The sequence below is a fragment of the Bradyrhizobium sp. BR13661 genome, assembly GCF_029892425.1.
Lineage (GTDB): Bacteria > Pseudomonadota > Alphaproteobacteria > Rhizobiales > Xanthobacteraceae > Bradyrhizobium.
Genome location: NZ_JARXWB010000007.1, coordinates 54,180 through 110,249 on the forward strand (window position 1 = coordinate 54,180; position 56,070 = coordinate 110,249).

Sequence of the window (56,070 nt, forward strand, 5' to 3'; positions counted from 1 at the left end):
GGCCTGGGCCTTTGCCTGGGCCTTGGGTGACTTGGCGCTGGCGACTGCGTGGGTCTTCTTCGACTTGGCGCTGGCGGCTTCCTTGCGGTCGGTCGCAACGCCACGCTTGGAGATGTATTCCGGACCGTCGATCGGGCCGACATGCGGCGGGTCGTGGTCGAGATAGGGCCGGCCGATGCCGAGCGCCTTGCCGTTGGCATCGACCCACTTCCACAGCACTTCCGTCGAGGCCCATCGCTGCGCGCGGTTGTTGCCCTGGGTGCTGACGATGTCGGCCGCGAGCCCGTGGCCGTAGCCGCCGCGAAGGCTGCCGCCGTGATAGGAGCGGTTCGAGGCCGCCTTCAGGCCGCTTGCGATCTCCTGGCGGTAGTCGTCACGGAAGGCGCTGGTGATTCCAGGCGAGAGACCAGCGGCGTCCGCCGCGAGCAGCATGCGAAACAGCTTCTGCTTGAAACCCTTGTCCATGCCGCCGATGACGTAATCCATCAGCGCCATGTTGGCGTGCTCAGCCGCCTTCGGATCCTTCCAGGCAAAATCCTCGTCGACCAGCTTGGTGAAGCTGCGCATCACCGTGACCATCTTGCCCTTGCGCTTGATGGTGACGGCGCGGCGGTCTTCGACCTTGATCGAGTCTTCCTTCGGCGTGCGCTGATAGAGCGCCCAGAGATAGCGGTCGATGCACGCGTCCATGACGAAGCATTCGTCGAGCACGGCCACGGTGTCGGCGGACGGAGAAGGCTTGCTCTCGGCCACAGGCCCGCTCGCGAGCGCGGCGGGCGATAGCGCGTCCTGCGGCACGACATCGCCGGGATCGGCGGATGCAAGCTTGATGGTGGGCTCCGGCGCGGGCCCCGCTTCAGCTGCAGTCTCGGCTCTCGCCTCGGTGGCGACGGGCGCGGGTTCAGGCGCGACCTGAGGTGGGGGCGCTGCCGACGGCAGGACCTCGGTCGGATCGGCCGAGGCGAGTTGGACGATGGGCGCGGGTGTTTGAGGCGGCGACGCCTCGACCATCGCGGCACTCGGCGTCGCAGCCGCGGCGATGTCGGCGGTCAGGGCGATGCCATCGTCGACCGCAGCGGCGCGCGGAATGTCGGCGAGGTCGAGACGGGTGAGATCTTTCGCGCGGGTGACCGCGGCGGCGTTGGCGCCGCTGTTCTCGATCAAGGCTGGGGCATAGGCCGACAGGGAGAGCGCGAGCCAGCCGACCATCACGGCCGAGGGGCACGTCACAGCCACAAGAAGAGACCGCCGATCATTCATGATCCCTGCCTCCAAATCCCTGCCTTCAAGGTTCGCGAAGGAACCAGATTGCACAGCCAAGCACGCGGCGGGTCAATTGTTCGGAGGACGATGTGGCGGCGCAATGGCGCAAATCTCATAAAACGGGCTTTTCGAGCCGGTGTTGCCCGAATGCAACTGGGGTTCCCGCGCCGATGGGCAGGAATGCGAGCAGAATGGCGCGATATGCGTATTAAATTGATTTATTCGACTTCACTCAATCTTGGATTGTGAAGGTGCATTACCTTCGTACCGGCAACATCCGGTTAGATCTGGGAAGGACATGCTTGTGAAATTGAAATGCCTGTTGAAGGAATTCGCGACCGATGAATCCGGCGCCACCGCCATCGAATACGGCCTGATCGCAGCGGGGATCGCGTTGGCGATTATCGAAGTGATTTATGCGCTCGGGACCGATCTTGTCGCCAAGCTGCAATCACTGGCGACGGCGTTGAAATAGGCCGTCGCGTTAAACATAGCGCTATGCAAAGTTTGGGATGTTGCATTGCGATAGAACATGTCGCAACGCAGCAAATCGAGGCTACATGGGCTCCGAACTACTCTTTTGGAGCATCACCATGAACAAGAAGACTCTCTCGATTGCAGCTGCGGCCCTCATGATCGCGGGCTCGACTGCCACCTTCGCCGCCGAGCTGCCGACCTATGAGGCCAACGGCATTCCGGCTTCGCCCGTGCAGGTCCGCGTGCTCGGTGCGGCCCGTGTCGAGCAGCAAATGACGGCGCCTGCGACAAGCGTGACGGCGCTCCAGGCCAGCGTCCTGACGCCGCGCAAGCAGACTGCGAACGTGACCACGGGTTCCGCTCGCTAGGACTGATATCGCACTGAGCGGAGAGCTCGGTGCTCAGCTTCGATCGCAATGGCCGGGCTCGTCCCGGCCATTTTCTTTTGGCCGACTTGTGTACGGCGGTTCAAGACGAGTGTGATCTTTTTAATAGTTGCTTTGAAGATCGCGGGGCTTGATGCGGGCGCCGCGTATTGGCGGCCAAGAATCGTTTTTCATACTGGAGTCGTCATGCCCGTTGCGCAGAAAGCCGTTGTTGCCGCCCCGTCGCCGCGTGAGTTCATTGTCCGGCATCTCGCGATGTTCGCAGCCGCCGCGCTGTTCGTGTTCGTGCTGAGCCTGACCTATGGGCTCGATCTCAGCCCCGGCTTCTTCTGAGCAGCTACCGCGAAAACAACCCCATGCACCGTAGGGATGGGGTTGAAAGACCTGAGGATTTTCGGCCTTGTTTTCGGTCTTGCCGAAATTCGCTTGCTCCGTCGGGCAAAACAGGCGCATGATGGCAGGGTCGGCAGGTGCGCGGATCGGCGCCGTAGGCACGCGCCCATAGCCCTGCGCCTCACGCCTTCTTCACGAACTCCGACTTCAGGTTCATGGCGCCGATGCCGTCGATCTTGCAGGCGATGTTGTGGCCGTCGGTCGCGTCCTGGAGACGGATGTTGCGGACCTTGGTGCCGCCCTTGACGACCGAGGACGAGCCCTTGACCTTGAGGTCCTTCATCACGATGACGCTGTCGCCGTCGTTGAGAACATTGCCATGGGCATCGCGCACGCCGGCCTCCTGTGGCGCTGGCGCGGCCGCATCGCCCGCAGCGCTCCATTCATGGGCGCATTCCGGACAGACCCAGAGGTCGCGATCCTGGTAGGCATGCGGCGACTGGCAGGCGGGGCATTTGGTGGTGTCGGTCATAGTGTCTCGATCTCGAAAGTGGAGCAGGGGAACGTCGCGCGGCGTCAGTGAAACAGCGCGACGAAGATGACGTAGAGCCAGCCCAGGATCCCGTGGATGATCGCCCAGAGAATGGAGTGGTTGTTGGTGTAGGAGATCGCGATGGCGAGCGCCGAGCCGAAGCCGACGCCGTATTTCGCGCCCTCGACGCGGACGCCGTAATACCTGTTACCGTTCATGGTGATCCTTCCCGAGAGATTGCGCTGAATCTCTTCCTATGGGCGTCGCGCCGGCCATTTGAGGCAAATCAAATGGCCGGCGCTCCGGCCGACCTACGCTTACCAAGCCATCGAAACGAAGGCGAGGTCATAACGATGTCGCGCAGCGTTCGAATCTACATCGGTCTTGCGGTCCTGATCGCCTTGTCGGTGCTGTTTCTCTTCAGCGTCGTCCACACGGCCGCCGGCGCATCAGCGCCTTCCTTGCGCAGGATCTCTGCAGGACATCGCCTCGCGCAGGCCTGGTGCCAGCCATGCCATGCGGTCGAACCGCGCATGTCCGGTTTTTTTGATCTTGCGCCCAGCTTCCAGGCCATAGCCGATCGCAACGGCACCACCGCGCTCTCACTCAAGGTGTTCTGGAGAACCAGCCACCACGACATGCCGAACATCGTGATCGCCCCCGACCAGGCCGATGCGCTCTCGGACTACATCCTGAGCCTCCAAGGCCATTGACGCGCCGAGGCGCCAGGGCAGCCTGAATCAGCCCTCCATGAACCGCGCCGTGCCCGAGACCCGGATCGAGCTTCCCTTGGTTTCGTCGATCTCGGCGCGGATCAGTGAGCGCGCGCCCATGTCCTCGCCCTGGACGATGTCGACGGCGCCACCATGGGGCCAGCCGATATCGCGCAGATAGCCTGCGAACGCAGCCGCCGCCGCACCCGTGGCGGGATCCTCGACCACGCCGCCGGCGGCAAAGGCGTTGCGCGCATGGAACAGGCGCGGCGTCTCTGATGTCACCAGTGCGATCGTGACGAGGCCTTCGCGCGCCATCAAGGCGCGGCCGCGTTCGAAGTCGTAGCTCATGCGCGCCAGCGCCTGGCGCGACGTCAACGCCAGCAGGGCATGATCGGCGCCGCCGTGAATTTTCGCCGGCGGGAGCTTTGCGTCGAGATCGCTGCTTGAATAGCCAAACAGGTCCAGCAGCTCATCGCTCAAGCGCGCATCGAGCGGCGCGCTGCGTGTCGGCGGCGATTGCAGCGCGGCTGCGATGGTGTTGCCGTCGCGCTGGCCCGACACGGAGATCACGGCATCATTCAGACGCAGCTCGAACGTGCGATCGCCGTAGCGATGCGCGAGCGCGGCGCCGAGCGCGATGGTGGCGTGGCCGCAGAACGGCACCTCCATCGATGGCGCAAAGTAACGCACGCGCCAGGCCTCGCCTGCGGGCGCCGCAAAAGCGGTCTCGGAAAAGCCGACTTCAGTCGCGATCGCCTGCATGGTCGCGGCATCGGGGAGGGCCTCACCGATCCAGACACCGGCGGGATTGCCGCCTTGGTTGCCGTCGGAGAAGGCGGCGATACGGAGCACTGTCATGAGGTGAACCTGTTTGGCGGGCGGTCGGGTGGAGATGGAGGTATGCATGTAGCCCGTATCAAGCGAAGCGCAATCTGGTGCGGGCCACGCTCACTAACCCTCGCGGGCGTTCCGCGTAAAGTAGTTGTGGAGCCTGACGGCTTGCCGAATGGGCCAGCTGGGCTTCGGTCCGACAAGCTGGCGAGACACTGCCTCTCGCTTGGCTTGCAGGCCGAAATGCGCGGCTGCGCCACCAAATGCGGTGGTGATGAGAATGAGGCCCGGAAGAAACGCTGAAATTTCAAACGGCCGCTGGGTCAGCAGCTTGGCAAACGGCGTCGCGCTAAGAATGCCGGCGAGGGCCGCAATGAACTTGATCAAACTCCAGACGACGAACTGCTCGATGTGCCAGACGAACTTTGGTGCGATCGCGGCCCCGGATATCCCGGCCAGCAAATATGTAAGCAATTGGGGACCGATAAAGACGCCGACGATGGCGCCAACGAGGATCAACTCGTCCCTGGCGTTGGTGAGGTAGTCGTGAATCGAAGCGCAGATGGCTTCGTAGGGGCCGCAGACCCTGGTGAGGGGCGCACCATTTTTTGCTGCGACGATTTCCAGCGCAAGGAAAAGCAGGAAGAACAGCGAATTGATGTACCAGATCAAATAGAGTTCGCCGGCATGCTGCCTTCTCAAGCGGCCTGCTGTCAGAAACGCGACGATGGCTGCACCGATGACGGAGACCAGGTTCCAGCCCCAATCCGCCATTTCAGCATCTCGTGCGGCAGGAGATCGTCATTGGTACGTTCGATTGCCGATGTTGTGCTTAGGGTTTGCACTTGCCCGAGAGGCCGCAGTAGGTCGCGCCGCCGCCAACAGTGGACGTCCCCCACAGCAAATCGTGCGTGCTCTTTTTGTCGGTCGTTGTGGTGGTCGAGGCCGTGGAATCCTGGGCTGGCGCAGACAAATTCAAATCGTGCTTGGGAAAAGGAAGTGGGCGGAGGATATCATTCGATCGGCTGAGGCCCTGCGTTTCGAATGGGTTGTGGTAGCCGCCTGGCGGCGTCAACGGCATGGTGTCCAGCCGTCCTATCGTTGGCGGCGGCTCGGGGGGGCGTGGCTTCCAGATTCTCAGCATGATCAAGAGCTCCTCCGCTTCCTTGGCGAGCCACCCCCTGGTGGCTGGAGCGAGAGCAATCCTCTCGGCCGTATCCGGAACTCCGGCTTGAGCCGTCGTCCCAGACACGCAACCCAGGAAAAGTATGGAAGCAGCAAGCATTTTCGTACGCATGGTATCCCTCCATGAGCAAATGACATTTGGCTGCAAACGCGCAAAATTAATCAATCAGATCAGATGGACAGTGCTCCTGGGCCACCCGCGCCCCGCAACTGTGCTTTGCAACTTTGGAGCGCAACGCCCGGAAGAAGCAATATGCCCATCTGCATCTTTGGCGTGCGAGGGGGCCGGCGGTTCACGACGCGGCTCCGATTTGCCTTCACGATTGTGAGATCATTCGGGTCCGGTATCGCCGTACGCGGCGCCGCGGGGCAAGCCTCGCATAAGCACTCCCAGCGATGCTGGAATCTGCTTTGGGCTCAAGGAGATTCCACCATGCCGATCGCGGGACAAAAGCTGGCCTTTGTGATGGCCTCGTCCAACCATGGCACGATGATCGTCAACCGGTTTGACTATCGCATGGTCGGCCCTGATCGCGGTTACGGTGTGGGCTATCAGATCCTCAACACGGCCGCCTTCGATCCCGGCGAGGTCAAGATCGCGCTCGAACTGCTGGCGCTGCGACGCAAGCACCATGGCGACGGCGTGATCGCGATCGACTGCGGCGCCAATATCGGCGTGCACACGATCGAATGGGCCTCCGCCATGACCGGCTGGGGCTCGGTGATCGCGATCGAGGCGCAGGAACGCATCTACTATGCGCTCGCCGGCAACATCGCCATCAACAACTGCTTCAATGCGCTGGCCGTGCACGCGGCGGTATCGTCCGAGCAAGGCACGCTGCAAATTCCGAATCCGGACTATTTTACGCCGTCGAGCTTCGGCAGCCTGGAACTGCGGCCGCGCCCGTGCAACGAATTCATCGGCCAGCAGATCGACTACACCAACAACACGGTCCTCGTGCGCAAGATGACGCTGGACGAGCTCAATTTGCCGCGGGTCGATTTCATCAAGATCGACATCGAGGGCATGGAGATGGAGGCGCTCGCCGGCGCGCAGCAGACGATCAGGTCGTATCGGCCGATCCTGCTGATCGAGAAGATCAAGACCGATCTGCAGCAGCTCGAGCAATGGCTGGTGGAGAATGGCTACCAGTTGATGACGCTCGGCATCAATATCCTGGCGATCCATCAGGGCGATGTGTGCCTTGGGGATATCAACCCGCCGCAAGCTGCCGGCCAGCACGCAGCTTAGCCGAAGCGAAAGTCTCGCAGGGTGGGCAAAACGTCAGCGCGCCCACCGTCACGAGCACACTGTAGATGGTGGGCAAACTGCACCGCCAACGTCATTGCGCTCGCAATGACGAGTTCAGTACTTCGCGATAACGGGCGTGCTGCCGAACTTGTAGTTGACCGTCAGACGGACGGAGTCGATGGCGAAGCGCTGGCTCTCCGTGAGGTTCGTCGTGCTCAAGACCGCGAACCCGAGCTGGTCGACCGCCGTGACCGATGAGCGCCCAAGATCGACATGCAGGTATTCGATGCCAACGTTCCAGTTTCCGAAAGCCTTCGAGACGCCTGCGCCCGCGCTCCAGCCCACCCGGGTCTCGGCCCTGTTGCCGAGGAAATTGATGCCGAAGCAGGCGACGCCGCCGGGCGTACAGCTGAAGCCGATGCTGCTCGAGGTGCGGCCATAGGCCAGGCCGCCGGTGCCGTAGATCAGCCAGTCATTCACGGCGTAGCCGGCCTTGCCGCGGAGCGTTCCGAACCAGTTGATCCGCGCTGAGAGGCTTTCATCGGCATTGGCGCCGGTGGCGATGGCCGATGTCGTGATCGTGCGGCTGGCGTGAAAATCCGCCGCCTGGATATCGGTGACGGCGCCGAGCACCCAGTGGCCAAACTGCTTATCGTAGCCGAACTGAAGTCCCCCGAACACGCCGTTCGGATTGAGGTTCGGGAACTGATTTCCGTTGGTGGTGGCGCCGGGAAGGCCGGTGATGAGAAATCCCGTGATGTTGCCGACGTTTCCGGGATTGACCAGATTGAGGCTCGGATTGGTGTTCTCACCCCAGCCGTAGCCAAGATTGCCGCCGACATAGAACCCGGTCCAGTCGTAGACCGCGGCGGGCGGGGGAGCCTTGAGATAGGGGTGGGCGGCGAGATCGGCCGCCTGGGCACTGGAGAGGCCGAGAACAGCAACGGCCGCGGCGAGGCACAGGGTCTTCTTCACGGCCATCCCCAATCAAATCGACGAACCATGGTTCGTAAGTACTACAGGCTGTCGCCGGGATATGTAGCGGCGGGAACACACTCGCGGCAAGAATGACCGCCGGATCGCGGTCCATGCGAGGGGGTCAATCAAGCGCAAATTGACTTGCCTTGCTTCGGATCCTTCAGCACTCTTCCGGTAAAGGAGGCCAACGCATGAAGATCATGACTGTCGCCTGTGCGCTTGGAGCGACCCTGACGCTGCTTGGCGGATCAGGTGCCGAAGCCCGAACGCGAAAGGCCGTCGTCGTCCCGCAAGAGCGGCTTATCGTGACGGCGCCCGTGCTGAGGCCGACGCCGTGGGATTACAACGTCGTTCCGCGCTATCGCTATCGGCCTGAAGACGACAAGGTCGATCCTTACGGCCCGCCATTCGTGCCGTCGTACGTTCGCTATGAAGGCTGGCGCTGGCCGTATTGGTGGTAGCGACCGTTCGTAGCGCCCCTTGAGGGCGCTAAAGCGCAGATCGCGGGTTGACCGGGATCAATGACAGTGCGTCGCCCGACGGGCGAGCGTCTCCGCAGGCATCATCTGCGGGCAGATCTCATGAGCTATCTCGATACCGAACGCATGGCCGCCATTGCCGGCGAGGCCTCCGCTTTCCTCGGGCGCCATCCCTATCCATGGGCCGGCATGCAGGGCGTCGTGCGCGAGGAGGGCTTTCGCCGCCTGTGCGCGGAGCTGCCGGCGCTCGATTTGTTCGAGCAGGAGTTCGGCCAGTCCCGCGGTTACGGCCAGCAGAGCCACGACCGCTACGCGTTGCAATATAACCCTGTCCTCGACGACAGGCTGTCGCCGCCGTGGCGCGATTTCATCGCCGAGCTGAACGGGCCGGACTATGCGACGTTCCTGCGCTGCATGTACGGGCTCGGACCCAATGAGCGTTTCGTGCTGTCGATGCACTGGCACTTCGCCGCGAGCGGCGGCTCGGTGTCGCCGCACACCGATGCACGCCGCAAGATCGGATCGCACATCTTCTATCTCAATACGCCGGAGGATTGGGATCCCGCCTGGGGCGGCCAGACCGTGGTGCTGGACGACGGCGGCACGCGGCCCGCGCACAGCGCGCCCGGCTTCGACGACATGCCGCAGGTGGCGATGTCAACCATCCTCGGCAACCAGAGTTTCATGTTCAAGCGGACCGAGCATTCCTGGCACGCGGTGCGCCCCATCACCTGTCCGCCGGGCCACCTGCGAAAAGTGTTCATCGTGGTCATCAACAAGGTGAATTTTCAGGTGATCTGGCGGCGGCTGCGCGGGAAGGATCCGGACGGGTATCGGCTGCGGGCGTAGGGGCGCGCAGAGAATGTCGCCCGGATGAGGATCAGGATCAGTGCGCCGTCATCGTCATTCCGGAGCCGCCATCAATAGCGGCCGCCGCTGCCCTTTTGCTGCGTGATCCAGGCCGACAATGATTTCGCGGGCGATTTCGCAGTCCGGGTGGGCGATGCCTTCGGATTGTCGCGGACGCCTAGCGCCGGACGGCTGCGCGGCGATTCCGTCTGCCTGACGCCCTTCAAGGCAGAAGTCGATGCCTCTGCGGCTTCCTTCTCGAGGCGCAGCTGTTTCAATCGCGCCATCTTGATGCGCTCCGCCTCGACTTCGGGTCGTTCGGCGAGCTGCGGCTTGTGGTGAGCAAGCTCGGCCGTAACAAGCACGCCGAGAATGGTCGCCTCGCCGAGCGCCTTGCAGGCCTCTAACCGATGCAGTCCCTCGACCAGAACGAGCCGGTCTCCGTCGCGCCAAACGGAAATGGGCGCCTGTTGTCCGATATCAAGAATGCTTTCCGCGATCTCCGCGACGGTCTCCGGCTTGATGGCCTTCCTCTGCTTTGTGGGAACGAAAATCTTCTCGATCGGGAAGCTTTCCGGTTTGGGCATAACTTCACTCCGCTTCTACCGGGCCAGCCGGAACCATGCCGGCGGTGTCCTGAGTTTACGGGGGAAGGGCTCGACCGCAAAGGCAATTTCGGCCACAAGTTCGTAACCAGCGAGGCGACATGCCAAGAAGCCCATCAAGAAAGCTGAAGACCTATCAGACCTCGCTCGGCTTCTACGACCAGGCGGTCGCCGCTCCCTCGATGAAGGCGGCGCTGGACGCCTGGGGCGCCCGGTCCAACCTGTTCCATCAGGGCATCGCGAAGGAGACCGACGACCCCGATATCATCGCCGCGACCATGGCAGCACCCGGAATCGTGCTGCGGCGCCCGGTCGGATCGGACGGCCCGTTCACCGAGCACGCCAAATTGCCGACCGATCTCGCTGATGACGAGGGCAAGCCGGCATCCAGATCGCGATCCAGGCCCAAGCCCAAGTCAACGCTCAAGTCAAAGACGCGTCCGGCCAAACGTGCGACGCGGCGTGCGGCGAAGCCCGAGATCGACGATCGGCAAACGCGCGCGGCCGCCGCGGCCTTCGAGAGGGAAGAGGCGCGACGCGAGAACGCACGCCGCAAGGAAGAGGCCGCCCGCGCCAAGGCGCGCGCACGTCGGGACAAGGCGGTCGCGGCCGCCCAGGCGGCGCTGGATAAAGCCAGGCGAGATCACGAGGCGCGCGCGGACGAGATCGAAGCGGAGCGTGCCGCGCTGGATGAACGTGCCGGGGCGGAAGAGGCGCGTTGGGACAAGCAGCGGAGGAAGCTGGAGGAGGCGGTTCGGAAGGCGAGGGAGTAGGGAAGGGCTCAACCCATCCTGAGAGCTGGACTACAATTCCAGTTATTTTGCTGCGGCGGGGATCGTCTTCTGGGCGGCACGTTCTTTTTCCACGGCCGTTTTGCAACCGGCGCTGAGGCTGGCGCTTTGCTTGTTCATGCATGCCTCAGTCGCCTTGTCATTTCCAATTGACGAACTGCAGAGACGGAACGCGTCGCCAACGCACGCATCCTTGGTTGCGGCCGTCCAAGCAAAGCTTGGCGTCGAGACAGCGCAGGCGACCGCGAAAGCCGCAATGAGCAACACCTGGCGGATGGTCTTGGTGAAAAACGCGCCCATTGTCGAACTCCCGGTCAGCCGTCCTAGCGGCATGTTATTGATGCCAGACAATGCCTCAGCCTGAAATGCCGGGCAAGGCAAGTTCCTGCCCGTGACCGGCGTCTTTCCATTCAGAACCGGTCGTCCGCGCCGCTAGTGTCTTTCAGATTGGGCGGAAGCAATCCTCTCGCCGCGGTAGGGGGGACTCGATTCAGCGGAGTGCTGGGGCGCTAAACGGCGCAATTAAGTGCACTGTCACTGCAACTTCGTAACTCGATGCTCAGAACTAACGCACCGCTTGCTTCTTTCCGCTGTAGATTTGTAGACGCTGGATAGCGTCGGCAATTAGTTGCCGTATATCGTGCGGTGAAAGCTTTTCGCCGTATCGAATTGCAGCTTCCAGACTTGTGAGGGCTTCGTCTATCTCAAGTAGATCGTCTTCAACTAGTTCAGTTTTGTCCGTCCATCGTCTCCAATGCGTTAGCTCGTGTGCTGCCGCTGCTTCCATGCTTAGCGATGAGTTGGGATCGGCAATTCCAGGCCCTGGATATATGTCGGATCCGAAAACGATCTCAACGACTTCTTCTTCGCCCTCGCCGAGCTCCACGCGAAATCTTGTCCGGGCACCTGGTTCATGGCGTACTGGCGCCTTCGGCTCAAAGCCGATGAATGCTGACAGGGCTCTTCTAACTTCCTTAAGATCAAGGGGCTGTTGATTTCGCCCCGCAAGCAGAGATTCGCGATTGGCTGGCATGGTCTCAAGAGCTCCGCAGGAACTTAAGGTCCTTAGGCGTAGGCTCGACAGCTAACAATTGACGTAAGATCCGACCACATTGGGATCTTGCCGCTCCAGTGTTCAGCACAGTAAGTTTCGATTCGTCCTTTCCGCGCTTTACGATGCCAATGTCCCGCCAAAGCGGATTCCGCTTGGCGAACAGGTCTCCAGACCAAGTGCCATAGGAGTACTTATTGTTTGCAGAAAGCCGAGTTAGCTTTTTCTTCCATAGGTTGCGTCCTCTCTCAGTTCCATATTTCGCGAGATCGTCGCTGTATTCCTTCATGACGGATGCGTAGCCTTGCATCATTACCGCCGCGTCCGAGAGCGAAGTATCCCTAGTTTGGCGGCGTTGAGGACGATCGAGCTTTCCTAGTTCGGGTCTTACGTTGGCGAGCAGTGAATAGAACTCTGAAGCGATGGCCGCGAGGCCATCTAGCTCGGACGGGTCCAATTCTTCGTTTGGAGCAAACGACTTCATCATCTCCCGCAATGTTGAGAGGGTCACTACCTGCGGGTTCTTTGCAGTGAGGCGATCTGTGACTCGATTGACGTTATCCTGCAGCGCAGGAGTATCGTCGATCACCTTCTTGGCAAGAAGGGATAGATCGTCGAGTGTTGTCAGATCGTATGCTTTGGATTTGGCGGTTGGCTTTGGGCGCTGGTTCTTGTCAAAGAAGTAATTCCCTTCATCTTCTCGACTCAAGAAATAGAGTTCGATTTTGAATTCGCGTCCCCCGGAAAATCGAGGATACTCTTTGGGGGATGCCCGCCAAACGTTGACCGCTTTGATGATCGCTTGCTGGCGATGATGCGAGTCCGGCAGATAGACTCTACCTGAGTAGATGAACAATGAGTCTTCACGGTGATCCCAATAAACTTGGAAATGAGAGGGGCGAAGATTCCAGACGAGTGGATTGAGAAAGAGTTTTTCTCCGTGGAGCAGCTTCTCAGCGATGTTGTCTGCGTTTTCTGTCTGGAAAACATATCGCTTCGGATCTGGATAGCCTTCGGCTAAGCTCAATTCGCGCGGAGGGGGTGGATCGACGCCGGGCTGAATTCCGCGCTGGACGTCTTGATCAGTCCATAACAGATCATTTGCTGCTGCATCGGCCAGCTCTTCCGCGGTAATAGTGAAAGTCCCCATCAGGTCGGCTTGAGATCCGGTCCATTGAAGGTTCTGGCAAGCAAACCGTCCCCGATAGATTTTGCCTTTCGCGGCTCTCTTAGGCTGTGCCAAAAATCCGGGTATTCCTTGTGCAAATTTCATTTCGTTCTCAATAAGACGATGTGATCAGGGATTCGGTCACGCTCGGCATCGGAGATTTTGTCCTAATTGGCCGCGCACTCTAAAGTTGTCATAGTCGGTTGATTTGGAAAAGTGGGAAATAGAAAAAAGGGCGGCCATTTGGCCGCCCTTTTCCTAGACTTGAACAAACCGAGCTCGCTGCAGTCGCGAGAACAAACCCCTCACGAACACCCCGTCGTGCTTTCGATGTTATATTACTGGCATCGACATTTTAGTGTGTATGTAGAGTGCGTTGCCATACGGCATATGCCACCACGTTATGCCGTAAGACGTCAGTCGGCATAAGACATCATCTGAATGCTCGGGCTCGCCAGGGATCAGATCAAGATCCCCGGATCGCTCGTCGGGCTCAGACCTCTCGCACAGCCGTACTCGTCCGCAAGGGACGCGCAAGCGCTCTACGCCCTTGCGGACTGCGTGCGTCGGTGCGGTCGGCATCGCCGCGACGGCGACACCGGGGATCAGATGAGTGAAGTTGGCGGCCTTCGTCAGACGACAAGCGGCCATCTGAGGCCGACGAGACGTCTCTGGTCGGCGTAGGGGCGGCTCAGGGCCTGCTCGATGGTCTCCGGACGGCCGACCAGGATGGCGAGAGAACGGGCGCGGGTGACCGCCGTATAGAGCCAGCTAGGATCGAGAAGTCTGGATACGGGCAGAGCGACGATGACGTTCGTAGCTTCGCTGCCTTGCGATCTATGGCAGGTGAGGGCGTAGCCCAGCGACAAGTCAACCATGTCGTCAGTTTCAAACAGGTGCTCCTCGCCTTCGAACATGCCTGTCAACTGCCGCCGCTGTCGATCGATCCGGCGCACGATACCGGTCGAGCCGTTCCACAATGCCCTTTGATAGTCGTTCTTCCGGTAGAGCAGCGGCTCTCCCGCGGAAAACATTTCGCCCAAAGGTCCCCTGAGTTCCTGAAGGCCGGTCCTCTCAACGTGTGCTTCGTGGAGGCGGCGGTTCAGGCCCGCAACGCCGACGGGGCCCTCGTTGACCGGAGTGACGGCTAAGATGTCGCCGGCGTCGGCGAGCTCCGAGCGGAGAGCGACGACGTTGTTCGCGATGGCTGTCGGGGAATCCGCCGGCAGCAGGAAAATGCCGTGCCGGCTGCCGTCGTAAAGTCTGAACGACGGCATCTCGCGACGTCGCAGCATCCCGGCCACCGCGGGGATTTCGGATCCCTCCGCCTGGCGCCGGACCGTCGATAGCGTGGCGGTGACGTTCGCGTCCCGTACGATCCGATGGAATGCGAGCCCGAACGATACGGGCGGGAGCTGACACTCGTCACCGATCATGAGCAGCCGGCAGCCGGAAGGAAGTCGATCGAGCAGCTTGTAGAGGCTGGCCAAATCCAGCATCGAGGACTCGTCCACGATGGCCAGTGTGTTCTCGTCGGCGAATGCCAGCCCCTGCTGCCGGGCTTCGAGCTTGGCGCGCTCGCCGGCTTCCGGTTCTCCGGCCAGATCTTCCGCGATGCGGGTTCTTTCATCGAGCTCTGCGATGGTGCGGAACAGAGTGCGCGCGAGACGACCGGTGGCCCGCGACAATCGCAGCGCCGCCTTACCCGCGACGGCCATGAGCAGGAGATTTCCTCCAGCGGCCGCCCAGACCCGGCAGACCTCCTTCGTCACGTGCGTCTTGCCGACACCCGCGCCGCCTTTGAGGCACGCGAACGCCGTGGATAGTATCTTTCGGACCGCGTTCGCCTGCTCGGGCGAGAGGGAGTCTAAGTCCGCTTCGTGGCCGACCGCAGGTACTGGCGCTCGAAGCATGCCGTCCAACCGGCGGACCACCCTCTCTTCCATGGCTGCGCAACCCGGCGCACGCAGCGTGTCGGAGCATCCGACGATCGCGGCGTGCCGATGCACAGCGAGTTCGAGTGCCGGTCCGGCCTCGGTTTCGCGGATGCCGAGCTTCCGGCTCAGAGCGGTCCGGAAGTCGGAGCGCATGATCGCCGTGGACCCCTCCGCGATCACGTCCTTCATCACCGAGTCGGCGGCACCTACCACGCGGTTGTCCAGACGCGACGGAGCGGGATGGCCGGCCTCGCGCGACAGTCTGAGTCCGAGCTCGTCGACGTGCGTCCACGACATGAGTGGGACCAGGCACCAAGGGTTTTCGGCAAGCCTGTCGGGGGCGTCGTCGCCGAGAAGCGAGTAGATTTTCTTGGCCAGCCGCAATTCGCCGATCCCGACGGCGGAGAGCCACTCGACTAGGCGACCCAGTCCAGCCTGCTTCTTCCAGGCTTCCACCATCGCGGCAGCGAGTCGCGGTCCGAGAACCGGACGGTAGGGCTCCATGACCGAGGCGAGGAGGTCGATATCGCCAACGTCGAGCGCCTCCGGCAATTGGTCTGCGAAGTGCTCCCAAAGCCGGAGGGCGCGCGTAGGCCCGATGCCGACCACCGAGCCCGAGAGGTAGTCTACCATCAGCCTGCCGTTCGGAAGCGACCGGAGAGCGTGAGTCGCCTTAATCTGACGTCCCCAAGCCGTCACCTCCGTCTCGCCCTCGACCGACCAGACTTCCCCGACTTCGGGAACGCCGATGATCGCGTCCTTGCCGGCCTTGATGCGGACGAGGGCGCCCGTCTCGTCGCGGCCCGCGAAGATCGAGCCGAATTCGCGCCGGCTTACGATGCGTTCGACGACGATGAGCGTCATTCCGACCTGCCCACGCGGAAAAGCACGCCAGTCCGCTCGAACAAGTCGAGGCGGGCCTTCAGCCTTGCATTCTCCGCTCGCAGCGACGAAATCACCGCTTCGCGTTCGGACAGGTTGCGGCGCAGATCCGAAATTTCCTTCGCGTTGCGTCCAATCATGATGCGTGCTCCAGCATAGGCTTCGTCCTGCTGGAAGTGGGATTTGATGCCCGGGACGCCTTGGACCGAGGCGATCACGTTGACCGGATTCCTGAGCTCCTCTTTGCGGTGGAAGTGTTGGACGTCGTGCTGGTCCAACCCAAGTGCGCGGACGATGGCGCTGGCGTTCACGTTGCCCGCGGGAGTGAGGGGTAGGGTGGGGTAACGATCGTGGTCCGGTTGGGCGGCCCAGTCCTTCGCGACTCGTTCGAGATAGGGATCGAGCACCGTCAGAATGGATTCGACGACGTTGCGGCGGGTCATCGCTTCCGCCCCTGACCGATCGGGATGACGTTGCCGATCTGCTTCCGCAAGGTCTGGTTCTCCTTCTCCAGTTCGCGGATCCTGTCGGTTGCCTTCTTCAGGTCGAGCAGGGTGGCCGCATATTCGAGTTCAGCTTCGGCATAACGCTGCTTCACCTCGTCGGTCTCGGCGCGCGCGGCCACCGCCTTCGCGGTGACCTTGCTCCGGATCGCCGCGACGTTGCCCGGGGATACCTTGCCGATCCTCTCCAACCAGGATTTGACGTCCCTGTTCAGGGACGCGATGCCGGAACGGCTCGTCTTTCCGAAGTAGGCGGGGCTGAGCTTCGCCACGGCCAAGACGGTCTGTTGCGTGACCTTGCCGTCCCGGCTTTCGGGATAGATCCCGTCGTTCGCGATCATGGCCTTCTCGATGCTGGTCATCGCGGCGGCGATACGGTCCCGGGCGCCGGCATGTCGTTGGGCCGCGACCTTCCTGCCTTCGATCGAGACTTGAGCGCCGTGCTCGGACGTCGCTCTTTTCGGGGCCGGCGTCTTGGCGCTCATGCTCGCGTCTCCCAGAGGGTGCGCAGGTCCGGGTGCGCGGACAGCATTTGGATGCGAACGTCCTCCCATCTGCCGAGCTCCGAAACGATGATGCCGTCGAGATGGGCGACGAGCATGCTCTCCCCGGCGGACTGCGCGTGCGCCCGTTCATACGCAAGGGAGGCCAGAGCCTCGTTGCAGTCCCGTTTGGCTCGGGCCATCTCGAGCCGATGGTCGCAGTTGGTTCGGCACGTGGCGGGATCCGGCGCACCGCGCCCGCGCGTGCATGGTCCGAACTGGTTGACGCCTTTCGTGCAGATGACGCCGGGCCGCACCATCGACCACGTTCTGGCGTCGAAGGTCAGCACCTCGATCGTTTCGTGCATCGACGCCGTGCCGAATTCGGTGTCGCCTCGGCGCATGGCCATGGCCAGCAACCCCTCCTGCAGCGGGACGGCGGCCGGACCCGACGTGAGACCTTCGATGGTTTCCTCGACGGCCTGACCCGAGACCGCGAAGGTGTATTCCCTAGCGACCTTCAGGGCGCGTTCGACGACGTCCGGATCCGAGCACATGTAGGTCAGCACCATCTCGAAATTCGCGTGACCCAGCAGGTCCAGTAGGACTTGAGGCGCGCTCATGATGGAGGTGGCGATCAGCCGCGCCACGGTGTGCCGCCAGCGGTGAAGATGCGCGCGATCGGCGCCGGTGAGATGGGAAAGCCCTAAGAATTCGACCGCGCTGACGAGAGGTTCGGTCAGGTTCAGGAGGGGCTGACCGACCTTCGCTCCGCCGAAAAGCATGGTCCAAAGGTGGTCGGTGCCCGCGGGCCTGAGGCTGCGCGAAAGCTTCTGCTGGATGACGAGTGCGCGGACCGCGACGGGATGCAGCGGCCAGTCGCGGGGAGCGCCGCCGATCTGGCCGACCATCTTGTAGGTCCGCGAGTGGAAGCGGTCTCCGCTCGTTTGAAGCTCGGTGTCCTTCGCGCCTGCGATCTCGCTCTGCCGGGCAGCGGTGCAGAATGCCACCAAGGAGACCACTAGAGCCTGGATCAGGCTGATGACCCTGTTGAAATCCTTCATGTGCCGGGGCGGCCAGGCCTCGGAAGGCCCGTTTTGATAGTGAAGTGAAAAGGGAAGGGCCTTGATCGGGGAACCGTTACTGTCGCGCCAGTCGAAGTCGTTCAAGGCCTTCGAACGGGCTTCGATCGCCGTGGGATGCGCCGACGACATCTCGAGTTCCGCGGGGAGATTGCGAAGCGTCAACCAAAGGTCGATCGCTTGCTCCGCCAGATTATCGATGATCCATATGGCGGCACCGATGAATCGCGACACGAACTCGTCGGAGAAGCTTTGCCAGTTGCTTTCCTCGACGGACTCAGCCTTGAGCAGTTCGGGGGCGCCGCGCACGACCTCCTCGATGGTGGGCGCGTCCGCGGCTTCCTGCGGCCGTTCGTAGATGCGGGGCCAGTCCGAGATGATCCCGCGGCGGCCGGCGTCGATCAGGGTATCGACGATTCGGAGGATGGTCTTCCGCGAATGGTCGGTTCGCCCGATGTCGGGAAACATCCGTGTCAGAAGGATGGGAGCGGTGAGATCTCCGAAGACGGGGACTGGCGACGGCATGTTGTCGAACTGCCATCTGGCGATCCTCAGCAGATGGCCGGAGTAGGAGATCCACGTGGTCGGACTGTATTGGCCGACGCCCCGGTACATCATGAGCGGCAGCCAGAGGGCCAGTAGTGCGCGACGGATGGCCTCGTCGCGCATGAGAGCCGCTGCCGGTTCGGCCGGCACGCCCGCCTCCGACGGATCCAAGGTGAAGAACGAGGCGCGCCGCGTGGCCCCGGGAGGAAACCACCATTCGGGCATGACGAGCTTCGGAGAGTTGAGCGGACAGCCGGGAAAGATCTCAAGCCACTGAAGCTCGTTCCAGTCCTTTTCCGCGAGGTATTTGAAGTCTCCCAGATCGGACAGGGTTCTCGATCGCCAGGCGAGCGGAACGACGAATTCAGTAGCTGGGGTAGGTGTCATGGATCCTTGCCTCTCCGTTGACGAATTTCGACGTCCATGCCTCGACGTGCCGCCGGACTTCCTCGGCGTCGAAGTGCTCCAGCGTGGCCTCGATCGAGGAGAATTCGTCCTCGAACGACGAACCGAGCCACGCAGCGAGCGGGATTTGGCGCCGGATCTGGATCAGTTCGGCGTAGGCGCGGGCGAGGAGCCCCAGGCTGTCGGCGAAGACCATGCCGTGACTGCATCCCGTGCATCGCTGGACGCGGCACAGTGAGCCTGGCCGGTGGTCCGGCGCGATCTCGCGCGGAGGGGACGTAGGATCCAGGCAACCCATCCCGAGGCGCGTCCTCTGCCGAACGTCGTTGAGCCGCCGCTCCTGCTCCTCGGTGATCGCGCCATGTTCGATGAGGATCCGCAGTCGCGTCGGGTCGATGATGCGCCCCTCCACGATCTCGCCGAAGACCGCCGCCTGGAGTTTGCGCACCTCGCCTTCGCTGTGCATGCGGTAGAGCACGGACTTCAGGTAGTGACGGAGCGTCGAGAGGTTCTGGTGCTGCGCCGCGAGCTGGGTGAGGAGGACGTGAAAACCGCTCTTGATGTAGGCGTACCCGATCCACGCGTCCCTGGCGTCGGACGTGGTCAGATTGTTGAGCTCGGGATAGCGGTCCAGGAGGTTGTGACGACGTGCCACCTCGCGCGCGATCTTTCCGAAGCGCGACGCGTCCGAGTGCTCCAGAGCGATCACCTCTCCGATGTGTCTCGCTGTCAGGAAGAGCCAAGGCGAACGGACGGTCGCTTCTAGTCGCGCGACTTCGGCCGCCCCCTCGTCGGTGGGATTCTCGGACTGCAGCGATTTGGCGCGGCCGAGGTCGACCTCGACGGAATTCCGGAGGACCTTTGTCTTTTCTATTACATACAGAAGTAACTGGTACGGGTGCCATTCCGGCTTGGTCATCGAAAGGGTGAACTGGTGGCGCTCGCTGCGAGCCTTCCACGAATGGATCACCGCGAACGCGGGATTCTGGGGATGGGGTTCGAACCATCTCTCCGGACGCGACACGTCGATCGAAAGGGCGGTCGAAAGATTCCATCCCGTCGTCAGCAAGAACAGCCAAAGAAAGATGATGATGTCGTGGTAGCCCGGGTGCTGCCAGCGAAGCGCTGCCGTCCATCCCTTTTCGGCGCGCTCACCCATGAGGGGAGCGAGGTATCGGGGCCCCGGGCCGGGATGGCGGACAAGGGACCAGTACATGCCGAGTTCCTTGAGATCGTCTCGCGTCGGGAGCACGTCCGACGTCGCTTGACGAACCAGCCACGCGCGATTGCGCGGCTCGGCCCAATGATCGTCGGCGTTTGTTCCGCGTTCCAGCGGTCCGCCGAGGTCTGCGAGCGCCGCGCCTTCCCGCCACATCGCCTTGATTTCGCGGGCCTCGGACTTGAGAGCGTTGTACAAGGCGCGGGCGGCCTCGCGGCCGAGAAGCTGCTCTTGAACGACGTCGTCCTTCATCCGGGCGGGCCAGAACTTCTTGGGACGGGAGTGCCTCAGGCACATGGCATCGATGACGGACTTCGCGCGGCCGTAGGCAAGCTGATGGTCGGGGCCCAGCCAGTCGATAAGCGCCAATCCGTGAGCGTCGGTGACGTCATCGAGCCGCGTGACGTCGCGTCCCCCTTTTGCAGCGTCCGCATCCAGAAAGCGGAAGAGCACGCGCAGTCCCCAGCGCCATTGGCTTAACGTCGGAAGCCGGGGTTGTTCGGCCTCGACCATCTCGGCAAATTCGCGTGCGAACTGCGGCCGTCCAGCGAAGTCGCCGCCCCAGACATGCCTGCTTCTTTCGGGCAGGTTTTCAAGCAGGCCGCCTTCCGCGAATTCCCGCAGATCGACTTCATGGCGTTCTCCATTGTCGAACTTGATGGAGAACCTGAGCGGGTCGGACTCGTCCGTCTCGATGACGCGGATTTCGGTCACGAAGCATCCTCCGAGTTCAGGTAATCGTGCCACCCTGCGGCAAGCTGTGAGAGGCCGGTGCTGGTGATGATCCAGCGGAGATAGAGTTCGGTCGTCTTTTCCGAGACGTGGCCGAACTGGCTCCGGATCATGTCTAGCCAATGCTTCGAGCGGTCGCGGATCCAGCCGATGCCCATCCCTGCGATGGTGGAGCGGGCTGCTTTGGCTTCGTTTTCGAGCGCGTAGAGGACTAGGTAGCAGGCATGCGCGTGCCTTGCGTGGTGGGTGGTCCAGCCTTCCGGGCGGGGTTCTACTTCGTGGAATATCTTCCAGATCGTGTCGCCGCTCAGCGGCGTCCCCGCGTGCTCCCCTGAATCGGAAAGGAAGAGGCGGTCGGTCCTGCGGCCCGTCCTCTTGAAGTATCGATAGGCGTAGGTCGCGCGTTTCGGCAGCCAGGCACGCACCACGATGGCGAACGCAATCGGAACTCTGATGCTTCGAGGTTTGCCGCCTTTGGTGCCGTCCAGCAGGCGCATGCTTACGAACGCGTCGCCGGCGCGGATCGCGGCGTCGATCTTATCTTCGCTCGGCCAGTGGGACAGCTTGACTTGGGCGATTTCCTGCTTGCGCGCGCCGGTCTCGAGAGCGAAGCGGCTGACCAACTGCTTCGCTTCGCCTCGACGCACCCTGACCGCGGTGAGCCACGCCTTTATCTCCTCGGGCTTCGGCAGATGCCCGAGTTCGGGAGGAGAGACGGACGCCTTCGCGCGGCGAACGCGGACGGTGATTGTCCTGACCTTCCCTCCGAAACGGCGTTCCTGCAGCCTCGTCTTGAATTCAAACGCCGGACGGAGCCCTTCGAGATGGGCCCAACGGAGGAAGTGGACGACTTCGTCGGTCCGACCGTTGGCGGTTTCGGGCTCCAGTTTTTCGCGCTTCTTCGACCACGCGCCGCTCAACTGGTCGTGCTGATAGCGGAGCACGTCGTCGTAGTCGACCGTGCGCCAATCCAACCCGCGCGAATCCGTCCACTTGGCGAAGTTGGCGAGCGAGTACGCGATCCTCCGCAGGGTGTTGAACGACGGCACGTCGCCGCGGTCCTCGAGAGGACGATAGGCCAGCGTTGCCCGCTCCCGCAGATAGCGGGAGTGATCTCGCATGTAGCGCAGGGCGCGGTCGAAGAGGACAGGAACGTCCTTGTATCTCGCGAAGCCCGCCTTGATTAGTTTTGCGGCATTGGGACGGAAAACGCTTGCCATGTTCTCGGCCGTCGTCGGGCCGCACGCCGCCGTCCGCCGAATTGGGATCGGCGGTTGAGGTGGCGAACGAGTTGTCCGGAACTGTCAAACGAGCGACGAAGACGCTTGCCTATCGGACCCCGTGGGCTAGAATCCGATCGTCAGGTGGTTCGGCGAAGCCTTCGGGTTTTTGACGGTCCATCGAGAGGGCGGTGCGCTTCCAACGGCGACCCGCCCTTTTTCTTTCCCGCGACTGCCTTCTCCTTTCTTGTGCCAGGTTATGGAACTTTCCGAAATCGCTCATACCGAAGGAATCGCTAAGAGTCGACCGTAAATTTTAGTCTAAATATCTGAAATGATTAACTAAAACAGACGAGTCCTTGAAAATTGCTTTCGTTGCGTCAACGGATTTTGCCGCTCCAAGGATTCGAATTTCGGCTCAGGGACCGTCCTTTTCGGCGGCGACGATGACCCTGCAGGCGTTTTCGACGACCGACCAAATGTCGCTCTCCAGGCTCCGACGTTCGACCACGCAGCTTGCCGAAGTCACGAGGAGACCGTCCCGGTTCTCGACGGAGCACACCTCGTACTCGCAGATCGAGTGGGATCCGGAGACCCGTTCGATGCGCATGGCGGCGAGCGGACGGCGCCGGCTCTCGTCTCCGTCCGGCACCTGGTCAATGGTAACTGCCAGCATGAGGCGGCCTCCAATCTGCGATGAGGATTTGATCTGCGGGGGTCCCGCACCGGTCGAAGATTGCGCGCGCCTCGTCGCCGTCGACGTGGCGCTGCTCCATCAGCAGCTCGGCGAGTTCGAGCAGGACGTGTCGGTTGACGCGCATGATGTCGAGCGCGCGGGTCTCAAGGCGCCGGAGGTCGCGCTCGACGGCGCGGCGGATACCGCGGTCCGCCCGGACCGCCTGCAGCGCGTTTTCCCAGCTTGCGAGGTAGGCGATGCTGTCGCCGAGACCGGCACTCGCGTGGAGGCCGGCGATCAAGCGGGTGGCGGTCGCGACGTCGCCTTGCTCGCCTCCGGATCCCACGCCCTCCGCGGACAGAAAGATACGCTCGGCGGCTCGGCCGCACAGGTCCACGGTCACGTGATCTTCGATCGTTGCGCGCGTGAACTGGTCGTCGTCGGGAGGATCGATGTCCGTGCGCCCGAGCGAGATGCCGCGTTCGGATGCGGAGAGGGACAGCAGCGTCCCGTACCCCAGGGCCAGGCTGCCGATCGCGTGACCGCTCTCATGGATGCAGATCCGGAACAGCTTCTCCATCGTCATCGGACTGGCGGGCAGCATGGCTGCCACCAGATCGTCGACGTGTAGTGCCCGATTTGCCTGGCGCGCGCTGCGCCGCGCGGTCTGAACGTGCCCCGCGATCTCGGCCGAGGTCAGCCGTTCTGCGATGCGGGCGGCGGCTTCGATGTCCGCTTCACCGAGCGAGCCGCGCAAATGGTGGCGCAGAACGTTGGCGGCGCCGGCACGATCCTGTCGGCCCAGTTCGAGGATGCGCTCGAAACGGCCGGGGCGGCGCAGCGCGGCGTCGACGCCGGCGAGGTAGTTGGTCGCGGCGGCCAGGATAATGGCACCGCCTTCCGTTCCGTTGCTGGTCCGACGGGGGCCCGCGAGAGCCGTATCCACCGAGAGCATGAACTCGGTGATTACAGGCCGCCAGTAGTCGGCCCCTCTTCTATCTAAGGTTGCACGATTGGGGAGGGCATCACACTCGTCCCATAAGACGCAGACCGGGCGGGGAGTACCGCCCGATCCGTCGCTGGTCGCAGCGCTCATCGCGGCGGCCTTTGCATAGACTTCGCGGATTCCTCGGATGACCTCGTCCAGGTGGGCGCTCTTCGTGAAAAGTTCGCTGATCGACATCGGCAGTATCGGAACCGAGCACGCGTCCATCACCAGCTTGATTCCGTAGGTCTTCCCGCAGCCAGGCTCGCTGTGGCACAGGAACGCGCGGCCGACGTCAGTCCATGGCAGCGACGAGGCGCGGTAGGCTTCCAGATCCCGTTTGAGCTCGAGACCATACGTCCTCAGAGGTCCGAGTTCGTGCGCGGCCTCGAGGTCGGGCAGACGTGCGGCGACCGTGGCGACGGGGCCGCGGTCGCGCGCCCTAGTCAGCCGCTCGACGATCGCTTCGGCGTCCGAGCCGGGGCGGAAGGCGGTGGCGATCTCGTCGAAATCCAGCCCGGCGCACACATTGTCGTCGGGCAGCTTTGCGCTGTCGCCGGTGAAGAGTTCTATCGCGCGCGACAGCGCCTTGCCGTTCAAGCCGGCGATGGAGATGGAATGGTCCGCAGCCGCGAGCAGCGCCGCCGGCAGGAGATCGATGGATGGTGCGATCCCCACGGTGCAGCAGCCCCTGCCGAGCGCCGACGCGACCTCGTCGTTTCCGAGCGAGGATTTGTGCCGAAAGCGGTCGGTCCCGTCCCTCGCGATGCAGAACCACGACGATCGGCTCAGCGACGCGCAGAATCTCTCGGCCGGTTTCACCCACGCCGCGCTCGGCACGGTAAAGACGATCGCGAGATTCACCGAGTTTTCGAGGAGGGCGCGCTGCGCGGCGTCGAGCGTCGTCTCGAATACGGCGCGAAACAGGGCGAGCGGTGCCGACGGACGGCGGAAGGGAGACATCGCCGCGCGCTCCTCGGAGGCTTCCTCCGGAGCGGGCAGGTCGTCCTGGGGCTCCGGGTTGCTGGGCCGGATCATCGGCGCCTCGCGATGACCATGGTATCGGGCCCGAGCGTGCGCTCGTCCAGGTCGATGCAGAGCCGGTCCGCGCATGCCAGCGCGAAGATGGCCGCGCCACCATCGGGCTCGGCTCCGACGGTCTTGAGCAGCCGCCCCAGTTTCGTGGGGCCGACGTCTTCGAGATGACCGAGAACTCGGCAGCGCAAGTCGAAGGGGACGGGATGGTTGCGGCAGCGCCAGATCGCGCGCGCGGTCGCGAAACGCGGCTGCTCCATGATGTGGGCCGACGTCAGCACAAGCGACCGCAGACCGAGATCCTCGAGTCCGATGAGGAAGAGGCCTTCCTGCTCGATCGTCCGCAATGGGCGCGCGGCGACGACGTCGAGGTGGAAACGCCCGTCGGCCCGGGCGAGGACGATCGCGTCCAATGCCACGGCCTGGCCGGAAACGATCGTCGTTTCGACGTAGTCGATTGCCCGAACTTCCGCGGCGAGCGTAGCCTGAATGAGCGCATCCTTGACGAGGCCGCCGACGGAGGGAATGGATCGAACGCACTTGGCGGATGCGAAGGCATCAGGCCCGGTGAGAGAAGCGAACGCAAAACGGGACATGTGACGCTCGATACGGGTTCTTGTTTTGTTCCAGACGCTCGACACTAATGGCAGGTCTCTCCGCGAATGGCAACATAGTTATTATAAATATATATCTTTGTTGATATGTGGGGGTGACTCTGGACAGAAGCACTACAGGTGGTGGACGTTAGGGCGTGGCGATGGCGGAAACGAGTAGATGACCGAAGACAAGGCGAAGAAGAAGACCGGACGGCCGCTCCCGCCGAATGCCGAGAACCGGAAGCAATTCCTGGCCGTCATGGACGCCGACGTGATCAAGGACATCAAGGTGGCAGCCGCTGCGCAGCAGACCACCGCGTCGCTGCTGCTCGAGAAGATAGCCAGGGAGTATCTCGATCGAGGGGGCCGCGTGAACGATCGGAAGCGCTGACCTAGCCGGCCAGCCCGAACATTTCGAGCGCAGTGGCGCGATGCTTGGCGTCCGGAGACGTGAGGTGTTGGCAGGTCCGGGCGGTCGCATCGATCCAGAGAAAGATGTCGATCTTGCGCGCAGCGTCGCAAACTTGTCCCTGCATTTTTTTGCCCAGCATGAAGAGCGGCGGCCCGCCCTGGACGGGTAGGCCCGCGATCGTCGCGATCAGATCGCGCCGCTCGATCTCCGGCGTGTGGCTTACGAACACGATCACGTTCGGTTTGTCGTGCTCCGGATTTCCGGCTTCCAACTGCTGGACGGCGCCGATGACGCGTTGCCCCAGCTTCCGATAGAAGGGGACGTTCCTGCGGACCGCCATTTCGCCTTCGGGCGGATCCTCCAGGACTTCGAAGTCGAACAAGGATTTGACCTCGCAGTAACCGACGAGCTCGCCGTTTCTCATCAGCTTGAAGTCGGGCGTCTTGCCGGCGTTGAGGGCGGCTTTGTCGTAGGGCTCGAGCACGATGCCTGCGGCATCGCAGATCAGGTCACGCAGCAGCTGGATGTCGGCAGCCTCGTTCGGAGCCGGCGCGCCCGCCGAGACCCTGGGCGCCGCCGGATCGTGGGTGATCTTCACGAGGTGCCGGACCTTGTGGATCATGCCCCGGGTCGCCGGCGTGTCGGGCGGCCATGCAACGCGTCCGATCTTGTTCAGCTTGAGCCCGATCAGCGTTTCGCGCTGGTCTCGACGGCGGCGGATCGGGCTGCCGATCTGTTCGATCTCGATGTAGCGCATCCCGTCCTCAAACTCTCGCCGAGAACCGCGTGAAGGCGGTCAGCGTCTGCGTCCGCGGTTCGACGTCCCGCAGGTAGATCTCGCCTCGGAGAAAAGCGATCTCGTCTGCCAGGGCCGTCTCGCAGACGTCGACGTACCAACTCCTGGGCCTTCCGTCACTGCCGTCGCTCCATCGATAGCCGCGGGTTTTGAGGACATTCTTGAGCTCGAACGGCGATTGCTCCGCCCATACGCGGACTGTTCTCTTCCGCGCGTTCTCCAGCAGCAGGGCGAGCGCTGGGCGGTCGATGGTAGGCAGCTTGAGCGATAGGATCTCGAGCAAGGCGTTGCAATCGTCGACGGCGCGGTGGGCCTGGTGAAAGTAGCCGGCGCCGTGCAGCAGATAGCCCAGTTTGGCGCCCTCGAAGCCGTACTTGCGCCACTCGACTTCGGTCGCGCTGCAGGCCCATGCCTTCTGTGCGAACACCGGCCAGTATCTTTCGGCAAACCCGCGGTCGAATTGGCTGTGATGCGCGATAATTACAACCGCGTCGTCTACGAATTTTTCCACCGCGACGTCGTCGATGCGGTGACCGGCGACCAACTCATCGCTGATGCCGGTTAAGTCGGTGATCTCGGCGGGGATTGGATCGCAGGGCTCGTTGAACGCCGAGAACGTGTCTCTGACGCCGACGATGTTGCCATCGGGGGTGTAGTCGAATTTCACCATCCCCAATTCGATGATCTCGCTCCGCTGCGCGTCGAGACCCGTCGTCTCGGTGTCCAGGATGATCGCGGTCTTGGTCTCCTGGTCCGGAGATGGCGTGAACGGAGGCCGCGCCACCAAGCGCCGCAGCACGCGGTAGTCCGGCGACTGGCTCAAGGCCTCGGCCATCGCGGCCAGGCTGCTGCTGTCCTGAAACATCGAATCCCTGGGGAACCGTGGAAACCGTGGGGGCGGAATTTAGCACGCGCCCGTCTGGCGCGCAGCGCGATCTTCCTTGGGACCTTGGGGACTGAAGGGCGATGGTAGCAGTAGATCGGAGCGATGGAAGCTCGTCAGTGTCCTTCCACGATCTCGCCATCCTCCTTCACGAACCGGCCCACCGGCCCGTCGAGCAGGTCGGCGACAGCCTCCGAGGTTGCGGATGTCGGTGGTGCCGCTGTCGCGCTCCATCCGAAGGAGCTCCTTGACGTCGACCGGCTTGCCGTTGGCCCGCGCGAGCAGGTCTACGTCAACCTCCAGATCTTCGTGCACTACGCAGCGCAGGTATTCCGCCTGCGGCAGGAACTTAAGCAGATCCGCTGCGCTCCAGTCGGTGGACGGTTATGCGGTCGCAGACCGATACGAATAGGTTGTCGGGCAACGGGTCCCGCCCCACAATCACCATGAGGAAGCCGTTCAGCGCGTGTTCCGAACGCCGGACGCAGTCCGAGATGTTCCGCGTGTCGACGTGGGAGGGTGAGGCCCTGTCTTCGGGGTGCGTGTGCCAGCAACCCACGAAGTGCAGGTCTCGGCCGAACATGGTCTCGATTTCGCGTTGCTCCGCCCGCTCATCGGGCCAGTACGAACAGCGGCCGCGACGATCGGACCGACGGGGGCCGGTGATCGCGCAGACGTCTATGGTCGGAAGCGCGAGACGCGCGAAGAGGAGCCCTCCGGCCTCGCGGTGCCAGAAGCGCGTCTGCCGATGCCGGTCGAAGTGAGAGAGCACGCCCTCGGCGAACACGATCCGCTGCTCGGATTGGCCGATGTCGAACGAGATCACGCGGCGAGGATCCTGACGGCCCGTCCCCAGCGCCGTTCTACGATCGTGGCGCCTTCGAGCGAGTTCGGAGCGACCGCGCGGAGCTCGTCGCTCCAGGAGCCGCCGACGGACTCGACCGCGGCGCGCCTCGCCAGCCATATCCGGTGTGTGCCGGAGCGGATCTCGCCGAGAAGAGCGTCGAGCGCGGCTTGGGCGATCATCGACGTGACGAATCCGAGCTCGACGGGCCCGTACGGGTCGAATGCGGCGCTGCATGCCGGTTCGTGCCGCCGAGGATCCTCGGCCCACCGCGCGGCCACCAGGTGGGGGCTCCCGTAGGCATCGAGGCCCGCGCGCAGACCGTCGCCCGGGGCCGAGATAACGATCGCGTGGCCGGCCGCAGCGAACGGCTCGGTCCATCCGTACACGATAGGCACGTGACGGCCCTGAGCGGCGTGCCACGCGTCGAGCAGGGATTCCGCAGGCCAGTCGCCCATCGCCGACACGATCAGGTCGACGGACGCAAGAGGATCGTCCTCACGCAACAGGAGGTCTTGCACGTCGGCCACGTAGGACACGGCTTCGACGTGGGGCAGGAGTACCCGGATCTGCCGTGCCAGCGCCGGCGCCTTGGGATCTTCGATTGATCGCACGCCGAGAGTATGCCGGCCGACGTTGGCGCTCTTGAGATTCTGTTTGTCGATGAGGAGTAGCTTCCCGACGCCGGCGCGGGCGAGCGCGTGCGCCACGGGGGAGCCGACAGATCCGCAGCCGAGCATCGCGACGGTCGCTTGGCGAAGCGTCGGTACGCGCGCATCGCGGTCGCGTCCGTGGATCCACGCGGGATCGGCCCGTTCGACCGAGTTGCGGTCGCACGGACTGCCGCCGAATAGGCGGGCGCGGACCACGTGCTCCGGCACGGCGGACGCTCGGAAACCCGCAGCGAGCGGATCGCGCCCCCGCAATATGGCGGGGCGGTTCACGACGGCGGTTGCCAGTGCGGGACCGTCGGCGGTGGCCGCACCGAAGACGACGAACGTGTGCTGGAGCCCCTCGCGCGCGAGTTCGTCGAGCAGTTCGGCCGCGCCGGCATCCGCCGCCATCGCGTAGACGTCTTTGGCACAGGATGGATATTCCGAGGGCAAGGGCACGCGGTCGAGCCAGACGAAGGCACCCGCGCGCGAAACGATCTTCGAGGCGCCGAGCTTCGGGGACGCGTTCCGCAGCCATTTGGCGAGCTGGTCGTCATTTTCGGCGATCACTGTTTCCTGGGTGCCCTCCCAGATGCGGACGCGGCGGGACGGTCCGATCGGCTGGAGCAGCGACAGGACGGTCCGAACGGTGCCCCGTTCCGAGTGGTGCCAATAGGTGAGGAATTCGGAGCGAAAATCTTCGTCGAGTCTCCCGGCGATAGCGTCCTCGACCATCGTGAACGCAGCCTGCAGCAGAGCGGCGACGCCGTCATATGGATCGTCCACCGAGATCGTGGCGGTGTCGGGAAAGAGGCATAGGACGCCGTCTTTCTCGACATGAGGCCAAGTCAGAAAGGACGGCCGGTCGACGATGGCGATCCGGGCAGGCGTCGATGGAAAGCCGGACATCACGATCACGTCCAGGCGGCGCTGGCCACCGGTGAAGTCGGCGCCGAAGCGCCAACCCTTCACGGCACCGCGCCCTCGGTAGGCGGACAGTTCCTTCCGGCTCAGGTGGTGAGCGCGCCAGCCGAGCTCCTCCCAGCGCGCCTCGACCGCGGCGACGGCCGCGTCGAAGCGTGCGACGAGAGGATGGCCCGCATCAGGCATTGCGGCGGTCTCCTTCGAGCCGCGGCGGCGCGCGACGCGCCTCGGCCTCGCTGCGAACCAGGCCGGAGGTCAGCACCGTGGGCATGCCGAGGCGGGAGGCGGACCGCTTCTTGACGCGGTCGGCGACGCCGGACCCCACCGACTTGGCGAGGGTCTCGGTGATGAGCTGCTTGTTCGAAAGCTCGGCGGCGTGAGCGAAGTCGCGGCGCGCCCGTTCGAGCCACTCGAAGAATGCCGCCGCGCGTTCCGGATGCTTTCGCCACTTGTCGGCGAAGTTCTCGGTGGGATCGCTTGGGTTGGCGATCAGGAAGTGGCCGTCGGGGGTGCGGCCGATGTGGCGCTGCATGCCGTTCAGCATGGAGAACAGCGCGTCCGAGATCTTGGCTTCGCCGTTGTAGGCGTGGGCGCCGAGCGTCGTGAGGATGATGGAGATCGGCCGCTCGTCGGAGCGCGATACGAACATGATGTCTCGGTGCCGCTTGAGGATCATGACGGCCGACTGCAGCGGGGTACGCACGGCGTAGACCGGGATGTCCTCCGTGCCCGCGCGGATGCCCTTTCGGACGAGTTCGCGCTTCCGCTCCTCGAAGATCACCTCCATGCGACCAACGAACCATTTCAGGTAGCCGCGCGGATTCGAACGCGGCCAATCCGAGGACAGGATCCGGTAGGCGGGATGGTCGATGTCGGTGATGGCGATCGCGGTGTCGGCGAAGCGGTCGTCCAGTCCGTGCGCCTTGAGCAAGATGCGCTGCTCGGCTCCGTTCAGCAGGCCGGGCGTGACGTCCATGTGGAATTGCGCGCCGTCGGCGTACTCGAGGCGCCAGCAGCGGCGGTGCGGCACGACCGGCTTATTCATGTTGCGCTCGCGGGCGTAGGCGACCATCTCGTTCCCGAGCAGGGTCTTGAGATCGTGCTGCGTCGTCTGCGCCTTGGTCAGCTTGCGGAATTCGCAGACCGCATCGACGTCGTAGTCTTCGGCGTCGCTGACCGGCGGGATCACGGTGCCGAGACCGAACGATCCCTGGACGTGGACCTGAGGATCGAACTGGCGGATGCTGGATTTCTCTCGGTTGAGAAATTTGCCGAGCGACTTGTAGCTGCCCTCGGCCTTTTCGTAGGTGCTATCGGGGATGGCGAGCGACTCCGCCAAGTCCTCGAGCGTCTCTTCGGCCTGGGGCGTCACGGTGGGACGCGCGTGGATATTCATGTCGGTCTCCTTGGATCAGTCGGCGTGTTCGAGGTGGTGGGCGAGGGCGAAGCCGCCCAACTTCCAATTCTGGTCGTAAATCTTCAGCGATGGATGGGCCTTCGGTTGCCAGGACCGGCCCGCCTCGACGGCGATGGACACGGGCACGGCAGGGAAGACGTGGACCGTGACGGTCTCGCCGTGCGCGAGCTTGACGTCGTCGAGCGTCTTGCGGAACAGCTTGGCGAAGGCGGCGATGTCTTCGGGGCGACGAACGATATCGTTGTTCGCGCCCTCGGCCGCGATCGACCAGACCGCGGCTTCGGGCCCGAGCACGTTCGCGACGCGCTCGTCGGCGACGGGAGCGCTGATCTCAAGCTTGAGCGCGACCGCACCCATCGTTCGTTCCGGGCGGTGGAGTTCGTACCGCGCCGGCGTCGCCCCCACATCCCACTTCCAGCCCTTCGGGTCGCGCAGCAATTGGCGGACGTCGGCGGTCGCGATGTCAGAGATCAGGCGCCCGAGTTCGAAAAGAAGAGGGATCGGCGCCAGGCCGAACACGGCGAGCCGCTTGATCTCCTGCCTTTCCATCCGGCCGCGAACCTTTTCGGCGAACACGGTCCGCAGGTTTCTCACGTGGGTCGGCCAGTAGGCGGGATCGTCGTCGCGGAGTTCGAGGGTGACGAGGTCGAGGTCGATCCATCCGTCGTCGAGCGGGTAGCGGTCCGGGATCATGGACCACTTGACGGCGCCCTTCTCGACCGGGGACTCGTTCGCTCCGATCTTCGCCGCGTAGCGGATGACGTGGCTGCCGAGATTCTCGTCGATGCCGGTGACAGTCCGGATGCGGGCTTCGTGTCGGCGTTTCATGTCGACGAGCACGTCCTCAGGATGCTCGTCGACCATCTCGCGGTCGAACACGCGGTGATGGACGTCGCAGACCAGCATAAGGTTGTCGGGATCGTGGGCCAGCTGGAAGGAGCGAACGGGATGTCCGCGCGGTCCTTCCGGCGAGTCGGCCACGATGTGCCCGATGTAGGCCTTATTCGCGTTGGCGGCGCCCGAGATCTCGTCGCCGACGAGGAGACCGTTGCAGCCCGCGTACTGGCAGCGGCCGGCCGCGCGGCCCCACACGATGTTCTGGATCCGAACGGGGATCTGCTTGCGCTTGGCCTTCGCGGCCGGAGGCGCTTCCTCGGGGGATTCTGCAACCGAACTCTTCACCGTACGTCCCGCAAGTTGATTCACGATTCGTTCATTGAGCCATTTCGCGGCGGAGCCGAAGCCCGCCGCGAACCTTGTTTTGAGGACCCGGCGCTTTCAGCGCCGGGTCGGCGACTTCGCCGAACGAAGCGGACTTCGGTTCGGCATAACGAAATCGGGGAGGTGTTATTTAGACCTCACCGCCTCGATCTCGTCAGTCGGCATAATCAACTGCACCCGGTTGTACTTCCGCAAGTATCGCACTTCATGCACGTACCATTCCGCACGAGTGTAAAATTGCCGCACTCGCTGCACATCTCGCCTTCGTAGCCTTTGGCCTTGGCTTCCGCGCGGCGCTCGGCCTTGCTGGGGGCCGCGACCGTTGCGGCGCTGCCGGCCTTGCTCCACTGGAGCGCTTCCAGCTTCTCCGTGGGGGAGAGGTCGTGGGCGACTTCCTGCTTCAGCGCGACCGCGCCTTCCAGGACGTCGCCGACCCGGGCGCTCGCGCCGTGCGAGGCGAGCGAGGTGACCTTGCTGCCGCCTGATGGCGCGTTGTCGCTGCCGGAGACGACCGCGGCCGAGCCGCCGCGCATCACGACGAGGTTGTCGGTGCGGGAGCGGGTGAGGCCGCGCGAGACCAGCTTGGTCGCGTGCTGGGTCTCGTCAGGCTCCTTGCCTTCCTCGACGCCCTTGCCGAGCGCGTCGAAGTTCGACTCGGTCGGATCGACATGGGCGAGATCGAAGCGCGACATGTAGCTCACCGCGAGCTCGCGGAAGACGTAGTCGAGGATCGAGGTCGCGTATTTGATGCTGTCGTTGCCCTGCACGGGGCCCGCCGGCTCGAAGCGGGTGAAGGTGAAGGCGTCGACATATTCGTCGAGCGGCACGCCGTATTGCAGACCGAGGGAGACCGCGATCGCAAAATTGTTGATGAAGGAGCGCAGCGCCGCGCCTTCCTTGTGCATGTCGATGAAGATCTCGCCGAGACGGCCGTCGTCATATTCGCCGGTGCGGAGATAGACTTTATGTCCGCCGACGACCGCCTTCTGGGTGTAGCCCTTGCGACGATCCGGCATCTTCTCGCGCTCGCGCATCACGACGATGCGTTCGACCAGCTTCTCGACGATCTTCTCCGAGACCTGGGCAGCGCGCGCCGCCATCGGCTTCTCGTAGAGCGTCTCGACCGCATCGTCCTCGTCCTCGTCATCGCTGATGAGCTGCGAGTTGAGCGGCTGGCTGAGCTTGGAGCCGTCGCGATAGAGCGCGTTGGCCTTCAGCGCCAGCTTCCACGACAGCATGTAGGCGGACTTGCAGTCCTCGACCGTCGCGTCGTTCGGCATGTTGATGGTCTTGGAGATCGCACCCGAGATGAAGGGCTGAGCTGCCGCCATCATGCGGATGTGGCTCTCGACCGACAAATAGCGCTTGCCGATCTTGCCGCAGGGATTGGCGCAGTCGAACACCGAATAGTGCTCGGCCTTCAGATGCGGAGCACCTTCCACCGTCATCGCGCCGCAGATGTGGACGTTGGCCGCCTCGATCTCGCGCTTGGTGAAGCCGACGGCCTGGAGGAGGTCGAAGCCCGGAGCCGCAATGGCTTCAGCACCGATGCCCAGCTGGTCGCGAATGAAGTCTTCACCAAAGGTCCACTTGTTGAAGGCGAACTTGATGTCGAAGGCGGTCGGCAGGGCCTTCTCGACCTTGGCGATGGCTTCATCGGTAAAGCCTTTGGCCTTCAGGGTCGAGGCGTTGATGCCGGGCGCGTTGGACAGCGAGCCATGGCCGACGGCGTAGGCTTCGATCTCCGCGATATCAGCTTCGCGATAGCCGAGCGCGCGCAGCGCCGCGGGGACCGCACGGTTGATGATCTTGAAGTAGCCGCCGCCGGCGAGCTTCTTGAATTTCACCAGAGCGAAGTCGGGCTCGATGCCGGTGGTGTCGCAGTCCATCACCAGGCCGATCGTGCCGGTCGGCGCGATCACCGTGGTCTGGGCGTTGCGATAGCCGTGCTTTTCGCCGAGCTCGATCGCCGCATCCCAGGCAGCCTTCGCATGGGTGACGATGTCTGCCTGCGGGCACGAGGCGTGGTCGAGCGGCACCGGGTTGACGGAGAGCGCCTCGTAGCCTGAGGCCTCACCATGTGCGGCGCGGCGGTGGTTGCGGATGACGCGCAGCATGTGCGCGGCGTTCTTCTTGTAGCCGGGGAAGGTGCCCAGTTCAGCCGCCATCTCGGCCGAAGTCTTGTAGGTGATGCCGGTCATGACGGCGGTCAGCGCGCCGCAGAGCGCGCGGCCTTCCTTCGAGTCATAAGAGAGACCCATGGTCATCAGCAGGCCGCCGATATTGGCGTAGCCGAGGCCGAGCGTGCGGAACTCGTAGGAGAGCTCGGCGATCGCGCGCGAGGGGAACTGCGCCATCATCACGGAGATTTCGAGCACGATGGTCCAGAGCTGGCAGAGGTGCTCGTAACCGGCGACGTCGAACTGCTTGGTCTCGGTGTTGTAGAAGGTCAGCAGGTTCGCGGACGCCAGGTTACAGGCGGTGTCGTCCAGGAACATGTATTCCGAGCACGGGTTCGACGCGCGGATGTCGCCGGACGCCTTGCAGGTGTGCCAGTCGTTCATGGTAGTGTTGAAGTGCAGGCCCGGGTCGGCCGACGCCCAGGCGGCGTAGCCGATCTTTTCCCAGAGGTCGCGCGCCCTCAGCGTCTTCGTCACCTTCTTCGAGGTGCGGGCGTTCAGGTTCCAGTCGCCATCGGTTTCGACGGCGCGCAGGAAGTCGTCCTTCAGCGAGACCGAGTTGTTGGAGTTCTGGCCGGACACGGTGAGATAGGCTTCCGAATCCCAGTCGGTGTCATAGACGTCGAACTGGATGTCCTTGTAGCCTTGCTTCGCAAACTGGATGACGCGCTTGATGTAGTTATCGGGCACCAGCGAGCGGCGAGCCAGCTTGATTTCCCGGCGCAGGGCAGGGTTCTTCTCCGGGTCAAAACAATCGTCGCCCGAACCTTCGCAGTTCACGCAGGCCTTCAGCACCGCCTTGAGGTGCTTCTGGTTGATCTTGGAGCCGGTGACGAGGGCGGCAACCTTCTGCTCCTCCTTCACCTTCCAGTCGATATAGGTCTCGATGTCGGGGTGATCGACGTCGACGACGACCATCTTGGCGGCGCGGCGCGTGGTGCCGCCCGACTTGATCGCGCCCGCTGCGCGGTCGCCGATCTTGAGGAAGCTCATCAGGCCGGACGAGCGGCCGCCGCCCGACAGCTTCTCGCCTTCGCCGCGCAGGCGCGAGAAGTTGGAGCCGGTGCCGGAGCCGTATTTGAACAGGCGGGCTTCGCGGACCCAGAGGTCCATGATGCCGCCTTCGTTGACGAGGTCGTCACCGACGCCCTGGATGAAGCAGGCGTGCGGCTGCGGATGCTCATAGGCCGACTTGGACTTGGTCAGCTTGCCGGTGAAGGGGTCGACGTAATAGTGGCCCTGGCCGGGGCCGTCGATGCCATAGGCCCAGTGCAGGCCGGTGTTGAACCATTGCGGCGAGTTCGGCGCGACCATCTGCATGGCGAGCATGTAGCGGAGCTCGTCGTAGAAGGTCTGCGCGTCCTCGTCGGACGAGAAGTACTTGCCCTTCCAGCCCCAATAGGTCCAGCAGCCGGCGAGGCGGTCGAACACCTGCTTGGCCGAGAGCTCGCTGACGAAGCGCTCTTTCTCGGGCAGGGCGGCAAGGGCATCGGTGTCGGGCACGGAGCGCCACAGGAACGAGGGGACGGATTCCTCCTCGACCTTCTTCAGGCGCGCGGCGACGCCGGCTTTGCGGAAGTATTTCTGGGCGAGCACGTCGGAGGCGACCTGCGACCATGCGGTCGGGACCTCGACGCCGTCCATTTTAAACACGACCGAGCCGTCGGGATTCCTGATCTCCGACGTGGTCAGCCGGAATTCGATTCCCGCATAAGGTGACTGTCCCGAAGTGGTGTGGCGCCGCTCAATCCGCATGGTCTTGCCCCGTCCTTATCTTTGACCGGATCGGCCTCTCGTTGGAGGCATCCGGGTCGCTATTTCGTTTCGCGTTTCCACCCAGGCCTTATCGGCCCAAAGGCACCGCAGTTCAGCCGGTGGTTTCCGGCCCAGTTTCTCCCGGGGATGTCGGGTGCGTGCACCTCTCATCCGCCGGCATGTCCAGGTCCGTCCGCCCCCAAGGGGATGAGCCCGACATGCGTTCAAACGCCCCACAACGCCGCTACGTCTACCTATGCCTTCCGAGCCTGTTGCCGGCCCGTTCTGGCGCCCGAAAAGTCCCCGTCGACAGGGCAGACGAGCCCTCGTCCCGCTGCCTTCGTCTGGCTTGGCGGAGTGCAGTTCTGCGGACCCTTTGGGGGAGTGCCGGCGGGACGCAAACTCACTCGCGCCGAACGGACCGAAAGCTAGGACTCTCCGTTGCGCCCGTCAAGAACTAGTGCGAGTTCCTGAATCAAATACTAAATATGGTGGATTGCGGGGGATAACAGGGGGCAAGGCCTCACCTATTGTGTGCCCAAGTATCAGTGAGTCCTCAGGGATTCCCAACCGAAAAAATTTGCATCCCGTGACCCTACGGACCCTTCATCCCGCTGTTCACAGGGCAGGTATATTTTTGGGCAACGGGATTGCGTCAGCGGGACTCACGTAGTGGTACGGAAGCTGAGGGCAGGCATGCCCGCCGGGGTGGTGACGCGGGGGCCGAATCCGGGCCAAGCTGAGGCTCTGACTTGCCGGACTACCCACATGCTTGATTCGACCAGACCGGGGCTGCGGCCACGCATCGCCCCGGCCGGCCTGATGTTCCTTGCGATCACCTCGATCGGCTGGGGCTTCAATTGGCCGGTGACGAAATTTTTGATCGGCGAGCTGCCGCCGCTGACGCTCCGCGGCGTCACCGGCGTGCTCGGCGCCGTGCTGCTGGCGGCACTCGCGCTGGTGCGCGGCGACAGCCTGAAGGTGGCGTCCGCCATCTGGCCGCGGCTGATGACGGCGGCCATGCTCAACGTCACCGGCTGGATGGTGCTGATGGGGCTGGCGCTGCTCTGGCTGCCGGCCAGTGAAGCCGCGCTGATCGCCTACACCATGCCGGTCTGGGCCTCGCTGATCGCCTGGCCGGTGCTCGGGGAGCGGCCGACGGTGCTGCGCACGCTCGGGCTGGTGATGGCCTTTGCCGGGCTCGCCTCGATCATGGGCGGCAACGGCATTGCCGCCAGCGCCGAGAAGCTGCCGGGGATCATCATGGCGCTATCAGGCGCGCTCGGCTTTGCAATCGGCACGGTGTTCTCAAAGAAGTACCCGATCCATCTGCCGCCGATCACGGCCGCGGCCTGGCAGATCGGCATCGGCTGCCTGCCGATCTCGATCGTCGGCCTCCTGGTCGAGACCTCGCATCTGGACAAGGTGACGCCGGTTGGCTGGTGGCTGCTGGTCTATTCGACCGTGGTGCAGTTCTGCATCGCCTATGTCAGCTGGTTCGCGGCACTCGCCCGCCTGCCGGCCTCGGTCGCCGCGATCGGGACGATGGCGGTGCCTGTGATCGGCGTGGTGGCGTCCGCGCTCGCGCTGCACGAGCCGCTCGGGGCAGGGCAGATCGCCGGGCTGGTCTTCACGCTGGCGGCGGTCGTGCTGGCGACGCGCTAGACTAGCCGGCTGCCATCGCGCCGCCATTCAGCGCCTTGCGGATCATGTCCGCCAGCTGGTTGCGACGATAGGGTTTGGTCAGCAGCAGCACGCCGTCGTCGAGCTTGCCGTGGTGGACGATGGCGTTGTCGGTGTAGCCGGAGGTGTAGAGCACTCTCACACCCGGCCGGCGTTTGGCCACTTCGTCGGCGAGCTCGCGCCCGCTCATGCCGCCGGGGATGACGACGTCGGTGAAGAGCAGGTCGAAGGCCTGGCCGGTGTCGATCAGCTGCAGCGCCGCCTTGCCGTCGGCGGCGGCGACGGTCTTGTAGCCGAGGCTCTGCAGCTGCGCGGTGACGAAGGTGCGCACCAGATTGTCGTCCTCGACGACAAAGATCGTCTCGGCGCCGCCTTCGGCCTGTGGCGCGAGCGAGGCGGTCGTTTCCGTCGTGCCCTGGCCCGGCGGCAGATAGAGCTTGATCGTGGTGCCGTGGCCTTCCTCGCTGTAGATCTTGATGTGGCCGCCGGACTGCTTGACGAAGCCGTAGACCATGGAGAGGCCGAGGCCCGAGCCCTTGCCCAACTCCTTGGTGGTGAAGAACGGCTCGAACGCCTTCTCCTGCACGCCCTGCGGCATGCCGGTGCCGGTGTCGCTGACCGCGAGCATGACGTAGGGACCGGGCCGGACGTCGGCATTGGCCTGCGCATAGGCTTCGTCCAGCACGACGTGATGGGTCTCGAGCAGCAGCTTGCCGCCGTTGGGCATGGCGTCGCGGGCATTGATCGCCATGTTGAGCACCGCGTTGGTGAGGCGCGACGGATCGATGTGCGAGGTCATCGGCCCCTGTTCCAGCACGGTCTCGATCTGGATCTGCTCGCCGAGCGTGGGGCGCAACAGCTTGGCGATATCGGAGATGGCGCTGTTGATGTCGACGTCGCGCGGCTGCAGCGGCTGCTTGCGCGCGAAGGCCAAGAGGTGCTGGATCAGCTCGGCGCAGCGCGCGGCGGCATCGTCGATCAGGCGCGCGGTGCGCTGCAGCTCGGGCTGCCCCTTCAGGCCCGCCACCAAAGTCTCGGTATTGCCCGAGATCACGGTCAGCATGTTGTTGAAGTCGTGCGCGACACCGCCGGTCAGCTTGCCGATCGAGTCGAGCTTCTGCGACTGATACAATTGCCGCTCGGTGTCGCGCGAGGCGGTGGCGTCGTGATAGACCAGCACCGCGCCGGAGATGTTGCCTTGCCCGTCGCGCATCGGCCGGCCGCTGATCATCAGATGGCGCGCGCCGTTGCCGCTGTACGGGCGCACGATCATCTCGAGATCTTCGAACTCCTCGCCGCGCAGCACGCGCACCGACGGCAGCTCATCGGACTTGAGCGGTGTGACGCCGTCGCCATGGAGTACGTCGGACAGCGTGCGCAGATTGCCAAGGCTCATGCCGGTGCGATGCAGCAGCATCCGCTCGGCCGCCGGATTGGACAGCAGCACGGTGCCCTCCTTGTCGATCACCAGCACGGCCTCCGCCATGCTGCGGAACGTGCTCTGCAGCACGTTGACCGACAGGCGCAGCTCGTCATGGGCGGTGACGAGGTGCTCGGTGCGTTCGGCCACGGCGGCTTCGAGCGCCTCCTTTGCGGCTTGCGTCTCGTGCAGCGAGCTCTGAAGCTGCACGGTGGTGCGCTGGCTCTCGCGCATCATCATCACGACCAGCAACAGGATCACCATTGCGCCGATCACGTCGATGCCGAGGAGGACGATGCTGGTGCGGCGTGAATCCTGCGATCGCACGCTAAGCAGCCGTTCCTCCCCTGAACTCAGGCGGTCGAGAGCGCTCATCACCGTGTCCATCAGGCCGCGGCCTTCGGCCTTGCCATTGAGTGCGGCAATCCCCGCCGCATCGTTCGCCGCGCGCAGGCGCATCGCCTCGGCGGCGATGTCGACCCGGCGCAGCACCAGCGGCCCAGTGGCCTCGAGCAGCGCGATCTGATCGGGATTGTCGCGCAAGCCGCGCTTGAGGTCGGCGAGGGCGGGCGCGATCTGGGCATGCGCCGCCTGGAATTCGTCGTTGAAGCTCGAGCTCCGGTAGATCTCGTAACCGCGCGCGGCGCTTTCGGCGCGGCGGATCAGCGCGCGCAGATCCGAGATCTTTCTCAGCACCTCGACGGTGTGGTTGACCCAGGCCGCATCCGACCGCGACTTGACGTCCAGGCCGATCGAGGCGGCGGTGATGAGCAGGAGGATTGCAAGTCCAGCACCGAGAATGACACGCTGCGAAGGGATCAAGGTGCTTCTTTCTGGTCCTTCGGCGGTGCGCTCTCGCTGAGGGATTCCCGGACCGCGGTCAGGAGCGCCTCGGGCGTGAAAGGTTTGCGCAGGCAGCGTGTCGCACCGAGTTCCAGCGCCATGCGCAGGAAGTCCGGAGAAGGCGAGGCGGAAGAGGCAAAGGCGTAGCCCGACATGGCGATCAACGGGATCGCAGGGGCGCGCTCGTGAAAGATGCGGATGGATTCGAAGCCGCGCATATGCGGCATGAAGATATCAACCAGCATCACGTCAAACGTCTGCGCTTCCAGCGCAGCAAGCCCCGTTTCGCCGCCGTCAGTCAGCGTGACGTCGAAGCCCTGACGTAGAAGGAGGACCTCGATGGTCGCGCCGACCATCGGATCGTCATCTACCACGAGGATACGCGGCATGACATTTCCCAGTAGATCGAAGTCCCCACAGCGACTGGTGATATAGGCGAATCGTGCGCCGGGTCAATTTGGATTGGACCGAAATAGATATGCACGGCGCAATGCATAGCGCCTCTGCGCGTTCCTGATGTCGGCAGCCCGGGCTGCAGGTGAATTTCGTCGGATTTCAATGAAAGGTTGAGACGAATCTGCGCGGTCGGTGAAGACTGTTCAGGCGCCTGCACCGGCAAAACAAGAGCGGCGCCGAGATCCGGCGCCGCTCTCGAATAATTCAGGCCGCCTCAGGGGCAGGGATGGCGCAGGCCATCATAGCCGAGATAGGTGCCGGACGCCGGGTCGTAGGACTGGTAGCGCTGGGCGCAATAGGCCGACGCGTCGCCACTGTCGGGTACGACGGCGACGGTCGGACCGTCATCATAGTAGCTGTCGTCGGCATAGTAGGAATCGCCATAGTACGGGCCGCCGCCGTAATAGGCGTAGGACGAGCCGATCGCGCCGATCGCGGCACCTGCTGCGACGCCGGGCCAGAAGCCGCCGCCGCGATGATGCCAGCCGCCGCCGTGCCAGTTGCCGCCGCCGCCATTCCAGTGGCCGCCGGCTGCTGCGAAGTTGCGGCCACCGCCGCCAAAGGCGGGTCCGCCGCTCGGGCGCACTGCCGCGCTGGCTGCGAAATTACCGCCGCCACCGCCAAACCGGGGGCCGCCGCCAAAGCTGCCGCCGCCCATGTGGGTACGCCCACCACCGAAGTGAACGCCGCCGCCGCCACCGCCGAAGTGAGCACCGCCTCCGCCGCCGTGGCCACCGTGGCCCTGGGCGAAGCTCGGGGTCGCGATCGGAAGAACCAGTGCCAGCGCTGCGGCCGCACTCAAAGCTCTCAGACTTTTCATGTTCAAACTCCTTTCCCGGAAGCAAATCCCTTGAAAGGGTTACAGTTCCTGGGATCACGCCGGTTTGCGCATGAGGTGCAGATTTCCATGGCGCGCCTGTACCCGGCATGAATGGATCGCGCCCGTTCCGCGGCGGCCGAGGGGTGTCACCGCGTTTGGGCCGGGGCACGGCCGCGGCGGCCGAACTGGACATTTGGCCGTCCGGATGGCATCAGGACCCCACGAAGCAGGGCCCATGCCGCATGAAACAATTCTTCCTCAAGCTCTTCACCTGGTGGAACGGCCAGACCTTTGGCACGCAACTCTGGACCTCCAGGTTCGGAGAGCTGGTCGGTGAGGACGAGCAGGGCAACCGCTACTACCGCACCCGCGGCGGCAAGATCGACCCGACGCTCGGGTTCGAGCGACGTTGGGTGATCTATAACGGCTATGCGGAAGCGAGCCGCATCCCGACAGGCTGGCATGGCTGGATGCATCACGTCGTCGACGTGCCGCCGACCGAGGAGAACTACCAGCCGCGTGAATGGCAGAAGCCGCACCAGCCGAATCCAACGGGTACGGCCAAGGCCTATCGTCCGCCCGGCTCGACACTTGGCAGCGGCAAGCGCCCCAAGGCGACCGGCGACTACCAGCCCTGGACACCTGGCTAGCCCCAGCTCTCTTCATCACCTCACTACCGGATTGGATGCACACGCATCCTGATGATCTCGCTGTGGACAGCGGGATCAGCGGGGATGCTGTTGGCGTCGGCGTTGCGCCTGATCGAGCGATGCGGCTCAATGAACCATCTTACGGAGATGGGAGACCATCGCGTTCGGTTCGGGCAACAGTTCGCGACTGTCCCGAGATGCAGCGGCCGCCGAGGAAGGACTCGATCGGGAGATAGGCCCCCGGTCTGGAAGCTCCGACATCGCCCGATGAGAATGTGCGCCGCCGTGAGACAGGAAAGGCCGCTCGGGAAACCGAGCGGCCTTTTTCTTTCTTTTGGGGGTATCTCGTGTCTCGGCTCCGCGGAGCAGCGTTGCACGCTGCACCGCGTCCGGGACACGAGAGCCGCGTTTACATCACCCGCTCGGCTGCGCGTCTGGCGGCGTCCAGGCGCCGCGCCTGGAATGGCGCGACGCGCTCCTTCATCAGCGCGAGCACCTCGGCCGGCGCCGTCTCAGGCGAGCCGGCATTGAAGGGCGGTGCGGGATTGTATTCGAGGCGAAGCTGGATGGCTTCCGCAGTGGTGCGGTCGACCAGCAGCGAGACTAGCGTCAAGGCAAAATCGATTCCCGCGGTGACGCCGCCGCCCGTGACGCGGTTTCGATCGACGCAGACGCGCGTTTTCGTCGGCGTCGCGCCGAACAGCGCCAGCATCTCCATCGCACTCCAATGGGTCGCGGCATTGTAGCCCTTGAGAAGCCCGGCCGCGCCCAGCACCAGCGATCCCGTGCAGACCGACGTGACGAACTTGGCGCCCGCAGCCTGCCTGCGCACGAAGTCGAGGGTCTCCTCGTCGTTGAGGAGGGCATCGGTGCCGAAACCGCCGGGAATGCAGATCACATCGAGCTGCGGACAATCGGCGAAGGTCACCGTTGGCGTCAGCATCAGCACGGAATCGCTCGGCACCGGATCAAGCGTCTTCCAGATCAGGTGCATAGTCGCGCCGGGGACGGACGAAAACACCTGCAGCGGCCCGGTGAAGTCGAGCTGGGTGACGCGCGGAAACACCAGAAGACCGATCTGAAGCGGTGCGGACATGAGAGTCTCCAATGAAGTGCTTGACGGGGCCAATCTGGCATGATGCCTTGTTGTCCAAAATGGCGTAATTCCCTCTCTTTCGGACATGACCATGATCGGCATCCTGATCTTCCCGGATTTCCAGCTGCTCGATGCAGCCGGCCCGATTTCGGCCTTTGAAGTCGGCGGACGCTATGCTGGCAAGCCGTCGGCGATCCGCGTGCTGGCGCTGAACGCCGGGCCGGTGCGCTCTTCGTCGGGCGTCGAGATGATGGCGCAGGATTTCAAGTCGGCGCGGGCGATCACGACGCTGGTGGTGGCGGGCGGCGAGGGCGTGGGAGTGGCGGCGCGCTGCAAGACGACGATCGCCTTCGTGCAGCGGCTGGCGAAGCGCGGCGTGCGGATCGCCAGCGTCTGCTCGGGCGCCTATGTTCTCGCCGAAGCCGGCCTGCTCGACGGCCGCCGCGCCACCACGCATTGGGGCCGGACGCGCGATTTCGTCGCGCGCTATCCCAGGGTCAAGTTCGAGCCGGACCAGATCTTCACCCGCGACGGCAATGTCTGGACCTCGGCGGGCATCAGTGCCGGCATCGACCTCGCGCTCGCGATGATCACCGACGATCACGGCGAGGAGGTCGCGCAGGCGACCGCGCGCCAACTCGTGCTCTACCATCGCCGCAGTGGCGGCCAGTCGCAATTCTCGTCGCTGCTGGAATTGAAGACGCCGAACGGCCGCTTCGGCGGGCTGTTGTCGTGGGCGCGGGAAAATCTCGACGCGCCGCTGACGGTGGAAAACCTCGCCGATCGCGCCGGCATGAGCGCGCGGCATTTCGCGCGGGCCTTTGCCGCGGAGACCGGCACGACGCCGTCCAAGGCGATCGAGCGGTTGCGGATCGAGGCCGCCCGCGAGCGCGTGCAGTCCTCGCGCGAGGCGATCGAGCGCGTGGCCGAAGCGACAGGTTTCGGTGACCCCGAGCGCATGCGCCGCGCCTTCATCCGCGCTTTTGGCCAGCCGCCGCAGGCGCTGCGGCGCGCGGCACGGGCGGGGTAGCGCGCGTCAACAGCCCCAGACGCCTGGTCCGGGATAGTCGTCTGGCTTGCGTTCGTTGAAAAAGCGCGACGGTCGCCATCAGCTTCGCTGGCGACCGTCGCCCGCGCGGTGTTGGCGCAGCGCAGCTACTTCTTCGACCTCACATTCTTGTCGTAGAACGAAATGATGTGCTCGGAGATGTAAGGCAGATTGTCTTCGGTTGCGAAATGACCGGCATTCAGCCGGTGCATTTCCGCCTTGGGCAAGTCCTTCAGATAGGCCTCGCCGCCTTCCGGGGTGAAGAACGGATCACGCTCGCCCCAGAAAATCACTGTCTTGGGCTGGCGATCGCGCAGGAATTTCTGCCATTTCGGATAGAGTTCTACGTTGGTCCGGTAGTCGTAGAACAGGTCGAGGTTCAGCCGCAGGCCGTTTGGCTTGCGCATGAATCCATCGTCCGATTCCCAGGCATCCTGGCTGATCAGTTCGGGGTGAGCTGCGCCCGCGAGATAGACGCCCTTGATGCCATCGTGAGTGTTGAACGCCGCGAGCGGAGCTTCGGTTTCGGCAGATCGATTGACCCATAGCGCCTTGCGGAATGCGTCCCAGGCCGGGGTGAATCCGCTTTCATAGGCATTGGTGTTCTGGATGATCAGCCAATCGAGAGCGCTCGGATTGCGTCCGATGACGCGGAAGCCGACCGGCCCGCCATAGTCCTGCATGAAGAGGCCGTAATGGTCGAAACCTTTGGCGGCGAGAAACCTCTCCATCGTCACGGAAATCGCTTCGAACGAATAGTGATAGGTCGCGGGATCCGGCCGGTCGCTGTTGCCGAACCCCTGATAATCGGGAGCAACGACGTGAAACCGGGGAGCCAGTGCAACGATGAGATCGCGGTATTGATGCGATGACGATGGCCATCCGTGCAGCAACACGAGCTTCGGATTGCTGGGGTCGCCGGCCTCGCGATAGGCGATGTTGAGGCCGTCGACTTGCATCGTTCCGTATCTGACCTGGGTTGCGGCGACCGTGGTGGTCGTGGCGGCCGGTGTTTGCCCGTGCGCCGGCGCGATGATCGCAACCGGGCCGGTGGAGGAGATGATCGCGGCGACGAGCGCGGCGAGAGGGCTGAAACGCATTGTCATGGTCTCTTTTTTGTGTGTCTGAAGGGGAAAGGGTGTCGGTCACGCCGCCGACACCCGGCCTGTTCGATCGGCGGCAGTGCGGTCAGGCCGCCCGAGCCTCGACGACGGGAAAGTCGATGTCGGTCTTGAACACTTCGTTGACGTAGTTGGTCCAGGTGTTCAGGGCGACGTGGAGCACGATCTCGATCACCTGTGCATCGGTGTAGCCGGCAAGCCTCACCGCCGAGAGATCCGCTTCCGCGACATGGCCGCGAGCGCGCGCCACCTTTGCGGCAAAGCTGACCGCAGCGTCGGCCTTCGGATCGTTCGATCTCCCGCTGCGGTTTGCGGTTATCTCGGCGTCATCGAGATGAGCGGCATTCCTGCCGAAATGAGTATGTGCCGACAGGCAATAGCTGCAGCCATTCACCTCGGCGACAGCGAGCGCGATACGCTCGCGGGTCGCGGCCGGCAGTGCCCCTTTGCCGATTGCGCCGGAAAGACCGAGGTAGCCCTCCAGCGCCTGCGGGCTTGTCGAGATCAGGCGAAACATGTTGGGCACGAAGCCGACTTGGCTGTTTACGGCTTCCAGCAAGGGGCGGGACTTTTCGGGGGCTTCAGCGATCGTGGCTGGCGTTGGAATGCGGGACATCGTGAGGTTCCTTGGCTTTCAAAAGGGACATGGACAGTGCCAGGAACCTAGTTCCTTCCATTTTTGGGAATAGACGCTATTTGTTGGAAGCAACATTCCAAATTTGGAAACATCTATGGATAGACTCGATGCAATGGCGGCCTTGGTCGCCGCAGTAGATGGCGGCAGTCTTTCGGCGGCTTCGCGGGCGCTGGGCATGCCTCTGGCGACGGTCAGCCGAAAAATCTCGGAGCTCGAAGTGCGATTGCGCACGCAGCTGGTGGTCCGGACCAGCCGCAAGCTCGCGCTGACCGAAGCGGGTCTCGCCTATGTTGCAGCCAGTCGGCGGATTTTGGACGACATCGATGACATCGAGCGTGTCGCCTCGGGCGAATATCGTGCGCCACGCGGTCATCTCACGATTACTGCGCCGGTCGTGTTTGGTCGCATTCATGTCGAACCGGTTCTGCTCGACTTTCTCAAGGCATATCCCGATATCAACGCGCGATTGGTCTTAGCCGATCGCTTCGTCAATCTGGTCGATGACCAAGTCGACGCCGCTATTCGAATCGGGTTGCTCCCGGACAGCAGCATGATCGCGACCCGAATTGGAGAGGTTGGCTGGGTCACCTGCGCGAGTCCGGAATATCTCGCGTCGAGGGGCACGCCGGAAACGCCAGCGGCGCTCGAACAGCACGATTGCATCATGTTTGAAGGCGTATATTCGAACAATCTGTGGAATTTCGGGCGCGGGAAACAGGCGAAGATCCTGCCGATCCGTCCGCGGTTTTCCGTGAATACGGCGGACGCCGCGATTACTGCTGCAATCGCATCCGCCGGCATCACTCACGTGCTGTCGTACCAGGTTGCCGAGGCTGTCGCTGCCGGCGCGCTTCGTCTGATCCTGCGTCCGTTCGAGCCGCAGCTGCTACCGGTGCATATTGTCTACGGCGCTCAAACGCTGATGCCGTTGAAGCTCCGTGCCTTTCTGGATTTCGCTGGGCCTCGCCTGAAGGCATCATTCCCCGAACTTGATCCGCCGGTCAGCGGGAATTGAACCCAAGTGCGAGCAACAAGACGCGTGACGGTAAATGCTCCATCCAGGCAGTCAGAGCGAGACGGCTTTTACTTTTGCTGGATACGACTGAGATAATCGATCACAGAGAGGATGCGCTTTTTCACGACGACCTCAGGGCTTTGATCCGGTCCGGCCAGCTTCCAATAAGACGGGTCGACATAGTGCGGCAGGTTGACGATGGGGTTGAAACGTTCGCCCCAGATCGGCATTTCACGATTGCCGTGAGCGGGAATTGTTTTCGATCCCTCTATGATTCCATAGACAGCGCTTGTGGGAAATTCGCCGTTGTTGTTCTTGGCCAGGACCGTGAGATCGGGAGGCGGCACCTTGAGCTGGCTGCTGACCGGTCCTTTGCCCCTCGCATCCGTGCCATGACAGCTCGCGCACGAAGACTGGAATTCTCCCTTGCCGACGTCGGCGTCTTCGGCGTGAGCCGTGGCACCAAGACCGGCGCCAAGACCAGCGATGATCAAAAATTTAATAGCAAGTCGCACCATGTCTTGCTCCGACGCTGGCCAGTGAGGAAGGCCTCAATCACTAGCCGCTTCGATAGCCGACCGTTTGATGCACATCAAGGCTGGTCGATGCTTTGAGCGCGTGTTCAGCGACCCGGCTTCTTGATGCAGACCGGATCGCCCTTGGGCATGGATTGGCAAGTCCAGTCGGGACCAAATCCGGAGGGCTGACGGAAGAGGGGATATTGGACGTAAACAAATGCGCAGAGGCACACCAGCACCAGGGCGAACAGGACGCCCAGAACGTCAGCGCGCGTCGGGTACCCGTAAGGCCATCGCATGTTTGCACCCGTTATCGGTCGGTTGCGCCGTCAGTCAGTGTGCCAGCTAAGGCGGCGGTCAACTGTGACGTTTCTCACGCGCCGTCAGCCGCCGCGCGATCGGCATCAGCATGTAGGGCGCAAGGTGGATCGGAAACTGGGTCATCGCGAAATAGAGCCATGTGGTGGGTGGCAGCGCGCCGGCGGTCGCAGCGAGCATGAGGCCGAGATTGCGCTGGGACACCATCAGACCAACCGCCAGCGCGCGCTCGGTGCCGATGCGGCGGAACAGCAGGGTCGTGATGGCGAGCAGCGCGAAATAGACCACGAAGGCGAGCGCCGCGATGCTGATCGTGACGATCGGCTGGACGACGAGATCGTGCGCCACGTCGCCCATGATTGCGGACGCGAAGATCAGCAGGATGATGATGTTGAGGCCGTCGATCGGCTGCTTGTGGCGCTGGATTGCCTCGGCACCGAACAGCCAGCGGATGAGGGTCGCGGCAAGCAGCGAAGTTGCCAGGATGCCGAGCAGCTTCAGTCCGAGCGTGAGCGGCGAGATGCTCAGCATGCTGCCGAGAAAGAGGCTCGCAAACAGCGACGCCGTGAAGGGCACGATCGCGGTTGCCGTCACCAGCGTCACCAGCACGAGCGTGGAATCAAGCCCCATCAGCGCCGCGAGCGCTGGGGCCGCCATCATCGGCGAGGCCATGCTCTGCAGCATCAGGGCGAGCGACAGGCCGGGTGCGCGCTCGACGAGTCCCGTTGCATGTGTGACCAGGCCAACGATGACAGGCACGCCGATCGTGGTCCAGGCCGTCGCGGTCGCCACCAGCCCCGGCCGGCGCAGATGGCCTGATAGCGCCACCAGATCGACCCGCATGAACGAGATGCAGAGCAGGCAGAGGATCGCCTCCGTGATGTAGGGCCGCAGCAACATGCCGAGCGGCGGCACTGCCATCGCAATGAACACGACGGAGGCCACCGCACGCGTGCCCTGGCCGCCGAGCCAGGTCAGGCCGCGGAGGGGAACGGCGAGGATCGTTCGAAGCGCAGACATCGTTCGGATGGCGTTGTCAGCCCAGTGCCTTGAGCCAAGCGCCGATTTCGCTCACGGCGACATTGGCCTGTTGCAGCAATTTGCCCATGGTGAAGAAGCCATGGAACTGACCGGGGAAGTGCCGGTAGGTCACACCAACGCCGGCCTGCTTCAGGCGCGCGGCATAGTCGTCGCCCTCGTCGCGCAGGGGATCGGCGCCGGCCGTGAGCACATAGGCCGGCGGCAGGCCTGCGAGGCTTTCGGCGCGTGCCGGTGAGGCGCGCCAGTCGTGAATGTCGGCGGTGCCGTTGAGATAGTGGTCGCGGAACCAGCGGATCACCGAATGCGTCAGCAGCACGCTGGTCTCGGGCTCGCTGTGCGAGCCATGCATCATGGCGAAATCGACGGCGGGATAGATCAGCACCTGGCCCGCGATCTCGGGGCCGTCGCCATCGCGCGCCGCCAGTGCAACGACGGCCGCGAGATTGCCGCCGGCGCTGTCACCGCCGATCGAGAGTCGCGCGGCGTCGATGCCGAGCTCGCGCGCGTGCGCGGCGATCCATTTGGTGGCGGCGATCGCATCGTCAGTGGCGGCGGGGAATTTGTGCTCGGGCGCGAGCCGGTAGTCGATCGCGATGACGATCAGTGCGCCCGCGACGGCCAGTTGCCGGCAGACGACGTCGTGGCTGTCGAGATCGCCGATCACCCAGCCGCCGCCATGGAAGAACACCAGCGCAGGCGCCAGCCCGTCCTTAAGGTGCGACTGCTTCGGCACGTAGATGCGTGCGGGGATCGCCCCGTGCGGTGCCGGGATCGACAGCGGCGCGACGCGCGCAAGTTCCGGCGGCTCGGGATTGGAGACGAAGCGGGCCTGGAGGTAGTAGGCGCGCGCTTCCGCGGCGGTCAGTGTCTCGTAGGCGGGGCGGCCGGCCTCCTGGAAGGCCTTGTAAACGGCGGCGGCATCGGGATCGAGCACGACGGGCATGGGGGAGGGACCCTTGAGGTTCTGGTTGTCGTTGGACGTGATTTTCGGGGGATGCCCGCTTCGGCCCCGGGGAGAAGCCTCCCAACTATCCCATCCGTGGGCCGGTCTGGCCAGCGGGCGGCGGGCAGGGCAGGGATGCCGCCCTTTCCCCGCCGTATTCGCCGTGTTAACCGGATGGCCTGCGAGCGGCGGTATCCCCTATAGAATGTCCAACAAGCCCGATTCGCTGTTGAAGCCGCGCGAGATGTTCAAAACCTTTACCCTGACGGGCCTTGCGGCGCTGCTTGCCGCTACCGCGCTGACGGTTGCGACGCCTGCGCAGGCGCAGATCGGCACGATCTTCTCCGATCCGCCGCCGCTGCGGCCGCCCGGGACCATCCCCCGTGGCGGGCAGCCGCAACCGCAGCCGACCCCTGACGATGACGAAGAGGTGCCCGAGCTGCCGCCGCAGGGCCGTGTGCTGCCGTCGCGCCCGATGCCGCGCCAGGGCAATGCCATGCCGGGACCGGTCGAGACCCAGCCGCTGGCACCGCCGCCGGGCTCTCCCGTTGCTCCGCAGCCGCCCGCCGTTGCCGTTGCTCCGCCCGGCGCGCCCGCTCAGCCGGGTGCTGCTCCCGGTGCCCCCGGACAGCGCCAGCCGCAACAGAAAGGCGGGACGCAGCAGGGCGCCGTGCCGCAGGCCCCCGCCAGCCTCCAGCCGGGCGACGAGGTCGTCAGCGAGCCGCCGGCCCAGAAGATCGTGAACAAGAAGGCGACCTTCTCGGGCCTCGACAAGATCACGGGCCGCATCATCAATTTCGACGAGGAAATCGGCGAGACCGTGCAGTTCGGTGCGCTGCGCGTGAAGACCGATGCCTGCTATACGCGGCCCGCGACGGAAGCGGCCAACACCGACGCCTTCGTCGAGGTCGACGAGATCACCTTGCAGGGCGAGGTAAAGCGGATCTTCTCCGGTTGGATGTATGCGGCAAGCCCTGGCCTGCACGGCGTCGAGCACCCGATCTACGATATCTGGCTGACCGACTGCAAAGAGCCGCAGCAGACGATTGCGACCGCGGCGCCTGATCCCGCGACCAAGCCGGCCACACCGCCACCGCCGCCTCCGGCACAGAAGAAGGCCGCACCCAAGCAGGCCGTGCAGCAGCGTCCGCCGCCGCCTCTGCCGCAGCAGCCGGCTCCGCCGCCGCCACCTCCGCCGCCGGAGCAGCGGCCGGGTCTGTTCGGTATCCCGGGGTTTGGCCGCTAGGCCAAATCCCCCGGGTTCGGTAGCCGATAAGGCTGATTTATTGCCGAGAGGCGATGATCTCGAGCGCGCGCGCGCCCGGGATCGCATCGCCTGAGGACAGCCGCAGGAAATCACCGGGCTCGCCGGCGAGCGCCTTGTCGAGCAGGCTGGTGTAGCGCCGCCGCGAGATCTCGGCCGCACCAAAGCTCTTCAGGTGCTCGGTGACATATTGGGTGTCGAGCAGCTCGAAGCCGCCATGGATGAGACGCGCGACCAGATGCACCAGCGCGACCTTGGAGGCATCGCGCGCGGTGTGAAACATGCTCTCGCCGAAGAAAGCGCGCCCCAGGCTCACGCCATACAGACCGCCGACGAGGTCATCGCCCTGCCAGGCCTCGACGCTGTGACAATGGCCGAGGTCGTAGAGCCCGCCATAGAGGTCGCGGATGCGCTTGTTGATCCAGGTGTCCTCGCGCCCGGCCTGCGGCGCCGCGCAGCCCGCGATGGTCGCCTTGAACGCGGTGTTGACGGTGACGCGAAACGCATCCGAGCGCACGGTGCGCGCAAGGCGCGAGGCGACACGAAAACCATCGAGCGGGATCACGCCGCGCATTTCCGGCTCGACCCAGAACAGGGTCGGGTCGTCGGCGCTCTCGGCCATCGGAAAGATGCCGCAGGCATAGGCGCGCAGCAGAACGGCTGGCGTGATTTCAGACGAGGCGGAGTCGCGCGAAGTCATGGTGCGCAATGATAGCAGGATCGCGACGCGCGTGCGATGGGGGATCAACCCGCCGCTGCGCTGCTCGCCTTGCCCGATACCACCGGGTCGCGGCCGAACCGCAGGGTGATGCGGGTTCCGGAATGGTCGGGATCGCGCTCGACCGTGGCGTCCAGCTTCGAGGCCATGGCCGCGACGATGCGCTGGCCCATGCCGGTGGAGCGCGGATCGGCCTTGACGTTGTTGCCAACGCCATCGTCGGTGATCGACAGCAGCAGATCGTCGCCTTGCGAGGTCAGCTCGACATGAATGGGGCCGGCGCCGTCGGGATAGGCGTATTTCACGGCGTTCATCACCAGCTCGTTGACGATGATGCCGACGGCGACCGCGCGGTCCGGGTCGATCTCGATCGGCTCGGCCTTCACCGTCAGGCGCGACATGCGGTTGCCTTCGGCGGAACGCCTGAGATCCTCGAGCAGGGATTCCAGATATTGGTTCAGCACCACGCTCTTCAGATCCTGCGAGGTGTAGAGGCGGCGGTGCACCTGGGCGACGGCGGCGACGCGGCCCATCGCGTTGGTCAGCGCAGCCTTGACCTCGTCCTGAGCGGCCGAGCTCGCCTGCAGGTGCAGCAACGAAGCGATGATCTGGAGCGAGTTGCCGACGCGGTGATTGACCTCGCGCAGCAACAGCTCGCGTTCGGCGGCAAGCGCGGCGTAGCGGTCGCGCGAGGCGTGGATCTCGGCCTCGGCTTCCTCGCGCGCGCGCTGCAACTCGGCCTGGCGCAGCGCGCCTTCGGCCGCGACATGCAGCAGCGGGATGAAGTCGCCCTTGACGTCCTTGACGAGATAGTCGGCGGCACCGGCTTTGAGTGCGGTGACGGCGATGCTGGAATCCTGCGAGGCGGTGACGAACACCACGGGTGGGGCATCCGGGATCGCCATGATCCGCTCGAGCGTCTCGAGCCCGTCGAGGCCGGGCATATACTGGTCGAGCGCTACGACATCGATGCAGCCCTGTGCGCCGGCGTTGCGAATACGCTCGAGGCCTTCCTCGCCGCTGGCGGCATGGATGACCTTGTAGCCGCGCCGCGTCAGGCCACGATCGACCAGGCGCGCGAGCGCGGCGTCGTCATCGATGTAGAGCAGTGTTGGCGTGCGCTGTTGGGTCATGAGGCGGCGGGCGGGACCTGGATGACCGAGAAGAACAGGCCGAGCTGCCTTATGGCATTGGCGAAATTCTCGTAATTGACGGGCTTGGTGATGTAGACGTTACAGCCGAGCTCGTAGCAGCGCTTGATCTCCTGGCTGTCGTCGGTCGTGGTCAGCACCACCACGGGCGAGGCCTTGAGATATTTGTTTTCCTTGATCTGCTTGAGGATATCGATCCCGCTCATGTCGGGCAGGTTGAGGTCGAGCAGGATCAGCAGCGCGTTGCCCTTCTGGGCGAGGCCGGTGCCGTCGGCGCCGAACAGATGCTTCATCGCCTCGGTGCCGTTGGCGAAGGAGATGATCTCGTTGTTGACGCCGGAACGGCGGATATTGCGTTCGATCAGCCGGGCGTGGCCCTCGTCGTCCTCGATCATGATGATGCTGACAGGCTGGGTCATTTATCGGCGTTCCGGTTGCTGGCGTTCCATGAGATGGGCAGTGTGATCGTGAAGGTGCTGCCCGCGTTCAGTTCCGACGATACCGACATGGTGCCGCCGAGGCGGCGCACAAGTGCACGCACATGGGCAAGGCCGATGCCCTGACCGGGCTTGTCCTGGGTTCCCGCGCGGCGGAACAGGTCGAAAATCCGCTGGTGATCCCTCGCGTCGATGCCGCGGCCGTTATCGCTGATTTCGAAGATGGCGTAGCCGAGCTTGGTGCGCCCGCGGATTGTGATCTCGCCGGGCACGCCGTTCTTGAGATATTTGATCGCGTTGTCGATCAGATTGGAGAAGATCTGCTCCAGTGCAAGGCGGTCGCTGACGATATCAGGCAGCGGCGCGATGTGAATCTCGGCCCGCGCTTCGGCCGCCTGATGCGCCATCGACGAGACGATGGCCTCGACGAGGTCGCGAGTCTCGATCTTTTCGGGATGGAACTCGCGCCGCCCCTCGCGGGTGAGGTTCAGGATCGCCGAGATCAGCCGGTCCATCCGCGCGATCGAGGATTTGATGAAGCCGAGCGCTTCGGAAAAATCCGCCGACATCTGCTTGTCGGGACCATCGAGCGGAATGTCCGCGACCTCGACAGGTGGACCGTCTGCTGGCACGCCCGTGAGACCTCCGATCCGCCGAAAGATGTCCTTGCCCAAGTCTTCGAGCTCGCTGGTGAAGCCCATGATGTTGACCAGCGGCGAGCGCAGGTCGTGGCTGACGATATAGGCAAAGCGCTGGATTTCGTCGTTGGCTTCGCGCAAGTCTGCCGTGCGCTCGTCGACGGTAGTCTCGAGGTTCAGGTTGGCGTCGCGCAGGCGGGTCTCGGCGTCATCGCGGGCACGGGCCGAGCGACGCACCAGGCAGATCGAGACCAATGCCAGGACGACGACGAGGCCGGAGCCGATGCCGGTCATCGAGGCGGCCAGGGTCTGGCTGCGGTCGGCATTGGCAGAGCGGAGCCGAAACAGCCGTTCCTCCTCCTGCATCATCGCAGTCGCGATCTGGCCGATCGTGGCCGTGGTGTCCGCGGCGGCGGCCTCGCTTACGAGCGCGGCGGCCTTGTCGGCCTGTCCCTGGCTCAGGAGATCCATCTCCATCGAGAACTGGCCGAGCCGAGACTCGATCACCGAGCTCAGCTTCTCGATATTGTCACGCTGCTCCGGATTGTCGGCGGTCAGGCCCTTGACCCTGTCGAGGGCGGGAATGACGGCCGCGACGGCCTTGTCGTGATCGGTCTTGAAAATCGCGGCCCTGGTGAGAAGAAAGCCCCGCGCGCCGCTCTCGGCGCGCCGGATCTCGAGCAGCAGGTTATTGACCTGGTTCTCCACCTCGATGGTGTGGATCACCCATTTGTTGTCGTCGCGTGCCTTGTTCACGAGATAAACGGAGCCGGCGCTGATCACGGTCAATACGAGCAATCCCGCCGTGAACAGCAGGATCTGCCAAAATGCGCGTCGCCGCTGTTCTCCAGCCGTCACGACGGTCTCATCTTGTTACGCGGAGTGAAGTGCAAAATAGCCCCTTGGAACTGTCCCCAACGGTCCATAATGCGATTGGGGCCAAAGGGTTCCGTCGGCCGACGAGTTATTTCGCTGAAGGTTCCGGCTTGCCGGCGAGGTACTGCTCCAGCCAGTGGATGTGGTAGTCGCCGTTGATGATGTCGTCCTGGCGCACCAGGTCGCGGAACAGTGGCAGCGTGGTTTCGATGCCCTCCACCACCATCTCGTCCAGCGCGCGGCGCAGCCGCATCAGGCATTCGGCGCGGGTCTTGCCGTGCACGATCAGCTTGCCGACCAGCGAGTCGTAATAAGGCGGGATCTGGTAGCCCTGATAAACAGCGGAATCGATGCGCACGCCGAGCCCGCCGGGCGGGTGGTACTGCGAGATCCGGCCGGGCGAGGGGCGGAAGGTCTGCGGGTTCTCCGCATTGATGCGGCACTCGATGGCGTGGCCGATGATCTGGATTTCGCTCTGCTTGGCCGGCAACTCGCCGCCGGCGGCAATGCGGATCTGCTCCAGCACGAGATCGATGTCGGTGATGCTCTCGGTGACGGGATGCTCGACCTGGATGCGCGTGTTCATCTCGATGAAGTAGAACTCGCCGTCCTCGAACAGGAACTCGATGGTGCCGACGCCGAGATATTTCATCTCGCGCATCGCTTTCGCGCAGGTCTCGCCGATCTTGGCGCGCGCCGCCGCAGCCAGCACGGGCGAGGGGCCTTCCTCCCAGACCTTCTGGTGGCGGCGCTGCAGCGAGCAGTCGCGCTCGCCGAGATGGATCGCGCCGCCGCGGCCGTCGCCGAGAATCTGGATCTCGATGTGACGCGGCTTCTGCAGGTATTTTTCCAGGTAAACGGAAGCGTCGCCAAAGGCGGATTTCGCCTCGTTCGCCGCCGTCGACAGCGCGATCAGGAGATCCGCCTCGGTCTGCGCGACCTTCATGCCGCGGCCGCCGCCGCCGGCCGCCGCCTTCACCAGCACGGGGAAGCCGATTTTCTTCGCGATCGCCATCGCGTCGTCGTTGGGACCAACCGCGCCGTCGGAGCCGGGCACCACGGGGATGCCGAGCCGCTTGGCGGTCTTCTTGGCCTC

Annotated in this window: 53 protein-coding genes and 1 pseudogene (2 of these 54 running past the window's edge); 14 read left to right on the plus strand and 40 right to left on the minus strand. The window is 63.8% G+C overall.

What is annotated here, in order from left to right:
- Positions 1 to 1,260, minus strand: partial view of a hypothetical protein gene (locus M2427_RS13735; RefSeq protein ID WP_280706873.1) — the 5' portion only. 69 nt of this gene lie to the left of the window's left edge; the window shows 1,260 of its 1,329 coding nt (coding positions 1-1,260); its start codon is at positions 1,258 to 1,260; the stop codon falls past the left edge of the window.
- A 307-nt stretch (positions 1,261 to 1,567) separates the two neighbouring features.
- On the opposite strand from M2427_RS13735, the gene M2427_RS13740 reads away from it, so the two are divergent.
- The 3 genes from M2427_RS13740 (at position 1,568) to M2427_RS13750 (ending at position 2,459) form a co-directional block, all read left to right on the plus strand.
- Entirely contained in the window at positions 1,568 to 1,738 is a 171-nt protein-coding gene (locus M2427_RS13740) for a Flp family type IVb pilin (RefSeq protein ID WP_280707163.1), read from the plus strand.
- A 118-nt stretch (positions 1,739 to 1,856) separates the two neighbouring features.
- On the plus strand, positions 1,857 to 2,108 hold the full coding sequence (locus M2427_RS13745; protein WP_280706874.1) for a hypothetical protein: 252 nt from the start codon (positions 1,857 to 1,859) through the stop codon (positions 2,106 to 2,108).
- 204 nt (positions 2,109 to 2,312) lie between these two features.
- Entirely contained in the window at positions 2,313 to 2,459 is a 147-nt protein-coding gene (locus M2427_RS13750) for a hypothetical protein (protein WP_280706876.1), read from the plus strand.
- 181 nt (positions 2,460 to 2,640) lie between these two features.
- Here the strand turns inward: M2427_RS13750 and M2427_RS13755 are convergent, their stop codons facing one another.
- Together M2427_RS13755 and M2427_RS13760 are read right to left on the minus strand one after the other, a co-directional pair.
- The gene (locus M2427_RS13755; protein ID WP_280706877.1) at positions 2,641 to 2,991 is read right to left on the minus strand and encodes a zinc ribbon domain-containing protein YjdM; all 351 of its coding nucleotides are present in this window, start codon (positions 2,989 to 2,991) and stop codon (positions 2,641 to 2,643) included.
- Positions 2,992 to 3,035: 44 nt separating this feature from the next.
- Positions 3,036 to 3,209: a hypothetical protein gene (locus M2427_RS13760; RefSeq protein ID WP_280706878.1), complete on the minus strand. Its 174-nt coding sequence runs from the start codon at positions 3,207 to 3,209 to the stop codon at positions 3,036 to 3,038.
- A 72-nt stretch (positions 3,210 to 3,281) separates the two neighbouring features.
- Here M2427_RS13760 and M2427_RS13765 point away from each other — a divergent pair, with 72 nt between their 5' ends.
- Positions 3,282 to 3,704, plus strand: coding sequence for a cytochrome c (locus M2427_RS13765; protein WP_280706879.1), 423 nt, complete (start codon positions 3,282 to 3,284; stop codon positions 3,702 to 3,704).
- A gap of 27 nt (positions 3,705 to 3,731) precedes the next feature.
- Here the strand turns inward: M2427_RS13765 and M2427_RS13770 are convergent, their stop codons facing one another.
- Positions 3,732 to 4,565, minus strand: a complete 834-nt coding sequence (locus tag M2427_RS13770) for a PhzF family phenazine biosynthesis protein (protein WP_280706880.1) — start codon at positions 4,563 to 4,565, stop codon at positions 3,732 to 3,734.
- 93 nt (positions 4,566 to 4,658) lie between these two features.
- Positions 4,659 to 5,312: a hypothetical protein gene (locus M2427_RS13775; RefSeq protein WP_280706881.1), complete on the minus strand. Its 654-nt coding sequence runs from the start codon at positions 5,310 to 5,312 to the stop codon at positions 4,659 to 4,661.
- Positions 5,313 to 6,156: 844 nt separating this feature from the next.
- Between M2427_RS13775 and M2427_RS13780 the strand changes: the two genes are divergently transcribed.
- Positions 6,157 to 6,975: an FkbM family methyltransferase gene (locus tag M2427_RS13780; RefSeq protein WP_280706882.1), complete on the plus strand. Its 819-nt coding sequence runs from the start codon at positions 6,157 to 6,159 to the stop codon at positions 6,973 to 6,975.
- A 114-nt stretch (positions 6,976 to 7,089) separates the two neighbouring features.
- Here the strand turns inward: M2427_RS13780 and M2427_RS13785 are convergent, their stop codons facing one another.
- Positions 7,090 to 7,950: an outer membrane beta-barrel protein gene (locus M2427_RS13785; RefSeq protein WP_280706883.1), complete on the minus strand. Its 861-nt coding sequence runs from the start codon at positions 7,948 to 7,950 to the stop codon at positions 7,090 to 7,092.
- Positions 7,951 to 8,144: 194 nt separating this feature from the next.
- Between M2427_RS13785 and M2427_RS13790 the strand changes: the two genes are divergently transcribed.
- Positions 8,145 to 8,414 (plus strand): hypothetical protein, encoded by a 270-nt coding sequence (locus M2427_RS13790; RefSeq protein WP_280706884.1) that lies wholly within the window; start codon positions 8,145 to 8,147, stop codon positions 8,412 to 8,414.
- A gap of 120 nt (positions 8,415 to 8,534) precedes the next feature.
- Positions 8,535 to 9,281, plus strand: a complete 747-nt coding sequence (locus M2427_RS13795; protein ID WP_280706885.1) for a 2OG-Fe(II) oxygenase — start codon at positions 8,535 to 8,537, stop codon at positions 9,279 to 9,281.
- Positions 9,282 to 9,352: 71 nt separating this feature from the next.
- Here the strand turns inward: M2427_RS13795 and M2427_RS13800 are convergent, their stop codons facing one another.
- Complete coding sequence (locus tag M2427_RS13800; RefSeq protein WP_280706886.1) at positions 9,353 to 9,868, minus strand: ParB N-terminal domain-containing protein; 516 nt, start codon at positions 9,866 to 9,868, stop codon at positions 9,353 to 9,355.
- Between the two features lie 119 nt (positions 9,869 to 9,987).
- On the opposite strand from M2427_RS13800, the gene M2427_RS13805 reads away from it, so the two are divergent.
- Positions 9,988 to 10,659: a cell envelope biogenesis protein TolA gene (locus tag M2427_RS13805; protein WP_280706887.1), complete on the plus strand. Its 672-nt coding sequence runs from the start codon at positions 9,988 to 9,990 to the stop codon at positions 10,657 to 10,659.
- Positions 10,660 to 10,701: 42 nt separating this feature from the next.
- Here M2427_RS13805 and M2427_RS13810 read toward each other — a convergent pair whose 3' ends face one another.
- From M2427_RS13810 to M2427_RS13865, 12 genes are all read right to left on the minus strand, one after another.
- On the minus strand, positions 10,702 to 10,977 hold the full coding sequence (locus M2427_RS13810) for a hypothetical protein (protein ID WP_280706888.1): 276 nt from the start codon (positions 10,975 to 10,977) through the stop codon (positions 10,702 to 10,704).
- Positions 10,978 to 11,242: 265 nt separating this feature from the next.
- Complete coding sequence (locus tag M2427_RS13815) at positions 11,243 to 11,710, minus strand: hypothetical protein (protein ID WP_280706889.1); 468 nt, start codon at positions 11,708 to 11,710, stop codon at positions 11,243 to 11,245.
- 4 nt (positions 11,711 to 11,714) lie between these two features.
- Complete coding sequence (locus M2427_RS13820; protein ID WP_280706890.1) at positions 11,715 to 13,001, minus strand: DNA sulfur modification protein DndB; 1,287 nt, start codon at positions 12,999 to 13,001, stop codon at positions 11,715 to 11,717.
- Between the two features lie 527 nt (positions 13,002 to 13,528).
- On the minus strand, positions 13,529 to 15,697 hold the full coding sequence (locus M2427_RS13825; protein ID WP_280706891.1) for an ATP-dependent RecD-like DNA helicase: 2,169 nt from the start codon (positions 15,695 to 15,697) through the stop codon (positions 13,529 to 13,531).
- Positions 15,694 to 16,158 carry a hypothetical protein gene (locus tag M2427_RS13830; protein ID WP_280706892.1) on the minus strand — a complete coding sequence of 155 codons (465 nt, stop codon included), beginning with the start codon at positions 16,156 to 16,158 and terminating at the stop codon, positions 15,694 to 15,696. The genes M2427_RS13825 and M2427_RS13830 overlap by 4 nt, the downstream gene beginning before the upstream one ends.
- On the minus strand, positions 16,155 to 16,703 hold the full coding sequence (locus tag M2427_RS13835) for a hypothetical protein (RefSeq protein ID WP_280706893.1): 549 nt from the start codon (positions 16,701 to 16,703) through the stop codon (positions 16,155 to 16,157). The genes M2427_RS13830 and M2427_RS13835 overlap by 4 nt, the downstream gene beginning before the upstream one ends.
- Positions 16,700 to 18,715 carry an integrase gene (locus M2427_RS13840; protein ID WP_280706894.1) on the minus strand — a complete coding sequence of 672 codons (2,016 nt, stop codon included), beginning with the start codon at positions 18,713 to 18,715 and terminating at the stop codon, positions 16,700 to 16,702. The genes M2427_RS13835 and M2427_RS13840 overlap by 4 nt, the downstream gene beginning before the upstream one ends.
- Complete coding sequence (locus M2427_RS13845; protein WP_280706895.1) at positions 18,693 to 20,666, minus strand: hypothetical protein; 1,974 nt, start codon at positions 20,664 to 20,666, stop codon at positions 18,693 to 18,695. The genes M2427_RS13840 and M2427_RS13845 overlap by 23 nt, the downstream gene beginning before the upstream one ends.
- Positions 20,663 to 21,904, minus strand: a complete 1,242-nt coding sequence (locus M2427_RS13850; protein WP_280706896.1) for a tyrosine-type recombinase/integrase — start codon at positions 21,902 to 21,904, stop codon at positions 20,663 to 20,665. Before M2427_RS13850 ends, M2427_RS13845 begins: the two co-directional genes overlap by 4 nt.
- Positions 21,905 to 22,322: 418 nt before the next feature.
- Entirely contained in the window at positions 22,323 to 22,580 is a 258-nt protein-coding gene (locus M2427_RS13855; protein ID WP_280706898.1) for a hypothetical protein, read from the minus strand.
- Positions 22,561 to 24,603, minus strand: a complete 2,043-nt coding sequence (locus M2427_RS13860) for an AAA family ATPase (protein ID WP_280706899.1) — start codon at positions 24,601 to 24,603, stop codon at positions 22,561 to 22,563. Before M2427_RS13860 ends, M2427_RS13855 begins: the two co-directional genes overlap by 20 nt.
- Complete coding sequence (locus M2427_RS13865; protein ID WP_280706900.1) at positions 24,600 to 25,241, minus strand: hypothetical protein; 642 nt, start codon at positions 25,239 to 25,241, stop codon at positions 24,600 to 24,602. The genes M2427_RS13860 and M2427_RS13865 overlap by 4 nt, the downstream gene beginning before the upstream one ends.
- Before the next feature lie 133 nt (positions 25,242 to 25,374).
- On the opposite strand from M2427_RS13865, the gene M2427_RS13870 reads away from it, so the two are divergent.
- Positions 25,375 to 25,587, plus strand: coding sequence for a hypothetical protein (locus M2427_RS13870; protein WP_280706901.1), 213 nt, complete (start codon positions 25,375 to 25,377; stop codon positions 25,585 to 25,587).
- A gap of 610 nt (positions 25,588 to 26,197) precedes the next feature.
- On the opposite strand, the pseudogene rpmD reads toward M2427_RS13870, so the two are convergent.
- From rpmD to M2427_RS13905, 7 genes and pseudogenes are all read right to left on the minus strand, one after another.
- Positions 26,198 to 26,365 (minus strand): annotated as a pseudogene (rpmD, locus tag M2427_RS13875) (50S ribosomal protein L30); the annotation flags it as partial.
- 7 nt (positions 26,366 to 26,372) lie between these two features.
- A complete protein-coding gene (locus M2427_RS13880; RefSeq protein ID WP_280706902.1) occupies positions 26,373 to 27,269 on the minus strand; it encodes a 3'-5' exonuclease in 897 nt (298 codons plus the stop codon).
- A 367-nt stretch (positions 27,270 to 27,636) separates the two neighbouring features.
- The gene (locus tag M2427_RS13885) at positions 27,637 to 28,113 is read right to left on the minus strand and encodes a Mov34/MPN/PAD-1 family protein (RefSeq protein ID WP_280706903.1); all 477 of its coding nucleotides are present in this window, start codon (positions 28,111 to 28,113) and stop codon (positions 27,637 to 27,639) included.
- Positions 28,110 to 29,894 carry a ThiF family adenylyltransferase gene (locus M2427_RS13890; protein ID WP_280706905.1) on the minus strand — a complete coding sequence of 595 codons (1,785 nt, stop codon included), beginning with the start codon at positions 29,892 to 29,894 and terminating at the stop codon, positions 28,110 to 28,112. The genes M2427_RS13885 and M2427_RS13890 overlap by 4 nt, the downstream gene beginning before the upstream one ends.
- Positions 29,887 to 31,104, minus strand: a complete 1,218-nt coding sequence (locus M2427_RS13895) for a nucleotidyltransferase (protein WP_280706906.1) — start codon at positions 31,102 to 31,104, stop codon at positions 29,887 to 29,889. Before M2427_RS13895 ends, M2427_RS13890 begins: the two co-directional genes overlap by 8 nt.
- A 15-nt stretch (positions 31,105 to 31,119) precedes the next feature.
- Entirely contained in the window at positions 31,120 to 32,217 is a 1,098-nt protein-coding gene (locus M2427_RS13900; protein ID WP_280706907.1) for an SAVED domain-containing protein, read from the minus strand.
- Positions 32,218 to 32,513: 296 nt separating this feature from the next.
- Complete coding sequence (locus tag M2427_RS13905) at positions 32,514 to 36,281, minus strand: vitamin B12-dependent ribonucleotide reductase (RefSeq protein ID WP_280706908.1); 3,768 nt, start codon at positions 36,279 to 36,281, stop codon at positions 32,514 to 32,516.
- A gap of 768 nt (positions 36,282 to 37,049) precedes the next feature.
- On the opposite strand from M2427_RS13905, the gene M2427_RS13910 reads away from it, so the two are divergent.
- Positions 37,050 to 37,946 carry a DMT family transporter gene (locus tag M2427_RS13910; protein WP_280706909.1) on the plus strand — a complete coding sequence of 299 codons (897 nt, stop codon included), beginning with the start codon at positions 37,050 to 37,052 and terminating at the stop codon, positions 37,944 to 37,946.
- 1 nt (position 37,947) lies between these two features.
- Here the strand turns inward: M2427_RS13910 and M2427_RS13915 are convergent, their stop codons facing one another.
- From M2427_RS13915 to M2427_RS13925, 3 genes are all read right to left on the minus strand, one after another.
- On the minus strand, positions 37,948 to 40,206 hold the full coding sequence (locus M2427_RS13915) for a CHASE3 domain-containing protein (RefSeq protein ID WP_280706910.1): 2,259 nt from the start codon (positions 40,204 to 40,206) through the stop codon (positions 37,948 to 37,950).
- Positions 40,203 to 40,616, minus strand: coding sequence for a response regulator (locus M2427_RS13920; protein ID WP_280706911.1), 414 nt, complete (start codon positions 40,614 to 40,616; stop codon positions 40,203 to 40,205). Before M2427_RS13920 ends, M2427_RS13915 begins: the two co-directional genes overlap by 4 nt.
- 281 nt (positions 40,617 to 40,897) lie before the next feature.
- Complete coding sequence (locus M2427_RS13925; protein ID WP_280706912.1) at positions 40,898 to 41,503, minus strand: BA14K family protein; 606 nt, start codon at positions 41,501 to 41,503, stop codon at positions 40,898 to 40,900.
- Positions 41,504 to 41,745: 242 nt separating this feature from the next.
- On the opposite strand from M2427_RS13925, the gene M2427_RS13930 reads away from it, so the two are divergent.
- Positions 41,746 to 42,153: an NADH:ubiquinone oxidoreductase subunit NDUFA12 gene (locus M2427_RS13930; protein WP_280706913.1), complete on the plus strand. Its 408-nt coding sequence runs from the start codon at positions 41,746 to 41,748 to the stop codon at positions 42,151 to 42,153.
- A gap of 409 nt (positions 42,154 to 42,562) precedes the next feature.
- On the opposite strand, the gene M2427_RS13935 is transcribed toward M2427_RS13930, so the two are convergent.
- Complete coding sequence (locus M2427_RS13935) at positions 42,563 to 43,249, minus strand: DJ-1/PfpI family protein (RefSeq protein ID WP_280706915.1); 687 nt, start codon at positions 43,247 to 43,249, stop codon at positions 42,563 to 42,565.
- A 91-nt stretch (positions 43,250 to 43,340) separates the two neighbouring features.
- Here M2427_RS13935 and M2427_RS13940 point away from each other — a divergent pair, with 91 nt between their 5' ends.
- The gene (locus M2427_RS13940) at positions 43,341 to 44,279 is read left to right on the plus strand and encodes a GlxA family transcriptional regulator (RefSeq protein ID WP_280706916.1); all 939 of its coding nucleotides are present in this window, start codon (positions 43,341 to 43,343) and stop codon (positions 44,277 to 44,279) included.
- Between the two features lie 125 nt (positions 44,280 to 44,404).
- Here M2427_RS13940 and M2427_RS13945 read toward each other — a convergent pair whose 3' ends face one another.
- Together M2427_RS13945 and M2427_RS13950 are read right to left on the minus strand one after the other, a co-directional pair.
- Positions 44,405 to 45,397 carry an alpha/beta hydrolase gene (locus M2427_RS13945; RefSeq protein WP_280706917.1) on the minus strand — a complete coding sequence of 331 codons (993 nt, stop codon included), beginning with the start codon at positions 45,395 to 45,397 and terminating at the stop codon, positions 44,405 to 44,407.
- A gap of 88 nt (positions 45,398 to 45,485) precedes the next feature.
- A complete protein-coding gene (locus M2427_RS13950) occupies positions 45,486 to 46,034 on the minus strand; it encodes a peroxidase-related enzyme (RefSeq protein ID WP_280706918.1) in 549 nt (182 codons plus the stop codon).
- A gap of 115 nt (positions 46,035 to 46,149) precedes the next feature.
- Here M2427_RS13950 and M2427_RS13955 point away from each other — a divergent pair, with 115 nt between their 5' ends.
- Positions 46,150 to 47,070 carry a LysR family transcriptional regulator gene (locus M2427_RS13955; protein ID WP_280706919.1) on the plus strand — a complete coding sequence of 307 codons (921 nt, stop codon included), beginning with the start codon at positions 46,150 to 46,152 and terminating at the stop codon, positions 47,068 to 47,070.
- A gap of 68 nt (positions 47,071 to 47,138) precedes the next feature.
- On the opposite strand, the gene M2427_RS13960 is transcribed toward M2427_RS13955, so the two are convergent.
- The 3 genes from M2427_RS13960 to M2427_RS13970 all read right to left on the minus strand — a co-directional run bounded on the left by M2427_RS13960 (position 47,139) and on the right by M2427_RS13970 (position 49,890).
- Positions 47,139 to 47,588, minus strand: a complete 450-nt coding sequence (locus M2427_RS13960) for a c-type cytochrome (protein WP_280706920.1) — start codon at positions 47,586 to 47,588, stop codon at positions 47,139 to 47,141.
- Positions 47,589 to 47,945: 357 nt separating this feature from the next.
- Positions 47,946 to 48,926, minus strand: a complete 981-nt coding sequence (locus M2427_RS13965) for a Na+-dependent transporter (RefSeq protein ID WP_280706922.1) — start codon at positions 48,924 to 48,926, stop codon at positions 47,946 to 47,948.
- Between the two features lie 16 nt (positions 48,927 to 48,942).
- Complete coding sequence (locus M2427_RS13970) at positions 48,943 to 49,890, minus strand: alpha/beta hydrolase (RefSeq protein ID WP_280706923.1); 948 nt, start codon at positions 49,888 to 49,890, stop codon at positions 48,943 to 48,945.
- A 205-nt stretch (positions 49,891 to 50,095) separates the two neighbouring features.
- On the opposite strand from M2427_RS13970, the gene M2427_RS13975 reads away from it, so the two are divergent.
- Positions 50,096 to 51,136 (plus strand): DUF2155 domain-containing protein, encoded by a 1,041-nt coding sequence (locus M2427_RS13975; RefSeq protein WP_280706924.1) that lies wholly within the window; start codon positions 50,096 to 50,098, stop codon positions 51,134 to 51,136.
- A 37-nt stretch (positions 51,137 to 51,173) separates the two neighbouring features.
- Here the strand turns inward: M2427_RS13975 and aat are convergent, their stop codons facing one another.
- From aat to accC, 5 genes are all read right to left on the minus strand, one after another.
- On the minus strand, positions 51,174 to 51,854 hold the full coding sequence (gene aat, locus M2427_RS13980; RefSeq protein WP_280706925.1) for a leucyl/phenylalanyl-tRNA--protein transferase: 681 nt from the start codon (positions 51,852 to 51,854) through the stop codon (positions 51,174 to 51,176).
- A gap of 44 nt (positions 51,855 to 51,898) precedes the next feature.
- Positions 51,899 to 53,005 carry a histidine kinase dimerization/phosphoacceptor domain -containing protein gene (locus tag M2427_RS13985; protein WP_280706927.1) on the minus strand — a complete coding sequence of 369 codons (1,107 nt, stop codon included), beginning with the start codon at positions 53,003 to 53,005 and terminating at the stop codon, positions 51,899 to 51,901.
- Positions 53,002 to 53,442, minus strand: coding sequence for a response regulator (locus M2427_RS13990; RefSeq protein ID WP_280706929.1), 441 nt, complete (start codon positions 53,440 to 53,442; stop codon positions 53,002 to 53,004). The genes M2427_RS13985 and M2427_RS13990 overlap by 4 nt, the downstream gene beginning before the upstream one ends.
- Positions 53,439 to 54,956 carry a CHASE3 domain-containing protein gene (locus tag M2427_RS13995; RefSeq protein ID WP_280706931.1) on the minus strand — a complete coding sequence of 506 codons (1,518 nt, stop codon included), beginning with the start codon at positions 54,954 to 54,956 and terminating at the stop codon, positions 53,439 to 53,441. Before M2427_RS13995 ends, M2427_RS13990 begins: the two co-directional genes overlap by 4 nt.
- Positions 54,957 to 55,062: 106 nt before the next feature.
- Positions 55,063 to 56,070 carry the 3' portion of an acetyl-CoA carboxylase biotin carboxylase subunit gene (accC, locus tag M2427_RS14000; protein ID WP_280706932.1) on the minus strand. The gene runs 351 nt beyond the window's last position, so the window shows 1,008 of its 1,359 coding nt (coding positions 352-1,359); its start codon lies off the right edge, out of view; its stop codon occupies positions 55,063 to 55,065.

Bases quoted from the DNA above. Each gene is read 5' to 3' on its own strand.
- M2427_RS13745 (WP_280706874.1), top strand. From the start codon at position 1,857: ATGAACAAGAAGACTCTCTCGATTGCAGCTGCGGCCCTCATGATCGCG.
- M2427_RS13750 (WP_280706876.1), top strand. From the start codon at position 2,313: ATGCCCGTTGCGCAGAAAGCCGTTGTTGCCGCCCCGTCGCCGCGTGAG.
- M2427_RS13755 (WP_280706877.1), bottom strand. From the start codon at position 2,991: ATGACCGACACCACCAAATGCCCCGCCTGCCAGTCGCCGCATGCCTAC.
- M2427_RS13760 (WP_280706878.1), bottom strand. From the start codon at position 3,209: ATGAACGGTAACAGGTATTACGGCGTCCGCGTCGAGGGCGCGAAATAC.
- M2427_RS13765 (WP_280706879.1), top strand. From the start codon at position 3,282: ATGGCCGGCGCTCCGGCCGACCTACGCTTACCAAGCCATCGAAACGAA.
- M2427_RS13770 (WP_280706880.1), bottom strand. From the start codon at position 4,565: ATGACAGTGCTCCGTATCGCCGCCTTCTCCGACGGCAACCAAGGCGGC.
- M2427_RS13775 (WP_280706881.1), bottom strand. From the start codon at position 5,312: ATGGCGGATTGGGGCTGGAACCTGGTCTCCGTCATCGGTGCAGCCATC.
- M2427_RS13780 (WP_280706882.1), top strand. From the start codon at position 6,157: ATGCCGATCGCGGGACAAAAGCTGGCCTTTGTGATGGCCTCGTCCAAC.
- M2427_RS13790 (WP_280706884.1), top strand. From the start codon at position 8,145: ATGAAGATCATGACTGTCGCCTGTGCGCTTGGAGCGACCCTGACGCTG.
- M2427_RS13795 (WP_280706885.1), top strand. From the start codon at position 8,535: ATGAGCTATCTCGATACCGAACGCATGGCCGCCATTGCCGGCGAGGCC.
- M2427_RS13800 (WP_280706886.1), bottom strand. From the start codon at position 9,868: ATGCCCAAACCGGAAAGCTTCCCGATCGAGAAGATTTTCGTTCCCACA.
- M2427_RS13805 (WP_280706887.1), top strand. From the start codon at position 9,988: ATGCCAAGAAGCCCATCAAGAAAGCTGAAGACCTATCAGACCTCGCTC.
- M2427_RS13810 (WP_280706888.1), bottom strand. From the start codon at position 10,977: ATGGGCGCGTTTTTCACCAAGACCATCCGCCAGGTGTTGCTCATTGCG.
- M2427_RS13815 (WP_280706889.1), bottom strand. From the start codon at position 11,710: ATGCCAGCCAATCGCGAATCTCTGCTTGCGGGGCGAAATCAACAGCCC.
- M2427_RS13820 (WP_280706890.1), bottom strand. From the start codon at position 13,001: ATGAAATTTGCACAAGGAATACCCGGATTTTTGGCACAGCCTAAGAGA.
- M2427_RS13825 (WP_280706891.1), bottom strand. From the start codon at position 15,697: ATGACGCTCATCGTCGTCGAACGCATCGTAAGCCGGCGCGAATTCGGC.
- M2427_RS13830 (WP_280706892.1), bottom strand. From the start codon at position 16,158: ATGACCCGCCGCAACGTCGTCGAATCCATTCTGACGGTGCTCGATCCC.
- M2427_RS13835 (WP_280706893.1), bottom strand. From the start codon at position 16,703: ATGAGCGCCAAGACGCCGGCCCCGAAAAGAGCGACGTCCGAGCACGGC.
- M2427_RS13840 (WP_280706894.1), bottom strand. From the start codon at position 18,715: ATGACACCTACCCCAGCTACTGAATTCGTCGTTCCGCTCGCCTGGCGA.
- M2427_RS13850 (WP_280706896.1), bottom strand. From the start codon at position 21,904: ATGGCAAGCGTTTTCCGTCCCAATGCCGCAAAACTAATCAAGGCGGGC.
- M2427_RS13855 (WP_280706898.1), bottom strand. From the start codon at position 22,580: ATGCTGGCAGTTACCATTGACCAGGTGCCGGACGGAGACGAGAGCCGG.
- M2427_RS13860 (WP_280706899.1), bottom strand. From the start codon at position 24,603: ATGATCCGGCCCAGCAACCCGGAGCCCCAGGACGACCTGCCCGCTCCG.
- M2427_RS13870 (WP_280706901.1), top strand. From the start codon at position 25,375: ATGACCGAAGACAAGGCGAAGAAGAAGACCGGACGGCCGCTCCCGCCG.
- M2427_RS13880 (WP_280706902.1), bottom strand. From the start codon at position 27,269: ATGTTTCAGGACAGCAGCAGCCTGGCCGCGATGGCCGAGGCCTTGAGC.
- M2427_RS13890 (WP_280706905.1), bottom strand. From the start codon at position 29,894: ATGCCTGATGCGGGCCATCCTCTCGTCGCACGCTTCGACGCGGCCGTC.
- M2427_RS13895 (WP_280706906.1), bottom strand. From the start codon at position 31,104: ATGAATATCCACGCGCGTCCCACCGTGACGCCCCAGGCCGAAGAGACG.
- M2427_RS13905 (WP_280706908.1), bottom strand. From the start codon at position 36,281: ATGCGGATTGAGCGGCGCCACACCACTTCGGGACAGTCACCTTATGCG.
- M2427_RS13910 (WP_280706909.1), top strand. From the start codon at position 37,050: ATGCTTGATTCGACCAGACCGGGGCTGCGGCCACGCATCGCCCCGGCC.
- M2427_RS13920 (WP_280706911.1), bottom strand. From the start codon at position 40,616: ATGCCGCGTATCCTCGTGGTAGATGACGATCCGATGGTCGGCGCGACC.
- M2427_RS13925 (WP_280706912.1), bottom strand. From the start codon at position 41,503: ATGAAAAGTCTGAGAGCTTTGAGTGCGGCCGCAGCGCTGGCACTGGTT.
- M2427_RS13930 (WP_280706913.1), top strand. From the start codon at position 41,746: ATGAAACAATTCTTCCTCAAGCTCTTCACCTGGTGGAACGGCCAGACC.
- M2427_RS13935 (WP_280706915.1), bottom strand. From the start codon at position 43,249: ATGTCCGCACCGCTTCAGATCGGTCTTCTGGTGTTTCCGCGCGTCACC.
- M2427_RS13940 (WP_280706916.1), top strand. From the start codon at position 43,341: ATGATCGGCATCCTGATCTTCCCGGATTTCCAGCTGCTCGATGCAGCC.
- M2427_RS13945 (WP_280706917.1), bottom strand. From the start codon at position 45,397: ATGCGTTTCAGCCCTCTCGCCGCGCTCGTCGCCGCGATCATCTCCTCC.
- M2427_RS13950 (WP_280706918.1), bottom strand. From the start codon at position 46,034: ATGTCCCGCATTCCAACGCCAGCCACGATCGCTGAAGCCCCCGAAAAG.
- M2427_RS13955 (WP_280706919.1), top strand. From the start codon at position 46,150: ATGGATAGACTCGATGCAATGGCGGCCTTGGTCGCCGCAGTAGATGGC.
- M2427_RS13960 (WP_280706920.1), bottom strand. From the start codon at position 47,588: ATGGTGCGACTTGCTATTAAATTTTTGATCATCGCTGGTCTTGGCGCC.
- M2427_RS13965 (WP_280706922.1), bottom strand. From the start codon at position 48,926: ATGTCTGCGCTTCGAACGATCCTCGCCGTTCCCCTCCGCGGCCTGACC.
- M2427_RS13970 (WP_280706923.1), bottom strand. From the start codon at position 49,890: ATGCCCGTCGTGCTCGATCCCGATGCCGCCGCCGTTTACAAGGCCTTC.
- M2427_RS13975 (WP_280706924.1), top strand. From the start codon at position 50,096: ATGTCCAACAAGCCCGATTCGCTGTTGAAGCCGCGCGAGATGTTCAAA.
- aat (WP_280706925.1), bottom strand. From the start codon at position 51,854: ATGACTTCGCGCGACTCCGCCTCGTCTGAAATCACGCCAGCCGTTCTG.
- M2427_RS13985 (WP_280706927.1), bottom strand. From the start codon at position 53,005: ATGACCCAACAGCGCACGCCAACACTGCTCTACATCGATGACGACGCC.
- M2427_RS13990 (WP_280706929.1), bottom strand. From the start codon at position 53,442: ATGACCCAGCCTGTCAGCATCATCATGATCGAGGACGACGAGGGCCAC.